This is a genomic window from Chryseobacterium sp. SC28, from assembly GCF_003932955.1.
In the GTDB taxonomy this organism is placed as follows: Bacteria; Bacteroidota; Bacteroidia; order Flavobacteriales; family Weeksellaceae; genus Epilithonimonas.
The window spans coordinates 57,672-115,342 of sequence record NZ_QOVY01000007.1; the positions used below are offsets into that span (position 1 = coordinate 57,672).

Below are 57,671 nucleotides of genomic sequence, written 5' to 3' on the forward strand. Positions count from 1 at the left end.
CAGCATAATTTGATTATTTCTCACGCCGTTGGCGTTGGAAAACCTGTCGATAAAAATATTTCCAAAATAATGATCATCGCCAAGATCCACGCTTTGTCGAAAGGATTTTCGGGCGTTTCATTGGAAGTGATAGAGCGTTTGATTTTGATGTTGGAAAAAGACATCATTCCTGTAGTTCCGGAGCAAGGTTCTGTTGGTGCATCTGGAGATTTGGCGCCTTTGGCACATTTGGTTTTACCGCTTTTGGGATTAGGTCTGGTTTGGGAAAATGACAAAGTGATTGAGGCTGCAAAAGTTCTGAAAAAACATCAGATGAAACCTTTAAAGCTCGGTCCCAAAGAAGGATTAGGCTTGATCAACGGAACGCAGTTTATCCTTGCTCACGCCATTACGGGTTTGAGCAAGTTTGAATATCTTTTGGATCTGGCAGATATTGCGGCAGCAATGAGTTTGGAAGCTTACCGCGGATCTGCAAGTCCGTTCAAGAAAGAGTTACACGATATTCGTCCTTTTGATGGAAGCAGAAAAGTGGCAGAAAGAATGCGTCATTTGTTGAAGGATTCGGATAATTTGAAATCGCACGAATTTTGCGACCGCGTGCAAGATCCCTATTCTATACGATGCGTGCCGCAGGTCCACGGCGCCAGCAGAAATGCTTTTGAACATCTGAAACAACTGACAAACACAGAACTGAACTCGGTGACCGACAATCCCATTATTCTCAGCGCGGAAGAATCTATTTCCGGAGGCAATTTCCACGGACAACTGTTGGCTTTGCCGTTGGATTATTGCGCACTGGCTGCGGCAGAATTGGGAAATATCTCGGACAGAAGAAGTTATCTCCTGCTGGAGGGGAAATTTGGCTTACCTAAGTTGTTAACAGAAAGCTCCGGGCTCAATTCCGGAATGATGATCCCGCAATATACCGGTGCAGCGCTGGTGAGCGAGAACAAAACACTCTGTTTCCCGGCATCTGCAGATTCTATTCCAACAAGTTTAGGTCAGGAAGATCACGTTTCTATGGGAAGTATTTCCGGGCGGAAATTTAATCAGATCTTGGGAAATCTTGAAAATATTTTGGCAATCGAATTGATGTTTGCAGCACAAGGTTTGGAGTTCAGGCGACCTGCCGTTTGTTCTGACATTGTTGAGAAAAATTACGCCATTATTCGTTCCGTGGTTCCGAAATTGGAGAATGACAGATTGATTGGGGAAGATATTTTGAAAATTGCTGAGTTGGTGAGAGGAAGGAAACTTTTAGTCAATTAAGATATTGATAAATTAAACTAAAAAACTCGAAACTTCTACCCAATTTTTATCGAGGTCATACTCAAGGAACCGCCAATGAGTGCATCGTTGAATAGCGACAGTTCTTCCGTCTTATCTTTCAATCCAAGGCTGTAGATCATCGGCAGATAATGATCGGGCGTTGGAACCGCATATTGCATAAAGCTTCCTTGCTTTTGATAATTTAAAAGTTTCTGGAAATCGCCATTCAACAGCCAGTTATTGATTTTTTCGCTCGCTTCTACCGCCCAGTCCCAGCCGGCACCGATGGTATCGATATTCCGCCAATCGACCAATCTCAGATTGTGAACCATATTTCCACTGCCAATGATCAGAATTCCTTTTTCACGGAGTTTCGCGAGTCTTTTCGCCAATTCAAAATGATATTCGGGCGGCTTGGTATAATCGATACTTAGCTGAATGACAGGGATATCCGCCTGAGGATAGAGATGGCGCAGAACCGACCACGCGCCGTGATCCAATCCCCAACTGTGATCCTCTTCTGCGAAAGGCGCCAGCAAATCCACCGTTTCCCTGGCCAATTCCGGACTGCCTTTTGCCGGATACTGCACATCAAAAAGCGCTTTGGGAAATCCCGAAAAATCGTGAATGGTTTTTGGCAGTTCCATTGCCGTCACGAAAGTGCCATTCGTAAACCAATGCGCAGAAATACAGATGATTGCATTGGGTTTTGGGATTTCTTTGCCGATATTTCGGAATCCCTGCACGAAAATATTTTCTTCGATGGCATTCATCGGGGAGCCGTGTCCCAGAAAGAGAACGGGCATTTTTTCGGTGGTTTCGAAATGATCTGATATTTTGGAAAGATCGTTGAGGTTCATTGTAAAAATGTATTAAGTCTAATGTCAAAATAGTTTTATCATTTTGCCCAAATCAAAAAAGCGTGAACAGAGTGGCCTGTGTTCACACTTTCAAAAAACTCAAACTATAAAAAATACTATTTTTTTACTGTTTTACGAACTGCAGTTCTCCTGCGATTTTCACTTCTTCGCTTACCATCACGCCGCCGGTTTCCAAAGTGGCGTTCCAAGTGAGACCGAAGTCTGATCGTTTGATTTTCCCTTCGAAAGAGAAGCCTGCTTTGGTGTTGCCCCAAGGATCGGTATTGATTCCACCGAAATCGACCTCTAAAGTTATCGGTTTGGTGATGCCGTTCAAGGTGAGATTCCCTGTAACATCGCCGTTGAAACTTGTGGATTCCCAAGTGATTTTGGGATTGGCTTCTGCGTTGAAGAAGTCCGAACCTTTCAGATGGGTATCTCGGTCGGCATTATTGGTAAAGACCGAATCTGTTTCGACGTAGCCCGACACTTTTGCGTTGGTAAAGGTGTCATCTTCTGACTCGACTTCTGCGTTGAACTTCGTGAATTCTCCTTTTATATTGGAGATCATCAGGTGTTTTACTTTGAAAGTGATCTCGCTGTGCGTTGGATCCAATTGCCATTTAGTTGCCATAATTTCTGATTATTTTTGTTGGTTAACAATGTAAATTTATGGCAAAACAAATTTTTAAACATTGATGTAAGATAAGAAGTAGAATATCTAGTTCCGAGTTTTCAATCTTTCAAAATGGATCGTTTAATTTTTCGGGGTTTTGACGGTATCAAAGACATTGGCAATTACAATTCTCTTCGCTTCAAGATTTATATAATATAAGATTTTGCTCAAAAAACTCAGCCTTATTTTTATAAAGAAAATTTTCAATTGCACTGATCAATTTTTCGTTATCTATCTGAAGAAATTCTTGAACGATGGATATTTTGCGTGCATCTAAATTCATTGTTTTTAATTTTAATTCAAATTTACATAAAATTTCGAAGTGTTTTGCTTGATAATAATTGTTAAAAAAAAGAAAACTCAGTCCGTTATCAGGAAATTGTCGAATTTAAAGAATCAATTTAAAATGATCAAAATTCCTATCTTTACCAATATAAAAATTTCCCTATGAACCATCGTCCTATTGAAGGGTTTTCAAAACTTTCCAAACAAAAAAAAATCGATTGGCTAATCAGCGAATATCTAAGCAACGACAGAAGTTACGAGCAGATTCTGCAGCAATATTGGAACAATGATGCCGCCTTGCAAAAAATGCACGACGAGTTTTCCGAAAACACAATTTCCAATTTTTATATGCCTTACGGAATTGCTCCAAACTTCCTGATAGACGGGAAACTTCTGGCACTTCCAATGGCGATTGAAGAAAGTTCGGTGGTAGCAGCAGCGTCCAAAGCGGCAAAATTTTGGATTGACAAAGGCGGTTTCAAAACGACCATTATCAATACAGAAAAACTGGGTCACACGCATTTTATCTTCAAAACCGAGGCTCACAAACTGCTGCATTTTTTCAATTTTAAGCTTAAGAAAAAGCTCTTGCGGACCACGGAAGATATTACCAAAAATATGCGCAACCGCGGTGGCGGCATTCTGGACATCAAACTCATCGATAAAACCGCTGAGCTGGAAGATTATTATCAACTGAAAGCGAGTTTTGATACGGTAGATTCGATGGGCGCGAATTTTATTAATTCTTGCCTGGAACAATTCGGAAAAACTTTGAAAGAAGAAGTTGCCAAGGAAGAAAGTTTCTCTCAGGAGGAAAAAGATTCATTCCAGATTGTGATGAATATCCTTTCCAATTATACGCCGGAGTGCATCGTAAGAGCCGAGGTTTCCTGCAAAATTGAAGATTTGAAAGACGAAAGCGGTATCTCCAACGAGGAATTTGCTTGGAAATTCAAACAAGCGGTGACGATTGCAGAGATTGAACCTTACAGAGCGACGACGCACAACAAAGGAATAATGAATGGCGTGGACGCTGTCGTAATCGCAACGGGAAATGATTTCCGCGCCACCGAGGCTTGCGCACACGCTTACGCTGCGAGAAACGGGAAATACTCTTCGCTCACGCATTGCACCACCGACAACGGAATTTTCAGATTTTGGATAGACCTGCCGATTTCTGTCGGAGTCGTTGGCGGATTGACAAATCTTCATCCTTTGGTAAAATTCTCTTTGGCATTACTTGGAAAACCATCTGCGCAGGAATTGATGAGTATCTTGGCTGTTTCCGGATTGGCGCAGAATTTCGGGGCGCTTCGTTCTTTGGTGACGACGGGAATCCAGAAAGGTCATATGAAGATGCATCTTTTCAATATCTTGAATCAATTTGGTGCGACGGAAGAGGAGAAACAGCATTTTGTCACCTACTTCAAAGACAAAACGGTGAGTCATCACGAGGTGATTTCGGAATTGGAGAAATTGAGAAATAAATAGACTGATGTTTGGGATTTTACTTTCAGTTTTCATCCTGATTTTTGGAATATTTCTGAGAACGACAAACAATCCGGGATTCGCCAGTTCGAAACGATTCTCCTGGTTGTTCATAATTATAGGAATACTTACAATTGCAGGGAAACTTATTATTTTATATCAAAAAGGAGAATTATAAATTATGAAAAACTTTACTTTAATCATCGGCGGAATCTACGGTTTATTATCTGTAGTTCTTGGAGCGTTTGGTGCGCACGCCTTCAAAAAAATATTATCTATCGAAAGACTGGAAAGCTTCGAAACGGGTGTTCGTTATCAAATGTATGCAGCGTTTTTTCTTTTGATTGTCGGTTATATTTTAAAATTCGACACGACTTCTGAGAAATGGATTTCTATCTTGATGATTGCGGGAACTTTTCTATTTTCTGTGAGTATTTATTGTCTGGCTTTTCAGGACGTTTGGGGCGTTAATTTGAAATTTCTTGGACCGGTCACCCCACTTGGCGGCTTGTTTATGATCATCAGTTGGGCGATGCTGATTTGGTATTTTGCACAGGTTAAATTTTAATCAACGAAATGTTTTTCATCTTCGGAATCAAAACCAAACTCGTTGGGAAAGAAGAACGTAAAGTCGTGAAAAATGGCTTTATGGCCAATGCTATTATTTCGGTTTACAAAGATTATTTCGAATTGTTTTTCATTCCGATATTTCCATTCGGTAAAAAATACAGCATTTACATTCCGCATTCGGATGAATATTATGAGACCGGGGTTGGCGCATCAGATATGCCGAAAGAATATCTGGAACTTTGTAAAGATGTTGGGAAAAGGTATTGATTTGCAATTATTTTGAAAACTGATTTCAATCAGTCATTCATAGAAGCTAATTCGTCACTTTTTCATAAATTTGTGAATCTTATAAAAATCTAAAAAATAATCAATACCTATTATGAATCTTCACGAGTATCAATCAAAAGAGATTTTAGCAAAATACGGGGTCAATATCCAACGTGGTTTTGTCGCAAACAATGTGGACGAGGCCGTTGCGGCTGCCGAAAAACTAACTGCTGAAACCGGAGCACAAGGCTGGGTTGTAAAAGCGCAGATCCACGCTGGCGGACGCGGAAAAGGTGGCGGTGTCAAGTTCTCTCCCACGATGGAAAAACTTAAAGAAAACGCCGGAAACATCATCGGAATGCAGCTTATCACGCCGCAGACCTCTGCTGAAGGCAAAAAAGTAAACTCTGTTTTGATTGCAGAAGATGTGTATTATCCCGGAGAATCTGAAACCAAAGAATTCTACGTTTCTATCCTTCTCGACAGAGCTTTAGGGAAAAACACGATCGTCTATTCTACTGAAGGCGGGATGGATATCGAGCACGTTGCAGAAGCCACGCCACACCTGATCCACAAAGAAGTGATCGATCCTGCTTACGGATTGCAAGCTTTCCAAGCGAGGAAAATTGCTTTCGGATTGGGCCTTGAAGGGAATGCTTTCAAAGAATTTACAAAATTCATCACGTCTCTTTACAACGCTTATATCGGGATCGATGCTTCTCTTTTCGAGATCAACCCGGTTCTGAAAACTTCTGACAACAAAATCATCGCCGTAGATGCAAAAGTGACTTTGGACGACAACTCGCTTTTCCGTCACAAAGATCTTGCTGAACTAAGAGATACAAGAGAAGAAGATCCATTGGATGTAGAAGCCGGCGCAGCAGGTCTCAACTTTGTAAAATTGGATGGCAACGTGGCTTGTATGGTAAACGGTGCCGGTCTTGCAATGGCGACGATGGATATCATCAAATTATCCGGCGGAAATCCTGCCAACTTCTTGGACGTTGGTGGAACAGCCGATGCACAAAGAGTACAAACCGCTTTCGGAATCATCTTGAGAGATCCGAACGTAAAAGCGATCCTGATCAACATCTTCGGAGGAATCGTAAGATGCGACCGAGTGGCGCAAGGCGTTGTAGACGCTTACCACGCGATGGGAAGCCTTCCGGTTCCATTGATAGTAAGATTGCAAGGAACCAACGCTGTAGAAGCTAAAAAACTAATCGACGAGTCCGGACTTCCCGTCCATTCTGCCATTACTTTGGACGAAGCGGCGAACAAAGTAAAAGAAGTTCTTGCCCACCAAGAATCTTAAAAAAATGAAAAATGCCTCCGAAGTCTGAGGCTAAAAATATTCAAGCTTACGAGCCTTTCAGAGTTGTGATTTCTGAAAGGCTTTTTTTATTGATTTGGCGATTATCAGTCATTACTAAATTTGCCAAGAGGCCTTTTGTGGTGTTACCCTATTTTCTGCCTCATTTTCCAAATTCCTCTTCCAAAGCTAAGCAACTTTCACCATCACTTTTCAAAATTTTGAATTTTGATAGAGTTTTTAAATGGCGAAGCTTATCACGTCTTCTTTTTTCTTAGTAAATTGCTGTCACAAAATTTGTCAAAAAAAATGGAATATTCTCAACTGGAACCCAAAGCGATCTGGAAAAACTTCGCCGCACTTAATTCGGTTCCAAGACCTTCAAAAAAAGAAGAAAAAGTCATAAAATTCATAAAGGAATTCGGGGAAAATCTGGGATTGCCAACCACCGTTGATGCCGTTGGAAATGTCATCATCACAAAACCTGCCACCACAGGAATGGAAAACCGACAGCCCATAGTGCTGCAATCGCATCTCGATATGGTTTGCCAAAAAAACAACGATGTCGATTTTGATTTCGAGACCCAAGGCATACAAATGTTCGTAGATGGCGATTGGGTGAGAGCCAGAGGAACGACTCTTGGCGCGGACAATGGTTTGGGTGTCGCTACGATCATGTCGATTTTGGAAAGTAATGATATCGCCCATCCCGATTTGGAAGCCCTTTTCACCATCGATGAAGAAACCGGAATGACCGGCGCCTTGGCTTTGAAACCCGGACAACTCAACGGCAAAATCCTTCTGAATCTGGACACCGAAGAAGATGACGAAATCGATATCGGATGCGCAGGTGGCGTGGATGTGACAGCCTCGGCAAAATTTACTTTAGTAGAAGGCAAAGGCCAAACTTTCCAAATCGAAATCAAAGGTTTGCAAGGCGGACATTCGGGAATGGATATTCACAAGGGTTTCGGAAACGCCAACAAGATTCTCGGCAGATTTTTATTTTTGGGGTTGGAAAATCAGATTCAACTCATTTCCATTGACGGCGGAGGCTTGCGAAATGCCATTCCCAGAGAAGCCGTCGCCCTTTTTTCCGCCGAAAATCCCGAAGCGTTTTTGAAAAATGCAGACCGGCTGAAAACCGATATTTTGGAAGAATTTGCGACATTGGAAAAAGACCTAATCATTAATATCGAAAAAACAGATTCATCCGAAAAAGCAATTAATTTTGACGATTCCAAGAAAATAATTTTTGCCATCAATGCGGCTCACAATGGCGTTTTCCGGATGAGTCCGGAGGTGGAAGGTTTGGTAGAAGCCTCCAACAACGTGGCCAGAGTGGAACTGAAAAACGGCGAAATCCGAATTCTAAATCTATCGCGATCTTCCGTAGAATCGACCAAATGGGAAGTAGCCAACCAGCTGAAATCTTCTTTTGAAAGCAATGGCTTGAAGACAGAATTCGGAGGTTCCTATCCCGGCTGGAAACCAAAACCCGATGCAGAAATCATCCACTTGATGACGGCGCTTTACGAAACTAATTTTGGAGAAAAACCAATGGTTGTCGCGTGCCACGCCGGTCTGGAGTGCGGCATCATCGGCGCCAATTATCCCGAAATGGAGATGGTGAGTTTTGGCCCCACCATCAAAGGAGCACATTCTCCGGATGAGCGCGCCAATATTGCTTCGGTTCAGAAATTCTGGAAATTCACGCAGGATATTTTGAAAAATATTCCACTGAAAAACTGACATTCTAACAATAAAATTCGGTATAAATGCTGGATTTTTCTGTTTCAAAAATCGGTTTCGATTCATTAATTTTACAAAATGGCAAAACTCAAAACGCAATATTTCTGTCAGAACTGCGGCGCACAATATTCGCAATGGCATGGCCAATGCAAAACCTGTGGCGAGTGGAACACTTTGGTGGAAGAAATCGTGGAAAAAAGCACGCAATCCATTGCCACGAAATCTAAATCGTCCATCATCAACATCATCGAGGTGGAAACCAATGAGGAACCGCGAATCATCTCGCCATCTGAAGAGCTCAACCGCGTTTTGGGAGGCGGCATCGTCCTGGGTTCGGTGACGCTGATCGGCGGCGAACCAGGCATCGGAAAATCGACGCTTCTTCTGCAGCTGGCTCTGAAAATGAAGAAAAAGATTCTGTACGTTTCGGGCGAAGAAAGTGCCTCGCAAATCAAAATGAGAGCCGATCGGCTGGCAGAAGTGAAAAACCCAAACTGCTTCCTCTTCACAGAAACTGCGGTAGAAAAAATCCTGCACGAAGCGCAAAAACTGCAGCCCGATTTTATGATTATCGATTCTATCCAGACCTTGCAATCGCAATTGATCGAAAGCTCGCCCGGCACGGTTTCCCAAATCCGGGAATGCTCCAACGAAATCATCAAATTTGCCAAAGAAAATAACGTCCCCGTTTTCATCGTGGGACACATTACCAAAGACGGCCAAATTGCCGGCCCCAAAGTTTTGGAACACATGGTGGATGTGGTCCTCAACTTCGATGGCGACCGGAATCACCTCTTCCGACTCTTGCGAGCCAACAAAAATCGCTTTGGCTCGACATCGGAAATCGGAATTTACGAAATGATCTCCAGCGGACTGAAAGAGATAAAAAATCCATCCGAAATCCTCATCACCAAAAAATTTGAAGAACTATCGGGCAACGCCATTGCTGTAACTTTGGAAGGCAACCGCCCGATGCTGCTGGAGATTCAGGCCTTGGTAAGCACTGCTGTTTACGGTACGCCGCAAAGAAGCTCGACTGGTTTTGACGGCAAAAGACTCAATATGCTGCTGGCCGTTCTGGAAAAGCGCGCAGGTTTCCAGCTCGGGTCTAAGGATGTTTTCCTCAACATTACGGGAGGCATCAAAACCGACGATCCGGCTTTGGATCTCGCCGTAGTAGCCTCCATTTTATCGAGTAACGAGGATCTTGCAATCCCTGAACATTATTGTTTTGCTGGAGAGATCGGGCTTAGCGGTGAGATTCGGCCGGTTGCTCAAGTAGAACAACGCATCACCGAAGCGGAAAAATTGGGCTACGAAAAAATCTACGTTTCTAATCTCAACAAGATCCCGAAAAGAAAATTCGGCATCACCATCGTGCAGATCAGCAAGATTGAGGATTTTGTGGCGTCTTTGTTTTAACAACCTAAGACTTGAAATGCTTTTTAAATTTTAATTAAATTATAGTCCCGCTAAAGAATTTTGTAATGAAAAAATATCTCAACATCTTGATGGCACTCATTGCCGGCGGCGCTTTTTTTTAGAATTTATATTTTGGAATTAAAACCAATTTTCTGGGATGGTTATTTTACCATCATAGCCTTTTTTTTACTTAGTGTTTTATTTTTAAGTAAATTCACAAAATATCCTTTATGATTTGAACTATCTTGCCCATTCCGTTCTTTCTTTTACCGACGGCCAACTCGTTGGTAATATGATTGCCGATTTTATCAAAAATGATGAAAGGCCGTATTTTCCTTTGGAAATCCAAGAAGGGATCAAACTGCACCGGGCGATAGACACTTTCACCGATATACATCCCGCCGTTTCGGAGGCCAAAAAAATCTTCAGCCCGCTGGTACGGCTATATTCCGGCGCTTTTGTAGATGTTGCTTTTGATCAATTTGTGGCGCAGCTTTTCTCACCTGATGAACTGAAAAAGCATGCAGAAAAAACGTATTTGACGCTTTGGAAATATGAAAAATGGCTTCCTGCAAACTACCGGCAAATGCTTGTGCGAATGCAAAAGGAGGATTGGTTGTCGAATTACAGAGAAGATCGCGGGATCCGGTTCAGTATGCAAAATGTGCTTCACAAGGCGAAATATTTGGATGCAGGCTTGCCGGTTTTTGATTTGTTCTTAGCCAATAAATCGGAATTACGCTTCTATTTTGATCAATTTTTCCCGGATCTACTTTTGGAATGCCAAACGAATTATGAACGATTGATTTAATCTAAAAATATTGAAGTCCAACCCGGTTCTTCGACATCAAATTTTTTATAATCCCAATATTTTGCTGCTGAGGTTTATCTTAATTTTAAAATAGAAAATTTATCGATGCTGATCGATGAGGATTTTGTTTCCGTCGGGATCTGTAAATTCTATATAAGCCGGGCCTTTGGTGTTCTCGTCGGCTTCTGTGCTTAGTTTGATTTGATCGGCTTTGAGTTTTTTCTGGATTTTGCGAACGTCTGTGAAGGGATTCACTTCTTTGGCATTCTCGTCCCAGCCGGGATTGAAGGTCAAAATATTGCCCTCAAAATAGCCCTTGAAAATCCCGATAAGGGTGCTTCCGTTCTTCATAATGAGATAGTTCTGCTTCAAATCGCCTCCCATTTGTGAAAACCCGAGTTTTTCATAAAACTCCTTGGATTTTTGCAAATCTTTGACATTGAGGCTCACCGAGAAAGCACCCAGGGGGAGTTGCGGGCTCTTGCCGGCGCTTTGCGAAAACATTGGCAATGAAATGAACAGAAATAATAGTGAAATGTACGTTTTCATATTTCGATTTTTTAATTTGTCCTGAAAATTAGTATATTTTTTAAATAAAAGCCTGACTTTAAGTCTTTTATATTTTCGATATTCTTTTATGTATTTTGATCAAAATTGCTGATACAAGTAGCGATCCGGATAATTCAGTTTTTTACTTTTCCGTTCGCCATTGACGATGATGTGGATGATGTTCATTTGATCATCAAACAAATTATACAACAAACTGACGGCAGTTTCCACTTTCTTTGGCGTTGCTAAAGGTGCAGATTCCAAATAGATTTGGACGCTTTCGTGATCTTCTTCATAACCAATATATTTTAGATTAAGCAATTGGTTGTCAGCTTTTAATCTGATATATTCCGTAACGTACAGTTGCAGCTCTTTGTTGATTTCGGTCTGATATTTTTTATCCAAAAAATGCACCGACTGTCCATACTTTTTGTTGAGCGCACTTTCCAAATCATCCATAAAAAAACGTCCCGTGACTTCGAAAGTCTTTGATTTTGAATTATAATTGAACTCTACCGAACCAACGTGGTACGGATGTGGAACAAAGGATAAATTATAAATGATTAACGATAAAATATAACCAAGAAAAAGCGGTTTTTTCATCTTTAGAAAGTTTGAAATCAAAATTAATGATTATTTTCGTGCGATTTTGAGAAATGAGACGATGGCGGATTTTCTATTTTATTTGAAGCTGGGCTGGGCGCATATTATTTCTTTGGATGCATTGGATCATCAGCTGTTTATATTGGTTTTGATTGCGGCATACAACTTCAAAGATTTCAAAAAATTATTGATTCTGGTGACGGCGTTTACCGTTGGGCATTGCATCACGCTGGCATTGTCTAGTTTTGACATGATCCGTATGAAAAGCAGTTGGATAGAATTCCTGATTCCCTGCACGATTGTGATCACAAGTTTGGACAATATTTTTTTCAGAGGGAAAAATTCGTACGTATATTACTTCGCTCTGTTTTTCGGCTTGATCCACGGGTTGGGATTTGCTAATACGGCGCGGATGATGGTGGCGAATGGGCAAAGCATTGCGATGCCATTGTTGGGTTTTAATGTGGGTTTGGAACTGGGACAGATTGTTTTGGTGATTATCATTCTCATCATCTTTTCGATCCTGACAAGACTGACCAAACTGAATCAAAGAGATTGTTTGCTCATCATTTCATCCGCTGCCGGTGCGCTTGCTTTGCAGATGGCCGCGGAAAGAATGCCTTTCTGAATGATAAAAAAGTTGAGGATAATTTATACCATTGACCATTCTATTTCAGAACCTTCCAACGCGGAATGACGGCCAGAAGTCCGAGGCCGATGTACAGAAATAGGACGGTAACATCGGAGTACAGAAACGTGCTGAGAAAATAGTTGTGAAGGGCAAAATGGATGGCGACAAAAAGTGGAAAAAGTAGGACGCCCACTTTTCTGAATAGCAAAATTAGGACCGCACTAAGCATTACCAAAAGATCGACTCCAAAGGTGTAATAGAAGAAATTTTTAGGAATATTGATCTTTTGATGAAGCGAATATTCGACATAATCAGTATAAATACTGAGCGCATAAACCAGGAAAATGAGGCCAAAAAAGAGGTAATAATCTTTGTTGCTTTGGAAGCTTCTATCAGTTGCTTTCATTTGATAAAATTATAAAAAAAGAGCTTAACGAATAAGCTCTTCCTATAGAAATTTTTATTAACTAACTATATACTAACCGCATCTATAAGACGGTTCTTATCACTGATATATTCCTCCATAGAGATCATACTTTCGGTTCTCATCACATCTTGAATATCATCGATCTGATAAATTATTCTTTTTGCATCTTCGGTATCTTTAGCTCTCATTTTGCAAAAGATGTTATATTTTCCCGATGTTACACTGGCTTCCACCACATTTGGAATCTGAGCCAGCTGCTTCAGCACATCGTGCGTATGGTTCGATTTTGTAAGCAAGATTCCGATGAATGCGGTGAAGTTGTAATCCAACTTGCCATAATCGATATTAAGGGAAGACCCTAAGATAATGCCTGCATCTTCCATTTTCTTCACACGTACGTGGATGGTTCCCGCGGAAACGTCCATTTGTTTAGCAATTTCCGTAAAAGGCATTCTGGTATTTTCTACCAAGAAATCCAAAATTTTCTTATCGACTTCGTCTAATTGATAGTTCATTGTTAAGATTGTTATTTATTTAATATATCGCTAATTATTTTGCAAACTTAGAAAAAATTAATTTAACTAAAAACAATTCTTAAAACATTAACACCTTTTAACAAAATCAATAATACGCATGATAATTATCATTTTATCGACTTCTTTCTTAGAGAATCTGCTTTATCCTCATCCGTTCTCACGGTGTCAGATTTTATCTTTTTGCCCTTTTTGAATAATTTGCCGAAAGAATTGAAACTTCTGCTGTACACTACGCCGGCGCCATAACTTTGATTGGCTCCAGGCGTGGTTGTCGTAAGTCCGATATTTGAAGGTTTGGAATAGGCGCGAAACAACCTGCTTCCGTTATTGTTGCGGCTCCAGTCATATTCTATGATTCCTTCTGCAGATAAATAATTATTGGTGGCGTTATCCATTCGTGTTATCGGTACTCCCAAGCCTGTTTTCAATGTTATTCTCGGCGACAGTTCCAGACTCACACTCGTATTGGCGCGGTCGCTTGTGTTGGAATTCGGGTCACCGCTGATATAATCCAAATTGACTTGGAAAGCGCTGCTGATGGTATTGATTACCGAACCCAACTGTTTGAACAGCATATTGTATCCGGTGTTTTGTGCTGTTTTGGAAATGTTGAACTGCAGACCATTTCCATTTGTTACGTTAAAACTGTTGAGTACCAAGATGGATCCGAACTGTATGGTTCTCTCGTCCTCATTGGTCATTTTGGTCGCCAAAGCTTCTCGTACTTCGGCGGAACCATCCGGCGCGGAAACGTCGAATTCGATCTCAGGTTTTGTAAGGGTATTGGTTATTTTGGTTGATAAGACGACATTGATGGGCTGTGTAAGCGTCATTCCCAGATATTCTCCGGCATTGGTTACGGGTCTGGTGTAGTTGGCTGTTATGTCCAGATCCGGCGTCATCGGACTGTCGCTCCAGCGGATGATACTATTTTTGGCAATTTGAAATGTCCTATCCAATATGGCTCTGGAGACAAAGGTGCCGTTATCAACAGTGTAGGTTCCATTCATCGTGATATTTCCGCTTCTTTCCATTTTAAATTTCAGATGTCGGGCCTGGCCTTTTACAGCAATATTTCCCACATCATCACCTACCAAAACATTCACCAGCGTCCCGTTATCGACGGTGATATCAAAATCCATCAGCATATTGGCGCCGGATTTTTTCTTTTTTTCCACACTGATGCCGCCCTCCTCGTCGCGTTTTAGAAATCTAAGAATCTTGAACTCGTCCACTTTAGATTGCGAAGCACTATTAAAGGTAAAAGTACTGTTGTTCAGCACCGTGAGCCCATCGTTTGGAGTAGAAATCTCCAATGCGGAAACCGGTCCGCTGACATAGACATCGCCCTGGCCGTAAACCCTTCCCCAGAACAGATCGTTGTCTTCCTGCGTGTTGTTAATCACCAGAAGATTATCTGCCCGCACAATTAAGTTGATTCCCAGGGAAGAAAGCGTTTCGAACTGGATAGAACCCGAGATACTCCCTTTAGAATTGGCTCGGCCGTCTTTCATCCCGATGTTGTTGAGAAGTGCCAAACCTCGGGAAAGATTGATGACTGTATCATCAAATGAATAATCAACGCCCGTGAAGAGCAATTTGAGTCCAAATCCTTTCAAAGCAAGATCGCCGCTATAATCGATATCATTTACCGGACCCGATATTTTGAGATCGCCTGTCGCCTTTCCGCGGAAATTTCCGAAAATTTCTTTTACAAACTGCTGGGTAAAAGCGAGATCGAAGTCGTTCATATTCGCGTTCACATCCAGAACCGGCGACGCAGCATTGTTATCTATCGTTCCGGTGACGTCCAAAGTATTTTTCCCCAAGAATTCCGACGACAGTGCTTGAATACTGAGGTCGAAGACGTTTGGCTTTTCGCTTTTGGTAATCTTGGTTTCCAGCTTGCCCATTGCTTTTCCATTCATGAAAATATCCGCAACATCCAGATTGATAAGGGGTTCCAGATTGCTTCCCGATTTTCTTACCAAGATAGTTCCATTGGCATGTCCTTGGATATCAATGGGATTCTTGCTGTTTCCTACAGCCAACAGTTTTGAAATATCAAGATTCTTGACTTCTGCATCTGCCGAAAAATCTTTTCCCGATTTGAACTCGGCATTGTTGATCAGCAATTCACTTTCATCAGAAAATATCCGCAAATTTTGTATTAGGAAATCTTTCTCTTTCTTTCTGTAGGTAATCGAATGATTGAGTTCCGGACTCGTATCGACACTCCACGCCACATTGTTTAGTTTAATGGTGGTCGGTTCAAATCTTAAAACATAATCACCGGCAGGATTGGTCGTTTGGTTGATGTTAACGGCATATTCCTTCATTTGATTATTGGTTTCATCCTCCGGCGTTCCCAGTTTGAAAGACGTTCCGATATGAAGAATTTGAGCATTTTCATTATTCGCGGTCAATTTTAGACTTTGGAATACATTATTCCCATATTGTCCTCTTTTTACAGTGGCAAGTAATTGCTGATTGGCGTCCGCCGTATTGACTCTCAAACGGAGACTGTCCACCATCACACTATCGCTCACTTTATTGAGATCGGGCTGATAAATAGCATCGGTCTCTGCAAGGAATTTTTCAGCTTCCGTCAATTCTTTTGTGCTCGTCATCAAATATTTTAGCGACGCTGCATTGGCATTCAGAATGAGATCATTTGTATTGCCGATATAGCTTCCCGAAATTTTGGCGCCATTTTTCAGTTCCAGATCGGGCAGGAAAAATGAAACCAAACCTTGCTGAATATCGAAATCGAAGTCGAAACTTTGATTGTTATAAGTTTTCTTCGGCGGATTGCCTACCAATATCTTGTTGATACTGTTGCCCACCATATTCCCAATATCCGACAAATTGAATGGGCCGGAAAGCCTTCCGGTAACAGCTCCGGGCGCATCTACTGACACCATTCTGTTTCCATTTTCAAAAAAGGCTTTGAGTTTGGAATCTGGAATCTGAAGTTTCTGTGCCGTGGAATTAAGTGTCAAAGCTTTGATTTCGGCATCCAAATTAAGATCATTGAGATTGGTCATCGATAGTTTTCCGGTTATCACGCCGCTCGCGGAGTTGGTATCGCCTGCAGAAATTCCAAAATACTTGAGATTCACATACTTGACATCGGCGGCAACATCGGCGGCCAATCGCCGGGTCGAAAAATCAACCATTCCTTTGAAAGTCCCCTTGGCATTCGGATCGTTGACAACAATGCTTCCTGTGAATCTTTTCTTGTTAAGAACCCCTTCGATGGCAATATTGTTGAGATTTTTGCCCATAAGGTCGATGTGAGCAACGTCGGAATTAGTCTTGACGTACATTGTATTGACATCGAAGCCTTCACCTTGAACATCAAATTTACCTGAAATCAATCCAACCTGTTTATTCTTGGTAAGCGTCGTGACATTCAAATCCTTCACCTCAACATATCCTTTGTATTTCGGGCGTTTTGTGCTGTAATCCACGAGGTTGAAATCCTTCATGGTCGCCTGCCCAATTCCGGTAATCACCTGGCCGCTCGCAAGAATTTGTTTTGGAGTCACCTTTGCCGAGCCATTGTATTTCATCCGTCCAAAATCATCCGCAAAATTTCCCATTTTGGAAGCAATAAATTTCGGAAGCGATGCCTTCAAAGCTTTGTAATTGAAGTCAGCTGAAATATTTTTACTTTCGATGAATACTTTTTTATCGATAATACCCCATAATTTCAGATTTTTGGTATTTAGGTTGACATCTTGCGAGCGGATCAGGAAATTATTAAGGGCAAAATCGTTCAAGGGTCCTGCCATAGTTCCCGAGATATTGATTGGTGTATAATTGTCCCAGTCTGTCACAAAATAACTGAGGTCATAGCCGCTAATCTGGCTTCCCGGAATGATTTTCAGATCCCATTTCACTTTTCTGCCAAAATCGGCAAATTTGGTTTTTGGATCCAGATTCATTATGGCCTCGCCTTGCAGTAGCGAATGATCTGTATTGATGGTAAGTTCTGCAAATTTCAGGTGCTCTTTGGTCAGTTCAAAACTGGTAGAAAAGGTTTCCACAAAATGTTCTTTCCCATATCGTTTTGTAATGAAGCTAAAGTTTCTGATATCGGCAAAAACATCGGGACCCTCCACTTTCAGAGAAGTAACGTGGAGATTCACTTTCCTCGCATCGAGCCATCTACCTGCTTCTCCGGGACTATTTTCATTGACGATGGTAGAGATGCCGTTGATGAGATCGATTTTCATTTTCATCTGGAACTTCGGCTTGTTGGGATCGCGCGGTTTTCCGTCATCAAAATTGTCTACATATCGGATAAAATTACTGATGCTGTCGCCTTTGTACGTGATGACCCTCACAATCGGGTCGATCATCGTGGCTTGATTGAATTTGATATCTCTTGTGTTGAAGGCCAACGCAAACCAATCCGAACCCACGCGCACTTCCCGTGCTTTTACGAATTCGTAGCCTTTATAATCTTTCAAAACCAAGCCTTTAATCGTGACATCACCAAAAAAATTGACCTCAATATCTTGCAGAGACATTCCCATTTTGAGATCCTTATTCAGGAAATCGATGGCTTGATCGGCAATATAGCGCTTGGTAACCGGCAGATTGATAGCAATGAGAACAACAGCCAACAGACCCAAAATGCCAAAGAAAAGATAATTGAGAATCCTCCAGAAGAGTGGTGTTTGCTTCTTCTTGCCGGTCTCATTGACATTGGGAACTTCGCTCGTTGTGTTTTTATTTTCTAAATTTGCCATCTATTATGAGTGCATCAATTATTTTGGGTATCGAGTCTTCTTGCGACGACACCTCGGCGGCCATCATCTGCGGAAGCAAAATCCTGTCCAACATTGCCGCTAATCAGGAAATCCACAACGAGTATGGCGGTGTGGTTCCCGAGTTGGCTTCCAGAGCGCATCAGCAAAACATCATCCCCGTGGTGGAAAAAGCATTTTCCAAAGCAAATATACAACAAAATGAGATTTGCGCGATTGGTTTCACCCGCGGCCCGGGACTTCTCGGATCTTTGCTCGTTGGGACTTCTTTTGCAAAATCTCTAGCGATGAGTCTGGACGTTCCCTTGATAGAAGTGAATCACCTGCAGGCGCACATTTTGGCGCATTTTATTGATGATGCCAATCCCATTCCCCCGACGTTCCCATTTCTATGCCTGACAGTTTCCGGCGGACATACGATGGTGGTTTTGGTAAAAGATTATTTTGAGATGGAAATTATCGGAAAAACCATCGACGACGCGGCAGGCGAAGCCTTTGACAAAATTGGAAAAATCTTTGACCTCGATTATCCTGCCGGCCCCATCATCGATAAGTTGGCAAAAGAAGGCAATCCAGATGCTTTCCAATTCAACAAACCGAAAATGGAAGGCTATGATTATTCTTTCAGTGGCATCAAGACTTCGGTGTTGTATTTTATTCAGAAGGAAGTGCGGAAAAATCCGGATTTCATCAAGGAAAATCTGAACGACCTTTGTGCCTCAGTTCAGAAATCAATTATTGAAATCTTAATGGATAAATTGGAAAAAGCGGCCAACGATCTTCATATAAAAAATGTTGCCATTGCCGGAGGCGTTTCGGCCAATTCTGCGCTAAGAAAAGCCATGGAAATGAATCAGGATCAACTCGGCTGGAACATCTTCATCCCAAAATTCGAATACACGACGGATAATGCGGCGATGATTGCCATTGTTGCCAAACTGAAGTATGAGCGCGGCGAGTTCGCAGATCTCCGGACGACGGCGACAGCGAAATATGATTTGTAAAACCGGTTTAAAATGGCGGCATATTTGCAGAACCGTAAAAAAGTGCAACACTTAGTGACTATTCAGATTTTTAAAACTTACATCTACACAACTTCAAAATTATGGCTTCAGGATTCTTCGCCATCTTAGACGATATTGCCTCATTGATGGACGATATCGCAGTGACCAGCAAAATTGCAACACAAAAAACCGCCGGAATCTTGGGCGACGATCTGGCAGTCAATGCCAAGAAAGCCACCGGCTTCGTCTCTTCCCGAGAATTGCCCGTTCTTTGGGCTATTACCAAAGGATCCTTCGTCAATAAGCTGATTATCCTGCCCATCATTTTTCTCCTCAATTATTTTTTTCCCGAGGCCATCAAAGTGATTCTGGTTTTAGGCGGCATTTATCTGGCTTACGAAGGCATGGAAAAGATTGTGGAATTTATTTTTCACCGAAACAAAAAAGAAGAAGTGGCCACCGTGGAAAATACGGTCGGAACGGACGAAGCCAATTCTGAAAAAACTAAAATCAGCTCTGCCATCAGAACCGATTTTATACTTTCTCTGGAAATCGTCATCATCGCACTTGGCACCGTGATAGAGGAACAGCACCCTCTGCTGGTGCAGATTTTGACGGTGACACTGGTCTCGTTCGCAGCAACGGTCGGCGTGTACGGTATCGTGGCTTTGATCGTCAGGATGGACGACACCGGTCTTTTCCTCATAAAAAAATCCGAAAACAAAGGTTTCTTTACTGGATTGGGACGGTTATTAGTCAGTGCTTTACCCGTTGTGATCAAACTTTTAAGCATCATCGGCACCGTGGCTTTGCTTTTGGTATCCGGAAATATTTTTGTTCACAATATCGATTACATCCATCATTTGATACCGGAAAACATTCCTACATTACTCGCAGACTTAGCTCTGGGAATAGTGTTTGGCTCGGTAGCTGTGCTATTGATGACGGTTGGGAAGAAATTACTTTCTTTGTTTAAGAAATAAAAACTGCAAAAAAAATATTGGATGATGAAACTTTTCTTTGGACAGATTTTCCCCGAAATTTCAATTGATACAGACGAGCAGCAGCACATCGCAAAAGTTCTGAGAATGCGGGAAGGCGAAGAAATTTTCCTTACCGATGGCAACGGAAACCTTGCCAAAGGAACTCTCATTTTCGAAGGAAAAAAAGTCACACTCAATGTTTCTGAAGTCCAAGAAAACCTGCCTGACTTTTCGCCCAAGCTTCACATCGCCATTGCACCTACAAAAAACATAGACCGCATCGAATTCTTCGTAGAAAAAGCCGTAGAACTGGGAATTTCGGAAATCAGTTTGATCCTCACCGAGCAAACCGAGCGCAAAAATATCAACATAGACAAGCTGAGAAAACAAGCAATTGCAGCTTCAAAGCAAAGTCTGCGTTCTCATTTTCCTAAGATTAATGATCTTCAAAAATTTTCTGAATTGATGAAGAATTTGAATTCCGAAAATACCTTCGTGGCACATTGCAACAAAAGCCTTGCAAGAATCTCGCTAAACGATATTCCAACATTGGATCGCTACACATTTCTGATTGGTCCGGAAGGCGATTTTTCGGACAAGGAAATTCAATTATTGGCGGAGAAAGGTATCAAAGCAGTTTCGCTTGGAAATCAAAGGCTGCGAACAGAAACAGCAGGGATTTTCGTGGCGGCGTGGAATTACGATAAGATGCTTTAAAGCTGATTTTCTCGCTCATATTTTTCTAAAATCTCTTTCCCACTTTTGATAGAATTAACGGCCCAACGGATCTTCAATTTCAACATTTTTTCTTCTGTCAATTTGTAATCGATTTTGGATTTAATGAGTTTTTGTTTAAGTTCATACATACAGATTGCGGCGGCAACGGAGACATTGAAGCTTTTTGTAAATCCAAACATTGGGATGGCTAAAGTTTCGTCGGCAAAGTCCAAAAGTTCGTCCGTGGTTCCTTCCCATTCTGTTCCGAAAACCAAAGCTATTGGTTCTTCAACTTTGTAATCCGGAAGCATTTTGGCATTATTTTCGGCAGAAACTGCGACAATTTTGTAACCTCTATTTTTGATTTGCTGAAGAGAATCAATTGTTCGTGGCATTTTCTCTACCTCAACCCAAGTATCTGCGCCTTTGGTAACTTTCAGATTTGGTTCGAAGAAGTTTTCTTTTTCCATCGCTACGACTTTATGAAAACCGCAAGCTTCCACAGAGCGCACGATCGCCGCAGCATTCCGGAATTGGTAGATATCTTCCATCACGGGCAAGACGAAGTCCGAACTTTCCTGCGCGTAATGTTCGATTTTTTGAAGACGTTCTTCTGTCAGAAATTGCTGGAGATATTCGTAATTAGATTGTAAATTCATAATCCATAAAAAAGGCTTCGACTCCGCTCAGCGTGACATACAATTTGGCAAAAATAAAAAAAGCGGCAAAAATGACCGCTTTCTAAAATTTATTTCTTTTTGTTTTTGGCTGCTTCTTGCGCTTTCTGCTGTTCCTGCGCCTTCTCCATCATCTCTCTCATTCTCTTCTGGAAATTGCCTTCCTTCTTCGGTTCTTTCTGCTTATTGGCCTGGATTTGGGCGTGGATTTTCTTCTCATCGAGGATGAAATATTTGATGACCAAAATAATCACAATATTAATCGCATTGGAAACAAAATAATACCAAGAAAGGCCTGAAGCAGAACTGTTCAGGAAGAACAAGAACGTAATCGGGAAGATGTACATCAGCACTTTCATATTCGGCATCCCTTCCTGCTGTGGTTGTTGGATGTTGCCCGACGTCATCACCGTGTAGATCAAGATCACCACGGTACAAGCCAAAGCGAATATACTCAAATGCTCTCCCAAAAGTGGAACGTGGAATCCGAATTTGATCACGTCATCATAAGCCGTCAAATCCGGAGCGAACCAGAAGCCTTTACCTCTAAGATCTATCATATTGGGAAAGAAGCGGAAAAGTGCGTAGAATAAAGGAATCTGAACCAATGCGGGGATGCAGCCCGCCATCTGATTGACGCCGGCCTTCCTGTAAACCGCCATTGTTTCCTGCTGTCTTTTCATAGGATCGGCGTCTTTGTATTTGGCATTGACCTCATCGATTTCCGGGCGGATGACCTTCATCATGGCACTCAGTTTGTGTTGCCTAAACATGACCGGAGACAGGATCAATTTTACAATAATCGTCATCCAGAAAATCGCCCAGCCTGCCGCAATACCCCACGAGGAGATCAAATTGTACATCGGCATAAAGACATATCGGTTTAAGGATCCGATGAATGACCAACCCAAGGGAGGTATCTCGTCAAAATTTTTATCAAATGTCTTGAGAAGATCGATATCCAATGGCAAAAAATACCAAGTGAAATCCTGATTTAGCTCGTTTCCTGCGAGATTAACTTGCCCTTCGAAATTAAATTTCTTCAAAAAATCGCCTTCCTCGATAGATTCCTGATTCCCTTTAGAATTCGTGAATCCGTTTTTAGCCTCGATGATAGCCGCGAAAAATTGTTGCTTCACGCCGATCCAGTTCAAGGTTTCATCAGGTTCATTCATTTCAGAACGTGCATCGTAGTCGTAGCTTTTGTAATTATTGAAAGCATACGAAAACTCCGTATGGGTTTCCTCTTGCGACCTACCTTTTTCGGCGCCTTTCACCGTATAGTCCCAAACGAAATCGGCCTTACCATCGTTGACCAATGGGGACAATCCTTGGGTTTTCACTTGGAAATCAAGCGTGTATTTTGGTTTTAATGTATAAATGAACTGAATGACTGCGGTTCCCATTTTGGAAGTCAACGTCACGGTATTTCCGGCAACGGCCGGCGTGAAAACCAGATCTTTGGTATTGAAAACTTTCCCGGTCTTGTCTGTGAACCGGAAGCCGTAGCTCGCATTGTTGTGGCTGAAAAGATAAAGCGGTTTGCCACCGAAGGCTGTATAGCGATTCAGTTTTACAGAAGTTAGTTGGCCGCCGATACTAGAAAACTCCAAAGACAGTTCATCATTCTGAAGATTTACCTTTTGAACAGAAGCGGGCGTCACCGGGCTTTCGTTCAGATGGGTCGCAACGGGTTTTGCTTTGGTGGTTTGTTCAGTCTTTTTGGCCTCCATCGCCAGTTTTTCCTGCTCGGCTTGTGCATTTCGGTTTTGGAAATAAAACATAAAACCGATAAGAATCATAGAAAAAATACCGAAGCTGATCAGCTGGTTTTTATCTAATCCGGTGTTTTGCTGCATTATAGAATTTAATTAAAGTTTTAGATTCTTGATTTGAAGGTCTTTCCTTCGACAATTCGGAGACCAAATTCCGGCTCAAACAGATTGCTCAAAAATCTACATCATTTCGGTCTGCAAAAATAGGATTTATTTTTCAGATTCTGTTATAAAGACGACCAAGGTGCGGATTTACTTTTTTTCGAATTTTAATGAATCTTGCTTGTCAATGGGGGATTCTCTATTGTGATGTACCACTTGGATTTTGACCTAAAAAATCTGTACTTTCGCAACCAAAGTAAATCTAATAAAATGACTAAATCTATTGAAGCGTTGAAAAGCCTGGCAACGCAGATCCGAAGAGACATTCTAAGGATGGTACACGCCGTGAACAGCGGTCACCCAGGCGGCTCGCTCGGCTGCACCGAATATTTTGTAGCACTTTATGGCGAAGTTTTGAACTACAAATTACCCTTCACGATGGAAGGTAAAGATGAAGATTTGTTCTTCCTTTCCAACGGCCATATCTCGCCCGTTTTTTACAGTACTTTAGCAAGATTCGGATTTTTTCCGGTGGCAGAATTGGCAACATTCCGAAAACTGAATTCAAGATTGCAAGGTCATCCTACCCCGCACGACGGTTTACCGGGAATCCGCGTCGCGTCAGGATCTTTGGGTCAAGGTTTATCGGTGGCTCTGGGCGCAGCACAAGGCAAAAAATTGAATAACGATAACGCACTGGTGTACTCGCTCCACGGCGATGGCGAGCTGCAGGAAGGCCAGATATGGGAAGCATTAATGTACGGCTCGGCAAAAAAAGTGGACAACATCATCGCGACCGTAGATTACAACGGCAGACAAATCGACGGAAATACCGATGATGTCTTGTCATTGGGCGACCTCAGAGGAAAATTGGAGGCCTTCGGGTGGTTGGTTTTGGAGGAAAAAAACGGTAACGATCTGGAAGCGGTCATCGCGATTCTTAAAAAAGCAAAATCGGAAACCGGCAAAGGAAAACCGATCGTCATCTTACTTCACACAGAAATGGGAAGCGGTGTCGATTATATGATGGGAACGCATGCTTGGCACGGAAAAGCGCCAAATGACGAGCAACTGGAAACGGCTTTCAAGCAATTATATTTAGAAGCACCCGCAGATTATTAACGATAAATCTCCAATGATAAATGAATAGCTTATTTATAAAAAGTAACTTATCCTAAAAATCATTTATCGGTTATCAACATTCAATTATATAAAAATGAAATATACCTACACCGAAAAAAAAGATACACGCTCGGGTTTCGGAGCCGGTTTGGCAGAGTTAGCAGACACCAACCCCAATGTTGTAGCCCTCTGCGCCGATTTGATTGGCTCTTTGAAGATGGAAAAATTCATCGAGAAAGCTCCGGAGAGATTTTTCCAAACCGGAATTGCAGAAGCCAATATGATGGGCTTGGCGGCGGGTCTTACCATCAACGGGAAGATTCCTTTTGCCGGGACGTTCGCCAATTTTGCAACCTCCAGAGTTTACGACCAGATCCGCCAGTCGATTGCCTATTCCAACAAAAATGTTAAAATTGCAGCTTCCCACGCAGGCGTTACTTTGGGCGAAGATGGCGCAACACATCAGGTTTTGGAAGACATCGGAATGATGAAAATGCTGCCGGGCATGACGGTCATCAATCCTTGCGATTACAACCAGACCAAAGCCGCCACTTTAGCTGTAGCAGCACACCAAGGTCCTGTTTATTTGAGATTCGGCCGCCCCGTGGTTCCAGTTTTCATCCCGGAAGACATGCCTTTCGAAATCGGAAAAGGAATTCTTTTGCAAGAGGGAACAGACGTGACGATCGTCGCAACCGGACATTTGGTTTGGGAATCATTGCTGGCAGCAGACGAGTTGGAGAAAGAAGGAATCTCTTGTGAAGTGATCAACATCCACACAATAAAACCTTTGGACGAAGAGATTATCCTAAAATCCGTAGAAAAAACCGGAAAAATAGTTTCAGCAGAAGAACATAATTTCTTAGGCGGGCTGGGCGAATCCATCGCAGGTGTTTTGGCCAGAAGAAGACCAACGCCTCAGGAATTTGTGGCTGTCAACGATACTTTCGGAGAATCGGGGACGCCGGCTGAACTGATGAAAAAATACCAAATCGATGCAGAAGCTGTCGTAAAAGCAGTGAAAAAAATCCTCGACAGAACAAAATAATTCTCAGAAATAAATCATACAAAATCCACCATTTTTTCGGTGGATTTTTGTTTGCAAAAGTTTTAGGAGCTAATCCCGCTTTCCGTTGCAATCTTTTTCTTTTCAAAAAAAGAAAAAGGATTTTCACTACAATCGGGGCTATGGGTTTGGTCATCCCAATAAAGTTATCAGATAAGTTGAACATTCAAAAAACGCAAATTCCCCTCCTTTGGAGGGGTGGATTCCGAATTTACAAATTCGGAAGACGGGGTGGTCAGTAATGGCAAATAAAATGAAATTTTCAACCAAAATCAGTAATTTTGAAGATGCTTCAAATCCCGAAACATCAAATCCCGATCATCGAAATCAAAACCCGGTTCGATGTCCAAATTTTCATCAAAAGAGAAGACCTCATCCACCCAACAATTTCCGGAAACAAATTCTGGAAACTCTTTTTAAACGCCAACCAATATCTGGAATCTAAACCAAAAAATCCGATGCTGATAACGTTTGGCGGCGCATTTTCCAATCATATTGCTTCGGTTGCTGCTTTTGGGAAAGAATTTGGAATCAAGACCATCGGAATCATCCGAGGAAATGAATTGGAAAATATTTGGCAAGCAAATCCGACACTTTGGCAAGCTTCGCAAAACGGAATGGAATTTCAGTTTGTATCGCGAGAAGACTATCAAAATAAAGAAAATCTCAGCCAAAAATTCTCGGAAAAATATCCAAATGCCTTAATAATTCCGGAAGGTGGCAGCAATGTTTTTGCGGTAGAAGGCATCCAATATATGCTGGGCAAAGACACCAAAGATTTTGATTATCTTTGCGCGGCAGTTGGGACCGGCGGCACATTGGCGGGGATTTCCAAGTTTGCGAAAGCGCATCAGAAGGTGCTGGGCATCAAAGTGGTAAGAGATGATTCTTTGGGAAAAACCATTTTGGACTGGAGCAGCAGACGAAATTTTGAACTGAAAGACGCCGAAGAAAGTCGGTACGGTAAAATATCGGACGAGAATATCCGTTTTATCAACTGGTTTTATAAAAAATATCAAATTCCGTTGGATCCCATTTATACCGGGAAGATGATGCAGGCTGTTTTTGAATTGGCCCAAAAAGGTTTTTTTCCGACAGCTTCCAAGATTCTGGCATTCCACACCGGCGGACTGCAAGGCATCGAAGGGGCAAATCGGTTTTTGAAAAGTAAAGGAAGAATTCAAATCGACCAATATTTGTAACTTTGTAATAGACGCCGCCGAATGTTGGATTTTCGAATGAATCTCAATAAAATGTAATAAATTTATATCGATTATCAAAACTGAAAATGGATGGCGAAACCCATAGCCCCGATAGCAGCGGCATCCTTTTTTGTCTTTGGGTAAAGGCTTTATTGATGATCACAACGCCGAAGACAAAAAAGATATAGCGGATAGCGGGATTAAGCTCCTAAAAAAAATTAAGTGTTTAGTAAATAGTCAATATGAGAAAGTTTTTAGTGATTGGTTTTGTAAGTATTTTGGGCATTGTAAAATCTCAAACGTGGAATACGGAAGACCAATACATCCAGAAATTTGCGCCGTATGCCGTGGCAGAAATGGAGAAATATAAAATCCCGGCAAGCATCACGCTGGCACAAGGCCTTTTGGAGACCGCCGGCGGACAGAGCATCCTGGCGCAGCAGGGCAAAAACCACTTCGGGATCAAATGCAAGGAAGACTGGACGGGGAAAACGATGAAACATACAGACGACGCGCCGAATGAGTGCTTCCGCGTGTACGACGATCCAAAACAGTCTTATGAAGATCATTCGGTGTTCTTGGCCAACAGAAAATATTACGTCGGCCTCTTCAAACTGGATCCTAAAGATTATAAAGCCTGGGCGTACGGTCTGAAAAAAGCCGGATATGCCACCAATCCGAGGTATGCAAATATCTTGATTGATAAAATCGAGAAATATAGGCTGTATGAATTCGATAACACGACCACAGACGAGGTCTTTTATGCGATCCTAAAATTGTATCCTGCGCTGAGTAATGATGCGGTTTTCATGGCGCAACTGAGCCAAGAAAAACAGAATGACAAAGTGCCGCCTCCGACAATCAAGGTGGACTACACGCAAGAATCGTATGCAAAGCAACAAAAGCAAATTTCGGAAATCGTAGATTCCAAAACCAAAGCGGCGCTTCTGAAAAATATTCTGGTGAAAAACCATCCGAACGGCGGACTTAAATTCTTGGTGGTGCCTGTGGATGCAGACCTTTCTGACATTTCTAAGAAATTCGGCATCAGCGAAAAACGCTTGATGAAGTACAACGAACTGGAAGATTCTAAGCTCGCGAAAAATGACATCATTTTCTTGGAAAGCAAAAACTCATCCGGAAACAAGGAAACTTATAAAGCCGGAATCGGGGAAACGATGCACGATATTGCTCAGAAATTTGGGGTCAAACTTGCGAAGTTGTATTCCAAAAACAGAATGACGGCAGGGCAAGAACCAAAGGCAGGACAACTGATTTATCTGCAAAGTAGGAAACCGAGAAGCTAAATAGATATTAGCCTTTAGATGTTAGAAATTAGAACTAAATTCTATCATCTATTAACCAACAACTATCAACCAAAATGTTATACCAAAGGAGTTCAGCACTTTTTGAAGAAGCGTACAAATATATTCCGGGCGGCGTGAATTCGCCGGTGCGGGCCTTCAAATCGGTGGGCGGCGTTCCGCTTTTTATGAAATCTGCGAAAGGTGCTTATTTGACCGATGAAGATGACAGAACTTACATCGATTACATCAACTCTTGGGGACCGGCGATTTTAGGACACACACATCCCGAAGTTTTGGAAGCGATTCAGAAGCAGGCCGAGAAAGGATTTTCCTTCGGGACACCAACAGAATTGGAAACCGAGATCGCAAAATACATCGTTGAAAACGTCCCGAATATTAATCAAATCCGAATGGTTTCTTCCGGAACTGAAGCTTGTATGAGCGCAATCCGTTTGGCGAGAGGATATACGGGCAGAGAAAAAATCATCAAGTTTGAAGGCTGCTATCACGGTCATTCAGACTCATTTTTGATTCAGGCGGGAAGCGGAATGGCAACGTTCGGAAGCCCAAATTCACCCGGCGTAACCCAAGGAACCGCGAAGGATACGTTGCTTGCCGAATATAATAATTTTGAGCAGGTGGAAGATCTTTTCAAAAAGAATCCGGAACAAATTGCGGCAATCATTGTAGAACCGATTGCCGGAAATATGGGTTGCATTTTACCCGAAAATAACTTCCTTCAAAACCTTAGAAAAATCTGTGACGAGAATGGCGCTATTTTGATCTTCGATGAGGTGATGACCGGTTTTAGATTGGCTTTTGGCGGCGCGCAGGAAAGATTGAATGTAAAAGCCGACTTGGTTACATTCGGAAAAGTGATCGGTGGCGGACTGCCGGTTGGTGCTTTTGCAGGAAGAAATGAAATTATGAATCAGCTTTCGCCGAGAGGAAATGTCTACCAGGCCGGCACTTTGAGCGGAAATCCATTAGCAATGAGAGCCGGACTCAAAACTTTGCAATTAATCAAAGAAGATCCTGATTTTTACAATAAACTCGATAAGACAACGGAAACCTTAGACTTCGAAATTGGTAAAATCCTCAATGAGAAAGGCATTCGTCACAGAATCAACCGAAAAGGAAGTATGATGTCGATTTTCTTTGATGTGACTTCGGTAAGTAATTTTAAGGACGTGAATAATTCCAATATCGGTTTGTTTAATAACTTATTTCATCAGGTTTTGGAACAGGGGATTTATCTTCCGCCAAGTGGCTATGAAACCTGGTTTATTTCTTCTGCAATTGGCGATGCGGAAATTGATAAGACGCTGGAGGCTTTTAGGAATTTTGAGTATTAGAATAAAGTAGATTTAGAAAAAACCTTTCAAGGTTTGAACAATTTGAAAGGTTTTTTTAATTTATTTCGAAGGTTTTGCCCGCAAATACTGATGCGGATAGAAATTCTCTTCATCATTTTCCCACGCGGCAAGAACTGCAAAATAAGGATTTCTTAAGATTTCTCTTGCAAAGAAAATCAAATCTGCCTTGCCGCTTTCCAGAATTTCTTCAGCCTGCTCTGCCGTAGTGATTAGGCCCACAGCCGCGGTTCTGATTTCGGCATTTTTCTTCACATATTCTGCCAACGGAACTTGGTAGCCCGGAAGCAGCGGAATGGTAACACCATTGATATTTCCACCGCTGGAAACATCCACCAAATCCACATTTTTAGTTTTCAAAACTTTGGCGAGTTCCGCACTGTCATTGATATTCCAGCCGTTTTCTGCATATTCGGTTCCCGAAATTCTTACAAATAAAGCCTGATTTTGCGTCAGCTCGGAATTGACTGCATCTACAATTTCCATCAAAAATCTGGCTCTGTTTTCAGGATTTCCACCGTATTCATCTGTTCTTGTGTTGGAAAGTGGAGACAGAAACTGATGAATCAAATAGCCGTGCGCCGCATGAATTTCTATCACATCAAAACCAACATCGACGGCTCGTTTTGCGGCCTTCCGAAAATCTTGAACCAAATTTTTAATTTCTTCAGCGGTCAAAACGTGCGGAATTCTTTCGGAAGGCAGAAATGGAATCGCACTGGGAGCAATAGTTTCCCAGCCTTCCTCGATGCTGATTTGGCGACCGGTTTCTGCGGAGACCGAGCCTTTTCTGCCGGCGTGCGCCAATTGGATTCCGATTTTGCTTTCAGAATTTTGGTGGACGAAATTCACGATTTTTTTCAGCGCTTCGGCTTGCTCATCCTTCCAAATCCCAAGACATCTGTTGGTAATTCTTCCGCGAGGTTCTACTGCAGTTGCTTCTGTAATCAAAAGTCCCACGCCGCCTTGAGCACGACTGCCGTAATGGACGAAATGGAAATCATTGGCAACGCCGTCTTCCGCAGAATACATGCACATTGGCGACATTACGATTCGGTTGTTCAGCTCTATGTTTCTGAACGTTATGGGTGTGAAAAGTTTCATTTTATTTTAATTTATTTTTATTATCAAAATTAACAGGGAACATCAAGCTGTTATCGTTGTTTACCCAATTACCTTCGAAGCTAAGAGTTGGTATTTTACTAAGTTTGTATATCATCATTTATCCGGAGAAAACTCCATTATGTTTTACTGAACCTTTTTCTGAGAATTTGTAATCATAAAATCTAACAGATGATTCATTAAATTTTTTTGTTCTTTTTGGATTAAAAGTAACTGCACCTTCAAAATCTGCTTTTGCCCCTTCTACATTAGAATAACCATTAACTTTATAAGTTTCCGGCGAATCTTTATCTACGAAAACGGAATAAAAACCCACATTTATTTTTGTGTTGTTATCAATCTTTCCAAAATAAGGTTTGGCATTATTCATAATAAGCTCCGGCATTTGTGCTTTGGAATAAATACTTCCAAAAATCATCCATAAAAAAGGGGAAAAAATTTTTTCAGAACCATCATTTTAAAACATTGAATCACTCGCAGCCCGACTTGAGTGGAAATCCTTTTTTTGCGTTGGGAAAAGCTTTGGCAAAAAAGATTGGGAACGGAAGGCGGATTAAGCTGCCCGAATAATTCTAAACCCCAAACTGTTTCAAATGATGATCCAAATGCTTGGCCAACATATTATTCCATTCTTTGGAAGTCAGTTTCCCAAAGATGAAACTTTCTTTCCCTTCGAAGGCGTCGGCACCCAATTGTTGTGTTTTTTGCACGAAACCTATCAGGCGTTTTTTCTCTTCTTCAAAATTTTTGTCACCTGTAATGACAAACATGGCTTGTGTCGGAAGATTTTGCTTGTATGGAATTTCGTTCGTTACCTTTGGTTTTACAAAATTCTTGGACAGCCATTTTGCAATGAAGGTAGGCTTAGGGTGCTTTTCGGTTTCATAGATGAGTTCGAAGGTCACGTTGCAATGCGCGAGCATCTTGTCCACAGACATCAACCCCCATTTGGGGAAAGAATCCTCCGTGAGTGTATTGATTCTCCGGATGAAATGATTTGCATCGTTTTGATCGAAAATGTTTTTCATAAAGTAATACTCTGTTTAGTCGAAGAAATTGATTACAAATATAAGCCAAATCAAGAAATGAACCTTAAGTTTTTGTAAACCGCGGTTATAGCATTGCGTGTTCAATATAGATGCTTTAACTTTGCACAAACCTAATCTAATGAGTAAAAAAGAAACGAAATACATCTTTGTGACAGGAGGTGTAACGTCGTCACTGGGCAAAGGAATTGTATCCGCTTCTTTGGGACTTCTGTTGAAATCGCGAGGTTTTAAAGTCACCATCCAAAAACTTGACCCTTACATCAATATCGATCCGGGTACGCTTAACCCTTATGAACACGGCGAATGCTATGTGACCGACGACGGTGCAGAAACAGACTTGGATCTCGGACATTACGAAAGATTCTTGGACGCTCCCACCTCTCAGAACAACAACGTCACCACCGGTAAAATCTACCAAACGGTGATAGAAAAAGAAAGAAAAGGCGATTTTCTTGGCAAAACCGTTCAGGTGATTCCCCACATCACCAACGAAATCAAACGTCGCATCAAGATGCTGTCCAAAAAAGATTACGACATCATCATCACAGAAATCGGCGGTACAGTCGGAGATATAGAATCTCTGCCGTACATCGAAAGCGTGCGGCAGTTGCAGTGGGAACTGGGCAAAACCAATTCGATGGTCATCCACCTGACCTTGTTGCCCTACTTAGCCTCCAGTGGCGAACTGAAAACCAAACCCTCGCAACATTCCGTGCGCCAGTTGATGGAAAGCGGCGTCCAAGCCGATGTCTTGGTTTGCCGAACAGAATACACCATCCCGAAAGAGCAGAAAGCAAAGCTCGCGCAGTTTTGTAATGTCAGTTTAGGAAACGTGATCGAGTGCATCGATATGGAAACCATCTACGAAGTGCCATTGTACCTTCAAAAACAGAATTTTGACGAGGTGGTTCTCAAAGAATTAAACCTGCAACCGGGCAAAGAATCCAATCTCAAAGAATGGAAAACTTTCCTTAAAAAATACAAAAACCCCAAACGAAGCGTCGAAATTGCTTTGGTGGGGAAATATGTTTCGCTTCAAGATTCTTATAAATCCATAGCCGAAGCCTTCATCCACGCCGGTGCCGATATGGAAACCGAAGTGAGAATCAAATGGGTGTACAGCGGCGACATCGAAGTAGAAGGTGCAGAAAAATTATTACAAAACGTGGATGGAATCCTCATCGCGCCCGGTTTTGGCGATCGTGGTATCGAGGGCAAAATTCAGGCAGCCAAATATGCGCGAGAAAACAAAATCCCCTTGTTCGGAATCTGTCTCGGTATGCAGATTATGACGATAGAATTTGCAAGAAATGTCTTGAATCTCGCCAAAGCCAACAGTATGGAGTTTGACACCTCTACGCCCGATCCCGTGATTGCGCTGATGGAGGAACAAAAAAATGTGGTGGACAAAGGCGGCACAATGCGTCTCGGCGCATGGAAATGTGTCCTGAAACAAGGCTCGAAATTGGCCGAAATCTATGGCGCAAAAACCATCTCGGAGCGCCACCGCCACCGCTATGAGTTCAACAGCGATTATAAAAAGGATTTTGAAGACCACGGATTGATGCCCACCGGACATAATCCCGAAACCGGACTGGTAGAAACTTTGGAGCTGAAAGATCATCCTTTCTACATCGGTGTGCAATACCATCCGGAATATAAAAGTACCGTTGCAACGCCACACCCGCTTTTCAAAGCGTTTATTGCCGCCGCAACAAAAGGAAAGTAAGCATAACTGCGGATTTCGGTTCGCAGTTTTTTTGAGGATTATTTATAATGTATTTTCTCACTTAGTTCAATTGGATTATTAAATTTCTTGGGCGTAAAATTTTTCTCCCGCGCACTTCAGTAAGTAATAATGTAAAATAAAAAAACTCCAGCACTCACTGGAGTTGACTAAAGTTTTAGACCATATTTATTTTTGGAATGTGTAGGTTAGCCCCAACTGCAAAACGCCATTGGTATAGGCATCATCTTCGTTGTCTTTCAAAATGTCTGTGACACCCGCCACATATCTGATATTCGCTCCAAAGCTTGCCGTAAAATTGTATCCGGCGCCCAGGCCAATTCCTAAATCAAAACCGTTTATAGAATCCTTCACATCGACGGATGCGCCGTCATATTTTGTTTTCGCACTGATTAAGAAGCTGAATTCCGGACCGGCTTCCAAATAAAATTGAGGCGTTGCTTCGTACTGAAAAAACACAGGTACCGAAATATAATCCAGATTCAACCTTGGATCTCCCGCCCCATCAAAGGAAACGCCTTTACCGCTGTATATCAGTTCCGGCTGGATATTGAAACTTGCTGAAAGCGGCATATTTGCAAATGCACCGCCATAGAAACCAAATTTCGACTCGTTATCCTCTGTATTCGAAACGCTTGAAAGATTGCCTCCGGCTTTCAAACCAAATTTTGTCTGAGCATTCATCGCCCCAAAAAGTGCAATTGCACCAACTAACATAATTTTTTTCATGATATTTTGACTTTTAAAAATGTTATTAAATGTTAAATAAACTTAAATCATTGCAAAATTAACAATATTTCAGAAATAAACAAATAAATAAAATTATTTCTAATAAACCACGGCCTCAAGGCACCAGCCTATAAGAATTGCAAAAAGAAAAAAATTATCTGAAATCAATCTTACATAATTTGACCATCAATGTTCTAAAAAGACATTATTTTTTATATGTTCTCGATGCTGTTGTAGGCCATAATGATTTTTTTGACGACAGGATGCCTTACCACATCTTCCTCCGTCAAATGGACAAATCCGATTTCCTCAACATCTCGCAAAATAGTCATCGATTCTTTGAGACCCGACTGCTGATTTTTCGGCAGATCTATTTGGCTGGGGTCTCCCGTGATGATGAATTTGGCATTCATACCCATCCGCGTCAGGAACATTTTCATTTGAGAATGAGTCGTGTTCTGAGCTTCGTCTAGGATCACAAAAGCATCATCCAGCGTTCTACCGCGCATAAAGGCCAAAGGTGCCACCTCAATAATTCTTTTCTCCATATAGCCTTCCAATTTTTCGTGCGGTATCATATCTCGCAAGGCGTCGTAAAGCGGTTGCATGTAGGGATCCAGCTTCTCCTTCAGATCGCCGGGGAGGAATCCAAGGCTCTCGCCGGCTTCTACGGCCGGCCTGGTAAGGATGATTCTTTTGACCTCTTTGTCCCGAAGTGCTCTTACCGCCAAGGCAACACTGGTGTAGGTTTTCCCGGTTCCTGCAGGACCGATAGCAAAGACCATATCTTTCTTTTCCGAAACTTTTACCAGTTTTTTAAGATTGGTCGTTTTCGCTTTGATTACTTTTCCGTTCACACCTTTTACGATGATATCCTGATCGAAGACCAGATGTTTTTCGGAGTCGTCTTTTAGTTTGAGGAGAGATTCCAGTTGCTTTATTTCAAGAGAATTATGCTTGGAGATGTATGCGGAGACATCATCCAACTTTTGGGTCAGCAAATCCAAGGTTTCTCTATTTCCCATCGCGAAAACAAAATTGTCTCTGCCTGTGATTTTCAGCGTTGGAAAACTGGATTTTATAAGGTTAAAATTCTGATTATGAACACCATAAAATGTTTTGGTGTTGATACCCTCAAGTTCATAATTGATTTCGAACATAAATAAGATGAAAGATTAGACTAACAAATATATGAATAGATTTGATATGATATTGGTCTTTTAAAAATTGATTTATGTTAAATTTGCAATATTAATTTCTAAAATATGTCAGTCATCACCCTCACTTCAGATTACGGACTTGTGGATCACCGCGTGGCAAGTATCAAAGGTAAAATCCTAAGTTGGAGCGAGGAGGTGAAAGTGGTGGATATCACGCATAACATTATGGCTTACAACCTACTGCAGACCGCTTACGTGGTACGCAATGCTTATAAATTCTTCCCGCCGGGGAGTATTCATATTGTGGCAGTGGATAGTTTTTATCACCCATCGAGGAAAAATATCATTGCCAAAATTGACGGTCATTTTTTTATTTCGGCAGACAACGGCATTACCCACCTAATGTTTTTCGACATAAAGCCGGAGGCCATTTATGAAATTACGCTCAACAACCGTTTCGACGACCCTGTTCGTTTTCCGGCGACCGATATCTTCGTTCCCGCAGCGATGCATCTTTACAAAGGTGGGTTGCCCGAGGTGATTGGCAGAAAAATCAAAGCGGTGAAAGATCTGTCGTTCCCGAGAGCGGTGTATAATGAGAGCGAAAGAATGATCGTGGGTGAGGTGCTCTACATTGATAATTTCGGAAACGTAGTTTCTAATATCAGCCGCAAATTTTTTGAAAAATATGCTTCGATTTCCGAAAATTTTACCGTAAAATTTCGCAACATTGTTTCTTCCAAAATATTGGATAAATATACGGATATCGTAGTAGATTGGAAACGCGAACAAGAATTCCACGGGAAATCTGCGATGATTTTTAACGATGCGGATCTGTTGGAAGTCACCATCTACAAGGGCAGCGTATTGAACGGAGCTTCCACCCTTTTCGGGATGAGCACCGGCGAAAAAATCTACGTTGAATTTGAATAAAAAAAAACCGACATTTCTGTCGGTTTCACTTGTATTGGTTGATTTAATTCTATTCTTTGATCATGGTTTTGCTAAAGCTGTTGTTAGCCGTTTTGATCTTTACAAGGTAATTTCCGGTTTTTAGATGGGACACATCGAAAGTTTTTTTGGATAGGCTCTCTGCATCAAACTGTTTTATCAGTTTCCCGGAAATATCATAAATCTCCAAAGACTTGATTTTTGAGATCCCCTGCAGGGTAAACTGGTTCTTCACAGGATTTGGAGACAGCAATAAATCTTTGGAATTAGACACATCTTCAACTGCTAAAACGGTGCAGCCAAGATTGGCTTTGAAGCCTTTGGCTGTGACACCTGCATCGGAACGGAAAGTAAGGGTAATAGCACCTGTAGGATGGGTAGATTCGAAAGTGGCAGGAATCGTGGTTCCCGTCAAATTAACACCGCCTGTAAAGACCGGAGAACCAGATAATCCATTTCTTATGGTCAGAAAATCGTATCCTTCTTCCAGATCAAATTCCTGAAACGTTATTTTGAGTTTTTCGTTGGAATTATCGGGATAAAAAGTCTTGGTCCAATTTTCGCCATCTGTGTAATTGGCATTTTCGCCACCAGAATCGGTAACTGTTTTTCCGCACCACTCATCTTCAGTAAGGATAATTTGACTTTTTTGGTAGGCAAATGAGCAATCTGTTCCTACCTCCACTTTATAGAATGTATTGGGAGAAAGGCCTGTAATATTTATCACGTTTGATTCTGTATTGCCGGACGTGACCAGCGTTCCGTCCATCTTTATAACTCTGTACTTCCAAGCAGTAGAAACGGCATCTGTGATCTTGGCGGTGGCACCCGTTTGGGTCACATTACTGATGGCTACCGAAGATATTGTAATGGCGCACGGGGCAATACAGTCTGTTCCCAGACAAGCTTTGGAATCCACGGTCTGCCTAATCAATTCGCCCGGTTGCGCTCCGAAGCCTAAGGATAAATTAATCCCAACTGAAGTTAAATGGCAGTAACTCATAATCGTGCCGCCCGCGCTCGGTATCGGTCCCACGAGATCACAACCTTCCTCCGGATAACCCGCCACAGCGCCGCAGCCGTCTATCGGTGTCGAGTTACCGTTCCAAGCACAAGCATGCGTGTGGGGAGAACCCAGCGCATGACCCATCTCGTGCGTCATTGCCATAATCGTCCAAGAATAAGTAGGGACATTGCTATATGTCATATTAATTCCGGAATAGGCATATCTATAACTTCCACATAAAGAATTGACATAAGCCACACTGGTGGTTGACGGATAATTGACCAAATGGGCGAGATCGCCGTCAAAAGTGGGTCTATTGACGCGGAAAGCTGCCAGATTTTGGCTGTACGTTCCGGTGTAAGGATCCGCAGTTTCCCAGACGTAAACGGTTTTCAAAGACATTTTTACGCCGTCATTTACATAAAGCGTGTTGATGTTGTTGTGAACTGCAGAAATCCAATCAACCGTGGCCTGAACGGAAGATCCATTCTGCTTGTAGGGTTTGTTACATATTTCGTAATAAACCCGCACGCAGGAATTGGTTACTTGCGGTGTTTTGGACGATGGTTGGAAGTTAAATTTTTGTTTTTGATTTTCCATCATTTCATCGACCGCGCAGATAAAGGGATTGCTACCCGTCAATTTTTGATCATTATAGACCACAAAATCTTCGGAATCAACTGCTTTTCCCAAAGTCACATTTCCGATATTGGGGGCAGACGCAACCCCGACCACATCGCCATCAAAGAAACTGAATGCCACAACAGAACTGTTGTCTCCTCTGATAATCCCGCGGTAAAAAACGCCTTTCTTATAGTCTTTTATTTCCGATTTGCTGGTCTCGACTTTGAAATCGTTGGAATAAATATCGACTTTCACCATTTCCACCGTTAATTCTCTGTCCTCAAAAGGGAAAGTCAGTTCCAGAGCCTCAGGTTTTTCTGCCAAAACAGTAGAAAGCTTCGCGCGATCCAACTTCAGTACCCTTGCATCCCTGGCCGCTTGTTGGTAAGCCGCTTGTTTGCCACTGCGATCCAAATCGAACAGCGTTATCGGCGTGAAGCCAACGTTCTGAGCCCGATAATCATTAATTTCCTGAGCGATTGGTCTTAAGGCTTGAGCAGATCCCAAAACCCCAAAAATTAAAAACAATAATAAGTGTAACCTTTTCTTCATATTATTAACTTTAACATATTTCGTACAAAATAAGCATTTTATATTTTAAAATTAGGAAAAAAAATCAATTTTAACACATTTACATTCAAAACTTTTCCCATATCTGTTTGTTTTCTCTTCTGCGAAGAAAAAGTATCTTTGCAAAAAATACGCAATGCTGTATTCCGTTATCAAAGCCATTCACGTTATTTTTATGGTCAGCTACTTCGCCGGAATTTTCTATTTGGTGAGGATTTTCGTTTATTATAAAGATACTGATGATTTTGACGAAATCAAGCAGCAAATTCTCCGAAATCAATACACATTTATGGCCATCCGACTATGGAATATCATTACGGTTCCTGCCGGAGTTCTGATGTTGCTCAGTGGACTTACGATGATTTTTTTAAATCTGGGCTTGATGAAAACGCCTTGGTTTCATCTCAAACTCGCTTTTTTAGTTGGATTGGGAATTTATCATTTCTGGTGCTGGAAAAAAGTGAAAGAACTCAAAAAACTTAATGGCCAGATGCTGCCAACCAGCAATATCAAACTCCGACAGTTCAACGAGATTGCCACTTTCATTTTATTTGCGGTCGTTTTTACGGTAATTTTGAAATATTTCGTTATAGAATATTGGTGGCAACTGCTTTTGGGATTTTTCGGAGTTATATTTTCAATTACCGCCATTGTTAAAATGGTCAACAAAAATAAGAGAACGAAATAAAGCTATCAACCCAAAAACCACCATCTGACAACAAAATTATGATTGCAATATTCAAAAAAGAACTTTGGAATTTTTTCGGAAACTGGAGTGCGTGGATCATCATCGCGGCTTTCAGTGTTATCTCCGCCCTATTCCTTTTCTTCTTCGAGAATGATTTTAATATTTTCGATATCGGAAGTGCTTCGCTTCAAAGTTTTTTCGTCCTGGCGCCGTGGCTTTTTATGTTCATTATTCCTGCAATCAGTATGAGAACTTTGGCCGAGGAACAGCAATCCGGAACTTTGTTTTGGCTGTTTTCGCAACCTGTGAAGATCTCGGAAATCGTCGTCGGAAAATTCCTTTCCGTCTGGCTGGTTGGGATTTTGTGTCTTCTGCCTTCGCTGGTTTATTATTACACGGTGTATGTTTTGGGCGTTCCGGAAGGCAACATCGATGGAAGTATGACTTTCGGAAGTTACATCGGATTGATCATTTTGATTGGCGCTTTTTCGGCAGTTGGGATTTTAGCATCTTCACTTTCATCCAATCAAATCAGCGCTTATCTTTTGGGCGTTTTCATTTGTTTTATCGCCTATTTTGGGATCGAGCAATTGGCCAGTTACAAATTGCTTGGTGGCGCAGATTATATTTTGCAAAATATCGGATTTTACAAGCATTTTTTAGCTTTCACAAGAGGACAGATCGATACCAGAGACGTTTCCTATTTTCTATTCGTGATATTTTTGGGATTAGGCTTGGCGAGTTGGTTTGTTTGGAAAAAGAAGTAGGAAAAGAGACAAGAAAAAAGTAAAAAGATTAAATCCATCAACAGACAACTAACAACTGTCAACTCATTAAAATGAACAAAAAAAATAAAATCACCGTTATCATCATATGCATTCTGCTAATTATTGGGATGAGCGGATTGGTTTACAAACGTTTCGATTTGACGGCGGAAAAACGATATACGCTTTCGGATGCCACCATCAAGGTCTTGAAAAATGTATCCAAACCAATGACCATCGAGGTTTATCTGGACGGCGATTTCCCGGCTTCCTTCAAACAACTTCAGAACGAAACCAAATTTATGCTGGACGAGTTTCGGAAAATCAATCCCAAAATCGATTACAAATTCCGCAATCCGATTGCCGAGAAAATACCGCAAGATACTTTGGCCGCAATGGGAATGCAACCATCGATTCTGCCCGATATGAAAGACGGAAAAGTCTCAGAAATCGTGATGTTTCCGTACGCTGCAATCAAATATAATGGCTACGGCACCTCCGTTCCGCTCATCGTTCAGCAATCCGGAATAGATGCAGCCACGCAGCTTAGCAAATCCATTGAAAGTCTTGAATATAATTTTGCCTCCACGATCAAAGGTTTGTCCGAAGAAACAGCGAAAAATGTTGGATTCTTGGTCAATCAGCAGGAATTAAGTCCCGACGAATTTCGAGGATTTTTGGATTTGGCGATGGAAAATTACAACATCGGACCCATCATTCCGGAAAACAAAACCGAACTTTCTCTCGCCGATGTTCCGAAATTGAAACAAATGGATGCGCTCGTCATAGCAAAACCTAGAAAAGCTTTTACGGATAATGAGAAAGTAATTCTGGACCAATACATTATGAACGGTGGAAAAACGCTTTGGATGATAGATGCTGTAAATGCTGAAATGGACACGCTTTTCCAAGCTAAAAAAATAATGGCTTTTCCAATTGATCTTAATCTGACGGATTTTATGTTTAATTACGGTTTGAGGATCAATCCCGCTTTGGTGAAGGATTTGAAAAAATCCGCATTGATCAGAATTGTCTCGGGTGAAGTGGCCGGCAATCCGCAATACAGCAGCTTTCTTTGGCCGTATTTTCCATTGGGAATCGCCGAATCGAAGAATCCAATTACGAAAAACATCAATCCTGTAAAATTCGAATTTCCAACTTCGATTGATACGTTGGGAAGACCAAATATCAAAACAAAAGTTCTTTTCGAATCCAGTGAAAGAACGCTCAGCAAAACTGTCCCAAATTATGTTGCCTTGTCCGAAATCGTGCGTGCAGACAGCATCGGGGAAATGGAACGGCCCACGCCGCCGAAGATTTTCGCGGTAGCTTTGGAAGGGAAGTTTACCTCGGCTTATGCGACGAGAATCGAGAAAAATGCTTATCCCGGCTTCAAAGCTCAAAGTCCGGAGAATAAAATGCTCGTAATTGCCGACGGTGATATTGCAAGAAATCAAATCTGGAAAGGACAACCCTTGCCTTTGGGCGAAGATTTGCTTACTAAAGAACATTACGGAAACGCCCAATTCCTGAGAAACGCTCTGGACTATCTTTTGGACGACAGCAATCTGATGGAACTTCGCAACCGCACGATCGAAATAAGATTGCTCGACAGAGAACGAGTAGCCGAAGAACGCTCGAAATGGCAATGGATCAATCTGCTTCTACCATTAGGAATTTTGGGAATTTTGGGTGCTGGATTTTATTTTATCAGGAAGAAAAGATTTTCTTAAATAAATACACAATAAATTGAACACAAAGCTCACAAAAGTTTTTTATATTTTCATAAGTTTCACGAAGCCGCTTCGCTTACAAAAGTAAATCTTTGTAAAGTTTTAACGCCTGAAACTCGTGAACTTTGTGTTTAAAAAAATAATATTATGAAAAACCTCTTATTAGCTTTAATATCCGGAGTGCTTCTTGCCATTTCCTGGCCGACTTACGGGATTCCGTTTTTTATATTTTTTGCATTTGTTCCTTTGCTAATGATGGAACACAATATTCAGAAATTCAGTAATATTAAGAAGAAAAGCTTGGCGATATTTGGCTTGTCATATCTTACATTTGTTGTTTGGAACGCTGTTACGACAGGTTGGCTTTACAATTCCAAACTTCCGGACGGGAGCAATTCTCTCTTGGCGATTCTCTTTCCGGTTTTGACGAATGCCTTTTTTATGTCGATCATTTTCCACTTTTATCATATTTACAAAAGAAGTCAGGGGACGTATTTCGGATTGGTGTTTTTTGTCGTGATTTGGATGGCTTTTGAGAAATTGCATTTGGTTTGGGAATTGACTTGGCCTTGGCTGAATCTTGGAAATGTTTTCGCCGATTATCATCAATTGATTCAATGGTATGATACTTTGGGTGCCACGGGCGGCAGTTTCTGGATCTTGATTTGCAACGTTTTGGCATTTTATACTTTGAGGATTTGGGAGGCGGGACGAAAGAGAAAACCGCTCATCCAAAATGTATCGATGGTGGCAGGTTTCATCCTTTTGCCGATGTTGATTTCTTTAATTAAATATTACAATTATTCGCCAAAAACCATCGGAACTTTGAATGTGACAATGCTTCAGCCGGCTTTGGATCCATACGCAGAGAAATATCAGAAAGACAGTTTGACGATTGAAAGCGATTTGCTCAAATTGGCTGCTGAAAATTCTATTTTAAAAGACAAAACAGGAAATCAAAACATCGATCTTTATCTCGCACCGGAAACGTCTTTGCCCGGACCGGGCTCTATCAGTGAGCGGGGATTGAACCATAGTTTGCTCCTCAACAATATAAAAACTTTCCTTTCCCAACATCCGAAATCGGTTTACGTAGGCGGCATTTCCAGTCATTACGTTTATCGGGATGATGAAGAAAAATCGGCCACTGCCAGTTTTCTCGAGAACCAGAATATCTGGGTTGATGAATACAATTCTGCCGTCCAAATTATCCCAAATCGGCAGCCGGAAATTTATCACAAGGCGATGCTCGTTCCGGGCGTTGAGATTTTTCCTTATATTAAATTCTTGAAACCCATATTGGGCGATGTGATGCTGGATCTGGGCGGAACTACGCGTTCACTCGGCGTTTCCAAAGAACGAAAAGTGTTTGCCAATCCTTACAACAAATCTGTGGTTGCACCCATCATCTGCTACGAAAGCGTTTACGGCGAATACGTTACCGATTATGTTAAAAAAGGCGCCAATCTTCTGACGATCGTCACCAACGATTCTTGGTGGGGTTATTCGCAGGGACACAAGCAATTATTGGTTTACGCAAAACTCCGAGCGATAGAAACCCGACGGGAAATTGCCAGAGCGGCGAATAGCGGAACCAGTGCGCACATCAATTCCCGAGGCGATATTGTGGACGAATTGCCTTACGGCGCAAAAGGTGCTTTGGTGGCGAAAGTCAACCTCATCGACCACGAAACATTCTATACCAGAAGTGGTGATTTCCTTTCCAGATTATCGATGTTTGTGATTGGGGCTTTGCTGTTGTTTATTCCGGGGAGAAAGTATTTGACCAGAAAGAAATAAACCCAGTGTACCAATTTAACAAACTATCAATTTAACAATTAGAGAATTGGTAAATTGGTAAATTTTTAAATTGTTAGATTAGAAACTCGGCAAATATCTTTCCTTAATAATATTCAAATGATGAAGATTGTGACCAACAGTCAGCTTCCCAATCGTCTCCACTTTTATTTCATTTCCATTCACGATTCCGATTAATTGTAAAGCTTCTGCCGGAAGTGTTTTAAAGAATTTGATTGATAACTTTCTCGTTAGTTTAAATTCCTTAATCAAACTTTTTAAAGTTCGGGTTTCTGCGTAAGAATTGTCTGCCCAACTTTCTTCATCAAAACCTGAAACCAAAGATTGGTCTTTTCTGGAAAATCTCAAAGCGCGATAAGCAAAGACTTTTTCTGTATCAATCAAATGCTGCAAAAGCGTTTTCAGAGTCCATTTTCCTTCGGCGTAAGCAAAGTTGCCGTGTTCTTCGGAAAGTTTTCCATAAATCTCCAAAGTCTGTTTACCGGAAATTTTCAATTCCCCGACCCAATTTTCTGATGGAACAAGGTCAAGATAACGCTGGATATATTTTTCGAAATCGGTCATTGTTAATGGTTCATGGTTAATTGCGAATACATTCCGCAAGAGTGTGATGTTCTGCAAAGTTCTTTCTGATTATTCTTCATCTTCATATTGTTCCAGAAAATAACTGAAGGTAAAATCTTCTACTTCATCTTCCACATTTTCCAAAGTCGTCAAAAGATCTTCAAAAGTTTCCAATTGGTCCACGCTCATATCCACAAATTCAAGATGAAGCGGCAACTCCAAACCACTCGAAATCACATCCGAAAGGGCATCCAGATTGTCGCCGAAATATTCCGGCAGTTCTAATTTGGACTTTAATTCTGTATAAAAATCTTCATAATCGCCGAGATTCTCAAAATTGATTAATATTTCTTTCATTGTTCCAAACTTTTATAAATGATTGTCTGCAGCCATTTTATTTCAAAAAACACCGATGAGAAGAATAAATGGGTTTTAATTGTTGAATTCTTGGCAGGAAAATTTTAGGCTAAATTAATGAAAACATAGATCGATAAAGAATTAAAATCAATCTTTAAAAATAATTTATCCTTAACCGAATTTTTTCTATATTTGATGACAAAGATAAAAATATGGAAACGGCAACGATGGACAATCTGAAAATGATAGCCGAAACGGCAAAAGACTTTGCTGAAAAAAATATCCGCCCCAACATTATGGATTGGGACGAGAGCCAGACTTTCCCAAAAGAACTTTTCCACCAAATGGGAGAATTGGGTTTTATGGGAATCGTAATTCCTGAGGAATATGGCGGCTCTGGACTTGGATATCAGGAATATGTGACCATTTTGGACGAGATTTCTCAAGTAGATCCGTCTATCGGACTGTCCTTGGCCGCTCACAATTCATTGTGTACCAATCACATTTACGAATTCGGAAATGAAGAACAAAGGCGAAAATGGATCCCGCAACTCGCTTCCGGAAAAGTAATTGGCGCGTGGGGATTGACGGAGCACAACACAGGTTCCGACTCCGGCGGAATGTCCACAACAGCGGTGAAAGATGGCGACGAATGGATTATCAACGGAGCCAAAAACTTCATCACGCACGCTATTTCCGGCGACATCGCAGTCGTAATGACGAGAACCGGAGAAAAAGGTACCAAAAATAATTCAACAGCCTTCGTTTTGGAAAAAGGAATGCCGGGATTCGATTCCGGTAAAAAGCTAAATAAATTGGGAATGCGCGCTTCGGAAACGGCAGAATTGATTTTCGATAACGTTCGCGTTCCGGATTCTCACAGATTGGGCGAAGTGGGGAGCGGCTTCAAACAAGCGATGAAAATCCTTGACGGCGGTCGTATTTCGATTGCTGCCCTTAGTTTGGGAATTGCGCGGGGCGCCTACAAAGCTGCTCTTAAATATGCTCAGGAAAGACATCAATTCGGAAAAGCGATCTCAAACTTTCAGGCAATTAATTTTATGCTGGCCGATATGGCGACAGAGATTGACGCCTCCGAATTACTCATCCGGCGCGCTGCAGACCTCAAAAATGCGAAGCAAAAAATGACACGAGAGGGAGCGATGGCCAAATTATTTGCTTCAGAGGCATGTGTCAGAATTTCCAATAATGCAGTTCAGATTTTCGGTGGTTATGGTTATACCAAAGATTTTCCGGCAGAAAAATTCTACAGAGATTCTAAATTGTGTACGATTGGCGAAGGAACTTCTGAAATCCAGAGATTGGTGATTGGTCGGGATATTACTTCTTAGGCTATTAATCCAATTTTTCTTAAATTAAATTGCAAAAAGAACCGCAGAGATGTAAAATCTGATATCCAAACTCTTGCAACTTGGCGGTTAACAGATAGTTGAGGTCTTAATTTATTCCAATCTTTTTATCATACTTTCCATCTGCCGGATTTCGTCTTCTTGCGATTTTATAATGCTGTCCGCCAGTTTTCTCACTTCGGGATCTTTGATGCTCGCATTTTTACTCGTCATTATCGCAGAGGAATGATGAGGTATCATTGCTTTCATATACTGGATGTCGCCAACGGGCGTTTGAGTCCGCAAGCCGAGAAATGCAAGGACAAAAAGGACAATTCCAGAGAGAATAATGGCGGTATTCAGCTTATTATTGGGATACATTTTTCGCATCATCAGTATCATCAAAATTGCCATTGGCGCAACCATCAGCACACTCATATACACTCTTGTGATGCTTGTGTGATAATGCCCGACTTCATCCATATTCAAAAACATAACGAAGTACATTATCACAAATGAAATAAGTAAGGTGCTGAAAAGCTTCCCGTAGCTCATATTGTCATTCATATTTTCCATATTGAAGTTGTTTTTCGTAAAACATTTACAAAATTTACGCCAGTCGGCCCATTCTCAATAATATTTCGCAGAAACATTTGGATTCATAAGTACAAAATCATTTGTCAATTATTATATTTGTTAAAATTTAAAAAATTATGGAGAAGATAGACAGCCTGAACCAAGTTGCCGAATTTCACAGAACTTTCAACGCCCCAATTCTCGACACGCCTCAGATTCCTTCAAAAGAACGTGCTGAGTTGAGAGTTAGCCTTTTACAAGAAGAATTGGACGAACTGAAAAAAGCGATTGAAGACAACGATTTGGCGGAAGTTGCCGATGCACTTTGCGACCTTCAGTATGTTTTGAGCGGTGCTGTTTTGGAGTTCGGTTTGGGAGAGAAATTCGTAGAATTGTTTAATGAAGTCCAGCGGTCTAATATGTCCAAAGCTTGTGACAGCGAAGCTCAAGCTCAAGAAACCGTTGAATTTTACAAAGCCAAAGGAACCGATGCCTATTACGAAAAGTCGGGCGATAAATACAATGTTCACCGCGCGGCTGATCACAAAGTTTTGAAAAACAAATACTACTCTGTTGCCGACTTGGCTTCACTTTTAAAATAAAAATCTCAGGATGAAAAAAATCTCAATGCTATTGGGTTTGCTCGCTTGTATGCTGGTCGGCTCTTGCGCAGAACGCGTCATCGTAAACCGAGAAGTAGAATCTAAGAACGACGGCAAAATGCTTTTGGGAACTCAAACTTTGGATCAGTTCAGAAAAGAGCCTTTCAAAACTTGGTTTGACGAAGAGTACAACCGCTATCAAATAGATCCAGCAACGTTGGCTGAGCTTAAAAAAGAAAAACTCAACAGCTACGGCCTGGTAGTTTTTGTAGGAACTTGGTGCGAAGACAGTCATCGGGAATTTCCCCGGTTGATCAAAATTCTGGAGAATGTAAAGTATAATCCCGAGAGAATGCAAATCATAGCAGTCAATCGTAAAAAAGAATCGCCGTCGGGCGAAGAAGGATTGTACAATATTTCCAAGGTGCCGACCATCATCGTAAAAAAATATGGAAAAGAAATTGGGAGAATCACCGAAATGCCGGAAACCGGGTTTTTGGAGAAAGATTTGCTTAACATTTTGAAAAAAGACAATTCGAGTTTGTTTAAATAACTATCTCCTCATCCCAAATCCCTCTGCAAAAGAGCCGAACTTTTAAAATCATTTACATGACCAAATATACAGCCTTACTTTCTTTTGTTTTCGGAATCATTCTTACCGTTTTTGCCATTCTCTCGTGGAGAAGTTGTCACCAAAAAGACGAGGCGGCGCTGATAAATCAGGATTACTATCTCATCACCAATCAAATCCGAAAAATGAACAAAATGGTGGTATTGGAACAGGATTTTTCGAGCTTCCAAACGCATAAAAGTTCGGCTGCAAATATCGCCGGATTCGACATTCTTCCCCGCGAAATGGTACTTTACACTACTGCAAAAGCACAAGTCTCCTACGATCTGAAACAAATGAAAATAGAGGTGGACACCGTCCATAAAAAACTGATCATCGAGCAACTGCCCGAGCCGGAAATTAAAATTTATCCCGAGGTGAGAATTCATTTTATGGACGACTATGCCATCAATAGATTTTCCAAAAACGATATCAACAAAATCATGGAATCTGCGAAAAAAAATATGATCAAAAGCGTCAATCAAAACAGCTTAAAGGATCAGAGCAAAAAACAACTGAAAGATAATCTGAACGATATTTTCGTTTTGGCAAAGGCATTGCATTATTCTATTGAGGATAAAACCAATACTTTTCCGCCCAACGAACTTTAAAAACCCATTATTATTATGACTCCGAATAAAAAACCCGAAAGAAATAACGCTTCTGAACAAAAAAAACAGACCGAAGATTTCAAAAATATTCCCGCCGCATCCGACAAACAGAATCCGCCGGACATCGACAAGAAGGACATCGACCAAAGTTCTAAAGCTAATAAAGACGGAAAAACAGACAATACCAAAAAATAATTTGACGACAAAAAGCCCAAAGCCTTTCAAATAAAAACAGAAAAGCTTGTTTGTTTGATAAAATTAATATACATTCAATATTAAGAATCAAAATATCAAATTTTGTTTCCAAAAGTGTTCATTTCATTTTCGTTTCATCAAACATTACCGCTATGTCTTATATTGTTGTAGGGCTTTTTCCCCAGCAGATGGATGCAGAGAAGGTCCTTTTAAAATTAGAAAATGCCGGTTACAATGACTACAATATTTCTCATTCTCACCAAGAGATTGCGCAAAAAGTGGACATTGAGAAGAAAAAAAGGTTTTGGGGTTGGCTTTTTAATGATAATCATCTCGACAAAGCCCGTTTCGAATATGCCAGTATCGATCACGACACAATCACCGTGTATGTGGAAAAAGAGCAGGACGCACACATCGTAAAAGATCTGTTGGACAGCAATGGCGCAGTGAACGTAGAAGAAAAAACCCAAGACTTTATGACTGAAAATTTTGCAGACTCTCCTCTAAATTCTGCAATATCCCAAAGTAAGAATGCAAAAATCATTGCCAAAGCGCGAAGCAATCTCTTTTTTATAAACAACAGAAAACCACATCATTTACACGGCAAAAGAGCTATCGATGAGATAGATGGACTGGTTTTTACAAAATTCAGGTAACCATTTTAAATAAATTCCAAAATTGCATCCTTGTAAAATCGACTTTAAAAATGAGAGCCTTTCAATCCAATTGATGGGCTTTTTTGATGAAATTAATCAGATTTACAAGGTCTGACCGCGGGAAATATTAAAATATTGTTAAAATTTGAAGCGGCCTGCATTTGTGTCATCATTTTTGTTTGGTTATAGAAAAGATGTTTAACCTAAATAAAATAATTATGCCTTACACCATAGTTGGGATTTTCCCAAAAGAAACAGAAAATAAAGACGTGATCACAAAGCTGGAAGAAGCCGGACTCTACGACTACACTATCTCTGACCCGGAAGAAGAAAGTCCCGAAAAAATCGATACCGACAAAAAAGCAGGATTCTTCGACTGGCTTTTCGATAAAGACCCCGTAGAAAAAGACCGATATGAATATGCGAGCAAGGGCAACCGTACGATTACCGTCTACACAGAAACAGAAGACGATGCCAAAGCCGCAAAAACGATCTTAGATGATTGTGGCGCCATCGATGTGGAAGAAAAATCCAAGAGCTATCTGGCCGATAGATATCCTGACACCAAACACGAATATCCTATCTCTGAATCCAAGAAAGCAAGAATCATTGCCAAGGCGAAAAATGATTTGTATTTCACGGGTGGCAGAAAAAAAGTTTCTACATCTGCCAGAACGGAAGGCATGGTGGACGAGATGGATTCTTTAGGAAATAAAGACTGACCCGAGGTTTGTTAAATTATTTTCTCACACCAATTTTATAGGAGCTGATAATTCGGCTCTTATTTTTTTTGGATAACCATAAACCTAAGATCCCCGTTGGAATGTTGCTGAAAATTCGTAAATTTGCAAACCTAATTTTTTACCCATTATGCCAAAAATTACACTTCCAGACGGCAGCATCAGAGAATACGAAGGCACAGTTACGCCACTGCAGGTTGCCCTAAGCATCAGTGACGGCTTGGCCAGGAATACCATTTCTGCCATTGTCAACGGAAAACAAACAGAAGTAAATACCCCGATAACGGAGGATTCTACCCTGCAACTCTTGACGTGGAATGACGATATGGGTAAAAAAGCATTTTGGCATTCTTCTGCACACTTGCTGGCTCAGGCCATTATGGAGTACTATCCCGACGCCAAATTGACCATTGGCCCGCCCATCGAAAACGGCTTCTATTACGACGTAGATTTTGGCGAAAAACCATTGTCCGAAAATGACTTTGAAAAACTGGAAAAGAAAATCTTGGAAAATGCCAAAAAAAATTCTACTTTCCAGTTGCGCGAAGTTTCTAAAGCCGAAGCCTTAAAAGAATATGCCGACAATCCCTTTAAAAAAGAATTGATTGAAAATCTGAAAGATGGCGAGATCACTTTCGTAACGCACGACAACTTTACCGATCTTTGCAGGGGCGGCCACATCCCATCTACCGGAATAGTAAAAGCCGTAAAAATCCTGAATGCTGCAGGTGCGTACTGGCGTGGTGACGAGAAAAATCCTCAGCTAACGAGAGTTTACGGCATCTCTTTCCCCAAACAAAAAGAACTCGCCGAATATCTCGAACGGCTGGAAGAAGCCAAAAGACGAGATCATAGAAAACTGGGAAAAGAACTGGGAATTTTTGCCTTTTCGGAAAAAGTAGGCGCCGGCCTTCCACTTTGGTTGCCGAAAGGGGCTGCACTTCGAAAAAAATTGGAAAATTTTCTTACCGTAGCTCAGAAAAAACAAGGTTACGAATTCGTGATTACTCCGCATATCGGAGCAAAAGAATTATATGTCACATCTGGGCATTGGGACAAGTATGGCGCCGACAGCTTTCAGCCTATTAAAACGCCTAATGAAGGTGAAGAATTTTTGCTAAAACCCATGAATTGCCCGCACCACTGCGAGATCTACAAAGCCCAACAATGGTCTTACAAAGATCTGCCGAAGCGCTATGCAGAGTTTGGCACAGTTTACAGATACGAGCAGTCCGGCGAATTGCACGGCTTGACCAGAGTCCGAGGCTTTACCCAAGACGACGCACACCTTTTTTGCACGCCCGATCAATTATTGGAGGAATTCGAAAAGGTGATCGACTTGGTATTGTACGTTTTTGGCTCGCTTGGATTTGCCGATTTTACAGCCCAAATCTCCCTGCGCGATCCAAACAACAGAGAAAAATACATCGGCTCGGATGACAATTGGGAAAAAGCAGAAAACGCCATCGTAACCGCTGCCAAGGCGAAGGGTCTGAAAACCGTAACCGAATATGGCGAGGCGGCTTTCTATGGTCCCAAACTTGACTTTATGGTGAAAGATGCCATCGGAAGAAGCTGGCAATTGGGAACCATCCAAGTGGATTATAATTTGCCAGAACGGTTCGATCTTTGGTACAACGGTAATGATAACGAAAAGCACAGGCCGGTGATGATCCACAGAGCACCGTTTGGTTCTATGGAACGTTTCATTGCGATCCTGATAGAAAATACGGCGGGAGATTTCCCACTTTGGCTCAGCCCCGAGCCTTTTATCATCCTGCCAATCAGCGAAAAATATTCAGATTATGCAAAAAAAATTTCAGAATCATTGGAAATTAACGATATTTGCGGACTGATAGACGACAGAAACGAAAAAACGGGGAAAAAAATCCGGGATGCCGAATTGAAGAAGTTGCCCTTTATGCTAATTGTGGGTGAGAATGAGGAAAAGAACGGCACCATTTCTGTAAGAAAAAGAGGCGAAGGCGATTTGGGAGAGATGACGGTCGAGGCCTTCATTACTTATTTTAAAGAGCAAGCCAAGCCGGCGTTGGAACTGGCAACCAATCGATAAGAAACATATTAATTTTTAAAAATTTAAAACCATAGCACTTAAAAGAAACAACAGCAGAGGTCCGATGCGACGTCAAGTCCAAGAAGACCTTCATCAGATCAACGGAAAAATTCGTGCAAACGAGGTACGTCTGGTTGGCGACAACGTAGAGCCGGGAGTGTATCCTCTGTCCAAAGCTTTAGAAATGGCACGGGAGCAGGAGTTGGATCTCGTCGTTATTTCTGACAAAGCGGAACCTTACATTACCCGTATCTTGGATTATAAAAAATTCTTGTACGAACAAAAGAAAAAAACCAAAGAACTAAAAGCGAAGCAGGTAAAAGTTGTGGTAAAAGAGATCCGCTTCGGTCCGCAAACCGACGATCACGATTACGAATTCAAGAAAAAACATGCCGAGAAATTCTTGGAAGAAGGTTATAAACTAAAAACTTACGTTTTCTTCAAAGGCCGATCGATTATTTTCAAAGATCAGGGGGAAATTCTCCTGTTGAAATTGGCTCAGGATCTGGAGCACGTGGGCAAAGTAGATCAGCTGCCTAAGCTCGAGGGCAAGAGGATGATTATGATGATGAGTCCAAAAAAGACTACAAAATAATAAGGTCTAAATTTAATACTAACGTCTAAATTTTTGCGAGCGTCTTCAGTAGAAAATTCTCAAATGGGGGATTTCATTTCTCTCGCAAAATAAAAAGAATTCCGGAAAGCTCCTAAGTTGTTGCCAAGAAATCAAGCTATTGATTTAGCATATAGGTTTTGTAATTCAGCATTTTCACTTTGCCGATATCCAGAAGGAAAATCAACATTTCGGAAATATTTTCCCGCGAATGAAAACTCAGGTTGGCAGCAATTTCTGCCAAACCCATCGGTCCCTTGGCAAGTTGCTCGATAATTTCTGTCGATAAAGTTCTTCTGGTATAGGATTTCGCTCTGCAAACAGAACATTTTCCACAGTTTTCCGTTTCTTTTTCCCCAAAATAACTTAGAATCAATTTCATTTTGCAGAAATCGGAATCTTTGATAAAAAATTTAATCTCTTCCCATTTTCGCAACTTATTCTTTTGGATGGTATTGAAAAGTGGCCAATATTCACCGGAAAGTCGTCTGTCGTCCCGTGGTTTCAGAAACCGTATGGTATGCGCTTGACCATCGAGATATTCCAGATGTCCCGCTTTCTGCAGCCGTTTCAGCCGTTCTTTGAAATGAAGCATATCGAATCCGTTTTTTTTACAGAAGGTGGCATCGCTAAAATGCACTTTCTGAATGGCCAGTCCGGGAAGATTTCGGAATAGCAATTCCATAAAGTATGCGTCGGACGGATGCAACTGATCTAAATCTTCAGCATTGATGAAACTTTGAAGTGTGGATGCAGACACAGTATTTTTATAAAAAACAAGTTCCTGATTATGAAGGAAAGTCAAAATATTTTTGATTTTCGCAGTGGATGATTTCGTCAGATTTTTGATTTTGCCAATATCCAATGGGAAAGTCTGCTCCGGCCAATCTGAATCTCCAATCTGAAAAATGGAGTACAAATACATCAGAATTTTATCATATTCGGTTTTGGTAGGGATTTGGTTTTTGAGAATATCGTCGATAGTCGTTAGTTCCTGCTCATTCCAAAACAGAACCACGACTGCCTCTTCCCCATTTCGGCCTGCTCGGCCGATCTCCTGATAGTAATTCTCTAAGGTAGACGGTGGCGAAAAGTGGATGACGAAGCGCACATTATCTTTGTCTATGCCCATCCCGAAAGCATTGGTAGAAACCAAAACGTGAAATCGACTGCGGATCCATTTGCTCTGGAGGTTTTCTTTATCTTTTGCAGACATTCCTGCGTGAAAAAAATCTACATTAAGGAAGTTGTTGCTTTTGAGATAATGTGTCAATTCTTCTGCCTCTTTTCGGGTTCTGGTATAGACGATGCCGGAGGATTGATTTTGCCTGAGGAACTCCAAGATGCGTGCGTACTTGTCCGATGTATTGGCAACAATGATATTGAGATTTTCGCGCCGGAAACTTTGTTTGAAAACCCTGGGTTGGTGCAGTCCCAATTTGGTCGATATTTCCTTTACCACTTGCTCCGTGGCAGTTGCCGTCAAAGCCAGACAAGGAACATTTTTGAATTCCTGCCGAAACTTTTTGATGTTCTGATAGCTGGGGCGGAAATCCTGACCCCATTCCGAAATACAGTGTGCCTCGTCGACCGCAATAAATGATATATTAATTTCCTGAATATATCTCAAAAATAATTGATTTTGCAAGCGTTCCGGCGAGACGAAAAGCACTTTTGCCAAGCCTTCTTTGCAACGATTGTAAACAGCTTCTTCTTCGTATTCATCCAACTCTGAGCTTAATAGCTCGGCTTCTATCCCAAGAGCTTGCAAGGAGAGCAATTGATCTCTCATTAATGCCAGCAAGGGCGAAATCACGAGGCAAGTCCCTTCCAAGATGATGGCCGGCAGTTGGTAACAAAGCGATTTGCCTCCGCCGGTAGGGAGAAGTGCCAAGGTGTCTTTCCCGCTAATGACGGAAAGAATAATCTGCTGCTGAGAAGCGCGAAACTCGTCGAACCCCCAAAATTGCTTGAGTGTGTTATGAATTAGAATATTCTGTGATTCTTGAGCAGGAAGCATTTGTAAATTTAGTTAATTTCTTAAAAACAAAAAACCGTCTCGTGATAAAACGAAACGGTTATTAAAATTATTTTGATTCAATTTTTATTTAGCCTCAAAATATACCCTTCTGTTGGCTCTGTTTTTCCATTCCGGGCATTTGCTCGCAGGATTGCATTCCGGATAGAGAAGGTCTTTTTCTCCACGTCCTAAAGCCTCCAACTTAGACTGGTCTGCACCGTTTTGGATCAAATAATTTTTAACATTATTGGCACGTCTCTCAGAAAGCTTTTGGTTATAGGCTTCTTTGCCTCTTGTATCTGTGCCGCCAATTACTTTGAAGTTATTGTTGGAAGCATTAATATAATTGATGGCATTGTTCAAAATCGGGCGGTTCGAAGGCAGGATTCTGTCCGAATTGAGGTCAAACTCAATTCCTTTCATAATTGTAGATTCGTTGGTTACAAAACCGGTTGCAGAGTTATCCATTGTAGTAGGACAACCATTGTTTTCTACCGGACCAGGAACTGACACACATTTGTCGTTGAGATCAATCACGCCGTCAAGATCGATATCCAGAGCCACTCCGGCACCGTCGACTCTTGCTCCTGCAGGCGTATCGAGCTGTCTGTCCCAATCGTCGCAAACGCCGTCATTATCGACATCTCCTTTTTTGCAGACCTCAAGATCCTGTGATTTATCATTGAGGACATCTAATTTGTAATACATCTCCTGCAAAGGATCGTGCCACATTAGATGCGACTCGTGCTTGCCCAATTTGAAGGTAAGTCCTAAAGTTGTATTGAAAAAGTTGTCCGATATTTGGTCTTCTACGAGATTATATCCCGACTGGCCTACTCCTGCGCCGTCAAACTCGTCATCGCCGGTCACCACATACATTACTCTTCCTTCTATATCAAATCTGTTATTAATTTTGAATTTAAGTCCCGCACCCGCTTGACCAAAAAGAGAATTAAGTTTGAAAGGTTTTATTTCTTTATTCAAAGTCTGGTTATAGACGGGGCCAGGATCTTGTCTATACGATCTGTAAGCTAAGGAACCAATACCGGCATATCCGTGCAGAGCCCATCTGAATGTAGATTTGTTATCCGGTCTTCTTAGAAGGTTGGAAAAATTGAGATCTCCTAAAATCGAAATCGCGTCATATTGCGTTCTGCCGGCAGGATAATTTCCGGAAATCGGAGTATGGTCTTTAGTATTGACTTCGCCTTGCCGAGTTTCTCCCCGGTCGTATTGCAAATTAAGTCCAAAAGCGTGAGTAATTGCTTTGTCTACACTGACGTATGCGGAATATCCAAAAAGGTTTTTCCCGTTGCCATTTTTTATAGATGTCATATCGGATGACTGAATCAACGGGACGCCTGCGCCAATTGACACCGACCATTCATTAAATCCATTGGTTGATTTTGCGGATGAGGAGTCGCTTTGAGGTGCGGAGTTGGGATCCGCAGAATTCTGCTGGCCTGCTAAACTCATAGGTAACAATAAGGCTATTGCTAAAAATGATAATAAATTTTGTTTCATATTTGAATGTTTTTTTTCTAATTCAGTTACTTTGATATAAAATATACTCTCCGGTTGGCCTCATTTTTCCATTCCGGACAATTCGAGGCCGGATCGCATTCTGTATATTTCAAATCATCTTTACCTCTACCTTCTGCAGATAAAATGGATGGTGAAACACCTTTACTGACCAAATATTCTAGGACTGCGTTGGCTCTGGCCAGCGAAAGTTTTTTATTTAGTTCTGCCGAGCCTCTGCTATCTGCTGCCCCCACTACGATAAAACTTTCGCCTGCTCCAAAGCGTTTTATTATATCCGCAGTTTTGTCGAGATCGCGATACGATTGAGGTCTGATAATGGCTTTGCCAAGTTCAAATTCTATTCCATTGAAATATTTATTAATATCATCTATAGCCTCCTGTTTTTCTGGAGTTATGGTATTTGGATTTATATTTGGACAGCCATTATTTTCGATAGGTCCCGGGATCGTCACACATTTATCATTAAGATCAATCACGCCATCCAAATCTATGTCCAGCGCTACACCAGAACCATCGACTCTGGCACCGGCTGGTGTATCGAGCTGTCTGTCCCAGTCGTCGCATATAGCGTCATTATCAAGGTCTCCTTTTTCGCAAACTTGGAAATTGCCAATTTTTTCTTCCAAAGTTGCCGCATCAGCATAGGCCTTTTGTAAAGGATCGGCCCAGCGCAAATGAACAGGATGTTTTCCTAATTTGAAAGATATACCCAAATTGACCAGCCAAGCATTGTCGGAATAAGTATCATTTATTAAATTGTATCCCGGTATCGCTTCTCTTGTCCATCCGCCGCCGTCGAATTCTTCATCGCCGCTGAGAAGATATAGGGTTCTCAACTCCAAATCTAGTAATCTTGAAAGATTGTATTTTAAGCCAACGCCTCCAATATAACTAAAACTACCGACATCGATGTCCTGTTTTATTTTCATAGGCCATTGGCTGAGTACATTATCATCTTGCAAAAATGTTTTGTAGCCCATAACGCCAATCCCGGCATAACCGTGGAGTGCCCATTTGAAAGAAGATTTGGAATTGGCTTTTCGCAGTAGAGCGGAGAAATTGATATCGCCCAGCAAAGCAATCTGATCAAACTTTGTAGAACCATGCCCTACTCCCGCTGCCTCGTTGAGATAAGCCTTCTGCTTGGTTTCCCCTCGGGTGTACATCAATGAGATCCCGAAAACCTGACTAATCTGTTTGTCCAGACTTACGTAGCCATTCCAGCCCCAGTTAATATCTCCATCGTAAAAGGATGTCAGATCGGCATGGGTCATAAAAGCGCCGCCACCGCCCAGAGAGACAGACCAGTCTTTGAAGAGCCGGCTTTTGTTGTCAAACGGCTGTGTTGCTGCCGTTTCGCTGCCTGATGTCTGCTCCACGGCTTGACTAAATCCGAGAACGGGCAGCAATAGCAATAAAAATAGTTTTTTCTTCATAATCATTTGTGTTTCTAAAAAATCATCTAACTTCGCTTATAATTCCTTTCGCAAAATCTCTTTGAAGCAGATTTCTACTGTGCGGAATAATTAACCTTTTTGAGATAAATTTTAAACTATTATATAATATTATATCAATATCTATAATTCGATCCCTATATTCTTCAAAATAAGAGGAATCCTGAACCCTGCCCATTT

At 41.4% G+C, this 57,671-nt stretch carries 56 protein-coding genes (2 of these 56 cut by a window edge); 33 read left to right on the forward strand and 23 right to left on the reverse strand.

Annotation, left to right across the window (positions count from 1 at the left end; translation table 11 throughout):
* A protein-coding gene (gene hutH / locus DTW91_RS05915) for a histidine ammonia-lyase (protein ID WP_125202467.1) crosses the window boundary here: on the forward strand, nt 1-1,269 show its 3' portion. 219 nt of this gene lie to the left of the window's left edge; the window shows 1,269 of its 1,488 coding nt (coding positions 220-1,488); its start codon lies beyond the left edge, outside the window; its stop codon occupies nt 1,267-1,269.
* A 35-nt stretch (nt 1,270-1,304) separates the two neighbouring features.
* Here hutH and ygiD read toward each other — a convergent pair whose 3' ends face one another.
* The 3 genes from ygiD to DTW91_RS12700 all read right to left on the reverse strand — a co-directional run bounded on the left by ygiD (nt 1,305) and on the right by DTW91_RS12700 (nt 3,088).
* Nucleotides 1,305-2,129: a 4,5-DOPA dioxygenase extradiol gene (gene ygiD, locus DTW91_RS05920; RefSeq protein ID WP_125202468.1), complete on the reverse strand. Its 825-nt coding sequence runs from the start codon at nt 2,127-2,129 to the stop codon at nt 1,305-1,307.
* 124 nt (nt 2,130-2,253) lie between these two features.
* The gene (locus DTW91_RS05925; protein WP_125202469.1) at nt 2,254-2,763 is read right to left on the reverse strand and encodes a YceI family protein; all 510 of its coding nucleotides are present in this window, start codon (nt 2,761-2,763) and stop codon (nt 2,254-2,256) included.
* 181 nt (nt 2,764-2,944) lie between these two features.
* Nucleotides 2,945-3,088 carry a hypothetical protein gene (locus tag DTW91_RS12700; RefSeq protein ID WP_185144750.1) on the reverse strand — a complete coding sequence of 48 codons (144 nt, stop codon included), beginning with the start codon at nt 3,086-3,088 and terminating at the stop codon, nt 2,945-2,947.
* Nucleotides 3,089-3,252: 164 nt separating this feature from the next.
* Here DTW91_RS12700 and DTW91_RS05930 point away from each other — a divergent pair, with 164 nt between their 5' ends.
* The 8 genes from DTW91_RS05930 (at nt 3,253) to DTW91_RS05965 (ending at nt 10,712) form a co-directional block, all read left to right on the forward strand.
* Nucleotides 3,253-4,581 carry a hydroxymethylglutaryl-CoA reductase, degradative gene (locus DTW91_RS05930; RefSeq protein WP_125202470.1) on the forward strand — a complete coding sequence of 443 codons (1,329 nt, stop codon included), beginning with the start codon at nt 3,253-3,255 and terminating at the stop codon, nt 4,579-4,581.
* Between the two features lie 178 nt (nt 4,582-4,759).
* Complete coding sequence (locus DTW91_RS05935) at nt 4,760-5,146, forward strand: DUF423 domain-containing protein (protein WP_125202471.1); 387 nt, start codon at nt 4,760-4,762, stop codon at nt 5,144-5,146.
* An 8-nt stretch (nt 5,147-5,154) separates the two neighbouring features.
* Entirely contained in the window at nt 5,155-5,415 is a 261-nt protein-coding gene (locus tag DTW91_RS05940) for a hypothetical protein (RefSeq protein WP_125202472.1), read from the forward strand.
* Between the two features lie 112 nt (nt 5,416-5,527).
* A complete protein-coding gene (gene sucC, locus DTW91_RS05945; RefSeq protein ID WP_125202473.1) occupies nt 5,528-6,730 on the forward strand; it encodes an ADP-forming succinate--CoA ligase subunit beta in 1,203 nt (400 codons plus the stop codon).
* 11 nt (nt 6,731-6,741) lie between these two features.
* The gene (locus tag DTW91_RS12705) at nt 6,742-7,005 is read left to right on the forward strand and encodes a hypothetical protein (RefSeq protein WP_125202474.1); all 264 of its coding nucleotides are present in this window, start codon (nt 6,742-6,744) and stop codon (nt 7,003-7,005) included.
* Nucleotides 7,006-7,036: 31 nt separating this feature from the next.
* A complete protein-coding gene (locus tag DTW91_RS05955) occupies nt 7,037-8,479 on the forward strand; it encodes an aminoacyl-histidine dipeptidase (protein ID WP_125202475.1) in 1,443 nt (480 codons plus the stop codon).
* 78 nt (nt 8,480-8,557) lie between these two features.
* Nucleotides 8,558-9,901 carry a DNA repair protein RadA gene (radA, locus tag DTW91_RS05960; protein ID WP_125202476.1) on the forward strand — a complete coding sequence of 448 codons (1,344 nt, stop codon included), beginning with the start codon at nt 8,558-8,560 and terminating at the stop codon, nt 9,899-9,901.
* A gap of 235 nt (nt 9,902-10,136) precedes the next feature.
* On the forward strand, nt 10,137-10,712 hold the full coding sequence (locus DTW91_RS05965) for an ACP phosphodiesterase (protein ID WP_125202477.1): 576 nt from the start codon (nt 10,137-10,139) through the stop codon (nt 10,710-10,712).
* Nucleotides 10,713-10,811: 99 nt separating this feature from the next.
* On the opposite strand, the gene DTW91_RS05970 is transcribed toward DTW91_RS05965, so the two are convergent.
* Both DTW91_RS05970 and DTW91_RS05975 read right to left on the reverse strand, forming a co-directional pair.
* On the reverse strand, nt 10,812-11,216 hold the full coding sequence (locus tag DTW91_RS05970; protein ID WP_125202526.1) for a VOC family protein: 405 nt from the start codon (nt 11,214-11,216) through the stop codon (nt 10,812-10,814).
* 144 nt (nt 11,217-11,360) lie between these two features.
* Entirely contained in the window at nt 11,361-11,864 is a 504-nt protein-coding gene (locus DTW91_RS05975; protein WP_125202478.1) for a DUF6702 family protein, read from the reverse strand.
* 61 nt (nt 11,865-11,925) lie between these two features.
* On the opposite strand from DTW91_RS05975, the gene DTW91_RS05980 reads away from it, so the two are divergent.
* On the forward strand, nt 11,926-12,492 hold the full coding sequence (locus DTW91_RS05980; protein ID WP_125202479.1) for a HupE/UreJ family protein: 567 nt from the start codon (nt 11,926-11,928) through the stop codon (nt 12,490-12,492).
* A gap of 40 nt (nt 12,493-12,532) precedes the next feature.
* On the opposite strand, the gene DTW91_RS05985 is transcribed toward DTW91_RS05980, so the two are convergent.
* The 3 genes from DTW91_RS05985 to DTW91_RS05995 all read right to left on the reverse strand — a co-directional run bounded on the left by DTW91_RS05985 (nt 12,533) and on the right by DTW91_RS05995 (nt 18,218).
* The gene (locus tag DTW91_RS05985) at nt 12,533-12,901 is read right to left on the reverse strand and encodes a hypothetical protein (protein WP_125202480.1); all 369 of its coding nucleotides are present in this window, start codon (nt 12,899-12,901) and stop codon (nt 12,533-12,535) included.
* 65 nt (nt 12,902-12,966) lie between these two features.
* Entirely contained in the window at nt 12,967-13,437 is a 471-nt protein-coding gene (locus DTW91_RS05990) for an Lrp/AsnC family transcriptional regulator (protein WP_125202481.1), read from the reverse strand.
* Nucleotides 13,438-13,565: 128 nt separating this feature from the next.
* Entirely contained in the window at nt 13,566-18,218 is a 4,653-nt protein-coding gene (locus DTW91_RS05995; RefSeq protein WP_228412668.1) for a translocation/assembly module TamB domain-containing protein, read from the reverse strand.
* A 5-nt stretch (nt 18,219-18,223) separates the two neighbouring features.
* Between DTW91_RS05995 and tsaD the strand changes: the two genes are divergently transcribed.
* The 3 genes from tsaD to DTW91_RS06010 all read left to right on the forward strand — a co-directional run bounded on the left by tsaD (nt 18,224) and on the right by DTW91_RS06010 (nt 20,940).
* Nucleotides 18,224-19,240, forward strand: a complete 1,017-nt coding sequence (tsaD, locus tag DTW91_RS06000) for a tRNA (adenosine(37)-N6)-threonylcarbamoyltransferase complex transferase subunit TsaD (protein WP_125202482.1) — start codon at nt 18,224-18,226, stop codon at nt 19,238-19,240.
* 101 nt (nt 19,241-19,341) lie between these two features.
* A complete protein-coding gene (locus tag DTW91_RS06005) occupies nt 19,342-20,223 on the forward strand; it encodes a DUF808 domain-containing protein (protein WP_125202483.1) in 882 nt (293 codons plus the stop codon).
* Nucleotides 20,224-20,247: 24 nt separating this feature from the next.
* Nucleotides 20,248-20,940: an RsmE family RNA methyltransferase gene (locus tag DTW91_RS06010; RefSeq protein WP_125202527.1), complete on the forward strand. Its 693-nt coding sequence runs from the start codon at nt 20,248-20,250 to the stop codon at nt 20,938-20,940.
* Here the strand turns inward: DTW91_RS06010 and DTW91_RS06015 are convergent.
* Together DTW91_RS06015 and yidC are read right to left on the reverse strand one after the other, a co-directional pair.
* Nucleotides 20,937-21,599 carry a TrmH family RNA methyltransferase gene (locus tag DTW91_RS06015; RefSeq protein WP_125202484.1) on the reverse strand — a complete coding sequence of 221 codons (663 nt, stop codon included), beginning with the start codon at nt 21,597-21,599 and terminating at the stop codon, nt 20,937-20,939. The two genes, DTW91_RS06010 and DTW91_RS06015, sit on opposite strands and share 4 nt — an antisense overlap.
* Before the next feature lie 89 nt (nt 21,600-21,688).
* On the reverse strand, nt 21,689-23,476 hold the full coding sequence (yidC, locus tag DTW91_RS06020; protein ID WP_125202485.1) for a membrane protein insertase YidC: 1,788 nt from the start codon (nt 23,474-23,476) through the stop codon (nt 21,689-21,691).
* 288 nt (nt 23,477-23,764) lie between these two features.
* On the opposite strand from yidC, the gene DTW91_RS06025 reads away from it, so the two are divergent.
* The 5 genes from DTW91_RS06025 to hemL all read left to right on the forward strand — a co-directional run bounded on the left by DTW91_RS06025 (nt 23,765) and on the right by hemL (nt 29,546).
* Nucleotides 23,765-24,616: a transketolase gene (locus DTW91_RS06025; protein ID WP_125202486.1), complete on the forward strand. Its 852-nt coding sequence runs from the start codon at nt 23,765-23,767 to the stop codon at nt 24,614-24,616.
* Between the two features lie 94 nt (nt 24,617-24,710).
* A complete protein-coding gene (locus DTW91_RS06030; RefSeq protein ID WP_125202487.1) occupies nt 24,711-25,664 on the forward strand; it encodes a transketolase family protein in 954 nt (317 codons plus the stop codon).
* Between the two features lie 305 nt (nt 25,665-25,969).
* Complete coding sequence (locus DTW91_RS06035; protein ID WP_125202488.1) at nt 25,970-26,884, forward strand: 1-aminocyclopropane-1-carboxylate deaminase/D-cysteine desulfhydrase; 915 nt, start codon at nt 25,970-25,972, stop codon at nt 26,882-26,884.
* Nucleotides 26,885-27,126: 242 nt separating this feature from the next.
* Nucleotides 27,127-28,191, forward strand: coding sequence for a glucosaminidase domain-containing protein (locus DTW91_RS06040; RefSeq protein WP_125202489.1), 1,065 nt, complete (start codon nt 27,127-27,129; stop codon nt 28,189-28,191).
* Nucleotides 28,192-28,265: 74 nt separating this feature from the next.
* Nucleotides 28,266-29,546 (forward strand): glutamate-1-semialdehyde 2,1-aminomutase, encoded by a 1,281-nt coding sequence (gene hemL / locus DTW91_RS06045; protein ID WP_125202490.1) that lies wholly within the window; start codon nt 28,266-28,268, stop codon nt 29,544-29,546.
* Between the two features lie 60 nt (nt 29,547-29,606).
* Here the strand turns inward: hemL and namA are convergent, their stop codons facing one another.
* From namA to DTW91_RS06060, 3 genes are all read right to left on the reverse strand, one after another.
* The gene (namA, locus tag DTW91_RS06050; RefSeq protein WP_125202491.1) at nt 29,607-30,668 is read right to left on the reverse strand and encodes an NADPH dehydrogenase NamA; all 1,062 of its coding nucleotides are present in this window, start codon (nt 30,666-30,668) and stop codon (nt 29,607-29,609) included.
* Nucleotides 30,669-30,786: 118 nt separating this feature from the next.
* Nucleotides 30,787-31,071 (reverse strand): hypothetical protein, encoded by a 285-nt coding sequence (locus tag DTW91_RS06055; protein WP_125202492.1) that lies wholly within the window; start codon nt 31,069-31,071, stop codon nt 30,787-30,789.
* A 187-nt stretch (nt 31,072-31,258) separates the two neighbouring features.
* Complete coding sequence (locus tag DTW91_RS06060; protein WP_125202493.1) at nt 31,259-31,714, reverse strand: DUF1569 domain-containing protein; 456 nt, start codon at nt 31,712-31,714, stop codon at nt 31,259-31,261.
* A gap of 139 nt (nt 31,715-31,853) precedes the next feature.
* On the opposite strand from DTW91_RS06060, the gene DTW91_RS06065 reads away from it, so the two are divergent.
* Nucleotides 31,854-33,464: a CTP synthase gene (locus tag DTW91_RS06065; protein ID WP_125202494.1), complete on the forward strand. Its 1,611-nt coding sequence runs from the start codon at nt 31,854-31,856 to the stop codon at nt 33,462-33,464.
* Nucleotides 33,465-33,650: 186 nt separating this feature from the next.
* Here the strand turns inward: DTW91_RS06065 and DTW91_RS06070 are convergent, their stop codons facing one another.
* Together DTW91_RS06070 and DTW91_RS06075 are read right to left on the reverse strand one after the other, a co-directional pair.
* A complete protein-coding gene (locus tag DTW91_RS06070) occupies nt 33,651-34,199 on the reverse strand; it encodes a porin family protein (protein ID WP_228412669.1) in 549 nt (182 codons plus the stop codon).
* Nucleotides 34,200-34,423: 224 nt separating this feature from the next.
* Nucleotides 34,424-35,371: a PhoH family protein gene (locus DTW91_RS06075; protein ID WP_125202496.1), complete on the reverse strand. Its 948-nt coding sequence runs from the start codon at nt 35,369-35,371 to the stop codon at nt 34,424-34,426.
* Between the two features lie 105 nt (nt 35,372-35,476).
* On the opposite strand from DTW91_RS06075, the gene DTW91_RS06080 reads away from it, so the two are divergent.
* Nucleotides 35,477-36,304, forward strand: a complete 828-nt coding sequence (locus DTW91_RS06080; protein ID WP_125202497.1) for an S-adenosyl-l-methionine hydroxide adenosyltransferase family protein — start codon at nt 35,477-35,479, stop codon at nt 36,302-36,304.
* A gap of 49 nt (nt 36,305-36,353) precedes the next feature.
* Here DTW91_RS06080 and DTW91_RS06085 read toward each other — a convergent pair whose 3' ends face one another.
* Nucleotides 36,354-38,504 (reverse strand): M12 family metallo-peptidase, encoded by a 2,151-nt coding sequence (locus tag DTW91_RS06085; RefSeq protein ID WP_125202498.1) that lies wholly within the window; start codon nt 38,502-38,504, stop codon nt 36,354-36,356.
* Nucleotides 38,505-38,658: 154 nt separating this feature from the next.
* On the opposite strand from DTW91_RS06085, the gene DTW91_RS06090 reads away from it, so the two are divergent.
* The 4 genes from DTW91_RS06090 (at nt 38,659) to lnt (ending at nt 43,507) form a co-directional block, all read left to right on the forward strand.
* Complete coding sequence (locus tag DTW91_RS06090) at nt 38,659-39,210, forward strand: CopD family protein (protein WP_125202499.1); 552 nt, start codon at nt 38,659-38,661, stop codon at nt 39,208-39,210.
* 38 nt (nt 39,211-39,248) lie between these two features.
* On the forward strand, nt 39,249-39,977 hold the full coding sequence (locus tag DTW91_RS06095; RefSeq protein ID WP_125202500.1) for an ABC transporter permease: 729 nt from the start codon (nt 39,249-39,251) through the stop codon (nt 39,975-39,977).
* Between the two features lie 71 nt (nt 39,978-40,048).
* Entirely contained in the window at nt 40,049-41,707 is a 1,659-nt protein-coding gene (gldG, locus tag DTW91_RS06100; RefSeq protein WP_228412670.1) for a gliding motility-associated ABC transporter substrate-binding protein GldG, read from the forward strand.
* A gap of 147 nt (nt 41,708-41,854) precedes the next feature.
* Nucleotides 41,855-43,507, forward strand: coding sequence for an apolipoprotein N-acyltransferase (gene lnt, locus DTW91_RS06105; protein ID WP_125202502.1), 1,653 nt, complete (start codon nt 41,855-41,857; stop codon nt 43,505-43,507).
* 78 nt (nt 43,508-43,585) lie between these two features.
* Here the strand turns inward: lnt and DTW91_RS06110 are convergent, their stop codons facing one another.
* Together DTW91_RS06110 and DTW91_RS06115 are read right to left on the reverse strand one after the other, a co-directional pair.
* The gene (locus tag DTW91_RS06110) at nt 43,586-44,089 is read right to left on the reverse strand and encodes a DinB family protein (RefSeq protein ID WP_125202503.1); all 504 of its coding nucleotides are present in this window, start codon (nt 44,087-44,089) and stop codon (nt 43,586-43,588) included.
* 69 nt (nt 44,090-44,158) lie between these two features.
* On the reverse strand, nt 44,159-44,446 hold the full coding sequence (locus tag DTW91_RS06115) for a barstar family protein (protein ID WP_125202504.1): 288 nt from the start codon (nt 44,444-44,446) through the stop codon (nt 44,159-44,161).
* A gap of 212 nt (nt 44,447-44,658) precedes the next feature.
* Between DTW91_RS06115 and DTW91_RS06120 the strand changes: the two genes are divergently transcribed.
* Nucleotides 44,659-45,798 carry an acyl-CoA dehydrogenase family protein gene (locus DTW91_RS06120; protein ID WP_228412671.1) on the forward strand — a complete coding sequence of 380 codons (1,140 nt, stop codon included), beginning with the start codon at nt 44,659-44,661 and terminating at the stop codon, nt 45,796-45,798.
* A gap of 111 nt (nt 45,799-45,909) precedes the next feature.
* Here the strand turns inward: DTW91_RS06120 and DTW91_RS06125 are convergent, their stop codons facing one another.
* A complete protein-coding gene (locus tag DTW91_RS06125) occupies nt 45,910-46,371 on the reverse strand; it encodes a DUF305 domain-containing protein (RefSeq protein WP_125202505.1) in 462 nt (153 codons plus the stop codon).
* Nucleotides 46,372-46,508: 137 nt separating this feature from the next.
* On the opposite strand from DTW91_RS06125, the gene DTW91_RS06130 reads away from it, so the two are divergent.
* The 8 genes from DTW91_RS06130 (at nt 46,509) to infC (ending at nt 52,454) form a co-directional block, all read left to right on the forward strand.
* Nucleotides 46,509-46,973, forward strand: a complete 465-nt coding sequence (locus DTW91_RS06130; RefSeq protein WP_125202506.1) for a nucleoside triphosphate pyrophosphohydrolase family protein — start codon at nt 46,509-46,511, stop codon at nt 46,971-46,973.
* 10 nt (nt 46,974-46,983) lie between these two features.
* Entirely contained in the window at nt 46,984-47,526 is a 543-nt protein-coding gene (locus DTW91_RS06135) for a TlpA family protein disulfide reductase (RefSeq protein WP_125202507.1), read from the forward strand.
* A gap of 56 nt (nt 47,527-47,582) precedes the next feature.
* A complete protein-coding gene (locus tag DTW91_RS06140; protein ID WP_125202508.1) occupies nt 47,583-48,194 on the forward strand; it encodes a DUF4230 domain-containing protein in 612 nt (203 codons plus the stop codon).
* Between the two features lie 15 nt (nt 48,195-48,209).
* Nucleotides 48,210-48,389, forward strand: a complete 180-nt coding sequence (locus tag DTW91_RS06145) for a hypothetical protein (RefSeq protein ID WP_125202509.1) — start codon at nt 48,210-48,212, stop codon at nt 48,387-48,389.
* 152 nt (nt 48,390-48,541) lie between these two features.
* On the forward strand, nt 48,542-49,045 hold the full coding sequence (locus tag DTW91_RS06150; RefSeq protein ID WP_125202510.1) for a hypothetical protein: 504 nt from the start codon (nt 48,542-48,544) through the stop codon (nt 49,043-49,045).
* Between the two features lie 218 nt (nt 49,046-49,263).
* On the forward strand, nt 49,264-49,767 hold the full coding sequence (locus DTW91_RS06155) for a hypothetical protein (protein ID WP_125202511.1): 504 nt from the start codon (nt 49,264-49,266) through the stop codon (nt 49,765-49,767).
* A 148-nt stretch (nt 49,768-49,915) separates the two neighbouring features.
* On the forward strand, nt 49,916-51,859 hold the full coding sequence (thrS, locus tag DTW91_RS06160) for a threonine--tRNA ligase (protein WP_125202512.1): 1,944 nt from the start codon (nt 49,916-49,918) through the stop codon (nt 51,857-51,859).
* Between the two features lie 64 nt (nt 51,860-51,923).
* Nucleotides 51,924-52,454: a translation initiation factor IF-3 gene (gene infC, locus DTW91_RS06165; protein ID WP_125202513.1), complete on the forward strand. Its 531-nt coding sequence runs from the start codon at nt 51,924-51,926 to the stop codon at nt 52,452-52,454.
* Nucleotides 52,455-52,590: 136 nt separating this feature from the next.
* Here infC and DTW91_RS06170 read toward each other — a convergent pair whose 3' ends face one another.
* The 4 genes from DTW91_RS06170 to folK form a co-directional block, all read right to left on the reverse strand.
* Nucleotides 52,591-54,492: an ATP-dependent DNA helicase RecQ gene (locus DTW91_RS06170; RefSeq protein ID WP_125202514.1), complete on the reverse strand. Its 1,902-nt coding sequence runs from the start codon at nt 54,490-54,492 to the stop codon at nt 52,591-52,593.
* Between the two features lie 84 nt (nt 54,493-54,576).
* Nucleotides 54,577-56,016 carry an OmpA family protein gene (locus DTW91_RS06175; protein WP_125202515.1) on the reverse strand — a complete coding sequence of 480 codons (1,440 nt, stop codon included), beginning with the start codon at nt 56,014-56,016 and terminating at the stop codon, nt 54,577-54,579.
* Nucleotides 56,017-56,042: 26 nt separating this feature from the next.
* On the reverse strand, nt 56,043-57,473 hold the full coding sequence (locus tag DTW91_RS06180; protein WP_125202516.1) for an OmpA family protein: 1,431 nt from the start codon (nt 57,471-57,473) through the stop codon (nt 56,043-56,045).
* A 22-nt stretch (nt 57,474-57,495) separates the two neighbouring features.
* Nucleotides 57,496-57,671, reverse strand: partial view of a 2-amino-4-hydroxy-6-hydroxymethyldihydropteridine diphosphokinase gene (folK, locus tag DTW91_RS06185; RefSeq protein ID WP_262696664.1) — the end only. The gene runs 220 nt beyond the window's last position; 176 of the gene's 396 nt are visible here — the last part of the coding sequence; the start codon falls outside the window, past its right edge; its stop codon occupies nt 57,496-57,498.

Bases quoted from the DNA above. Each gene is read 5' to 3' on its own strand.
- ygiD (WP_125202468.1), bottom strand. From the start codon at position 2,129: ATGAACCTCAACGATCTTTCCAAAATATCAGATCATTTCGAAACCACC.
- DTW91_RS05925 (WP_125202469.1), bottom strand. From the start codon at position 2,763: ATGGCAACTAAATGGCAATTGGATCCAACGCACAGCGAGATCACTTTC.
- DTW91_RS12700 (WP_185144750.1), bottom strand. From the start codon at position 3,088: ATGAATTTAGATGCACGCAAAATATCCATCGTTCAAGAATTTCTTCAG.
- DTW91_RS05930 (WP_125202470.1), top strand. From the start codon at position 3,253: ATGAACCATCGTCCTATTGAAGGGTTTTCAAAACTTTCCAAACAAAAA.
- DTW91_RS05935 (WP_125202471.1), top strand. From the start codon at position 4,760: ATGAAAAACTTTACTTTAATCATCGGCGGAATCTACGGTTTATTATCT.
- DTW91_RS05940 (WP_125202472.1), top strand. From the start codon at position 5,155: ATGTTTTTCATCTTCGGAATCAAAACCAAACTCGTTGGGAAAGAAGAA.
- sucC (WP_125202473.1), top strand. From the start codon at position 5,528: ATGAATCTTCACGAGTATCAATCAAAAGAGATTTTAGCAAAATACGGG.
- DTW91_RS12705 (WP_125202474.1), top strand. From the start codon at position 6,742: ATGCCTCCGAAGTCTGAGGCTAAAAATATTCAAGCTTACGAGCCTTTC.
- DTW91_RS05955 (WP_125202475.1), top strand. From the start codon at position 7,037: ATGGAATATTCTCAACTGGAACCCAAAGCGATCTGGAAAAACTTCGCC.
- radA (WP_125202476.1), top strand. From the start codon at position 8,558: ATGGCAAAACTCAAAACGCAATATTTCTGTCAGAACTGCGGCGCACAA.
- DTW91_RS05970 (WP_125202526.1), bottom strand. From the start codon at position 11,216: ATGTTTTCGCAAAGCGCCGGCAAGAGCCCGCAACTCCCCCTGGGTGCT.
- DTW91_RS05975 (WP_125202478.1), bottom strand. From the start codon at position 11,864: ATGAAAAAACCGCTTTTTCTTGGTTATATTTTATCGTTAATCATTTAT.
- DTW91_RS05980 (WP_125202479.1), top strand. From the start codon at position 11,926: ATGGCGGATTTTCTATTTTATTTGAAGCTGGGCTGGGCGCATATTATT.
- DTW91_RS05985 (WP_125202480.1), bottom strand. From the start codon at position 12,901: ATGAAAGCAACTGATAGAAGCTTCCAAAGCAACAAAGATTATTACCTC.
- DTW91_RS05990 (WP_125202481.1), bottom strand. From the start codon at position 13,437: ATGAACTATCAATTAGACGAAGTCGATAAGAAAATTTTGGATTTCTTG.
- DTW91_RS05995 (WP_228412668.1), bottom strand. From the start codon at position 18,218: ATGGCAAATTTAGAAAATAAAAACACAACGAGCGAAGTTCCCAATGTC.
- tsaD (WP_125202482.1), top strand. From the start codon at position 18,224: ATGAGTGCATCAATTATTTTGGGTATCGAGTCTTCTTGCGACGACACC.
- DTW91_RS06005 (WP_125202483.1), top strand. From the start codon at position 19,342: ATGGCTTCAGGATTCTTCGCCATCTTAGACGATATTGCCTCATTGATG.
- DTW91_RS06010 (WP_125202527.1), top strand. From the start codon at position 20,248: ATGAAACTTTTCTTTGGACAGATTTTCCCCGAAATTTCAATTGATACA.
- DTW91_RS06015 (WP_125202484.1), bottom strand. From the start codon at position 21,599: ATGAATTTACAATCTAATTACGAATATCTCCAGCAATTTCTGACAGAA.
- yidC (WP_125202485.1), bottom strand. From the start codon at position 23,476: ATGCAGCAAAACACCGGATTAGATAAAAACCAGCTGATCAGCTTCGGT.
- DTW91_RS06025 (WP_125202486.1), top strand. From the start codon at position 23,765: ATGACTAAATCTATTGAAGCGTTGAAAAGCCTGGCAACGCAGATCCGA.
- DTW91_RS06030 (WP_125202487.1), top strand. From the start codon at position 24,711: ATGAAATATACCTACACCGAAAAAAAAGATACACGCTCGGGTTTCGGA.
- DTW91_RS06035 (WP_125202488.1), top strand. From the start codon at position 25,970: ATGCTTCAAATCCCGAAACATCAAATCCCGATCATCGAAATCAAAACC.
- DTW91_RS06040 (WP_125202489.1), top strand. From the start codon at position 27,127: ATGAGAAAGTTTTTAGTGATTGGTTTTGTAAGTATTTTGGGCATTGTA.
- hemL (WP_125202490.1), top strand. From the start codon at position 28,266: ATGTTATACCAAAGGAGTTCAGCACTTTTTGAAGAAGCGTACAAATAT.
- namA (WP_125202491.1), bottom strand. From the start codon at position 30,668: ATGAAACTTTTCACACCCATAACGTTCAGAAACATAGAGCTGAACAAC.
- DTW91_RS06055 (WP_125202492.1), bottom strand. From the start codon at position 31,071: ATGCCGGAGCTTATTATGAATAATGCCAAACCTTATTTTGGAAAGATT.
- DTW91_RS06060 (WP_125202493.1), bottom strand. From the start codon at position 31,714: ATGAAAAACATTTTCGATCAAAACGATGCAAATCATTTCATCCGGAGA.
- DTW91_RS06065 (WP_125202494.1), top strand. From the start codon at position 31,854: ATGAGTAAAAAAGAAACGAAATACATCTTTGTGACAGGAGGTGTAACG.
- DTW91_RS06070 (WP_228412669.1), bottom strand. From the start codon at position 34,199: ATGTTAGTTGGTGCAATTGCACTTTTTGGGGCGATGAATGCTCAGACA.
- DTW91_RS06075 (WP_125202496.1), bottom strand. From the start codon at position 35,371: ATGTTCGAAATCAATTATGAACTTGAGGGTATCAACACCAAAACATTT.
- DTW91_RS06080 (WP_125202497.1), top strand. From the start codon at position 35,477: ATGTCAGTCATCACCCTCACTTCAGATTACGGACTTGTGGATCACCGC.
- DTW91_RS06085 (WP_125202498.1), bottom strand. From the start codon at position 38,504: ATGAAGAAAAGGTTACACTTATTATTGTTTTTAATTTTTGGGGTTTTG.
- DTW91_RS06090 (WP_125202499.1), top strand. From the start codon at position 38,659: ATGCTGTATTCCGTTATCAAAGCCATTCACGTTATTTTTATGGTCAGC.
- DTW91_RS06095 (WP_125202500.1), top strand. From the start codon at position 39,249: ATGATTGCAATATTCAAAAAAGAACTTTGGAATTTTTTCGGAAACTGG.
- gldG (WP_228412670.1), top strand. From the start codon at position 40,049: ATGAACAAAAAAAATAAAATCACCGTTATCATCATATGCATTCTGCTA.
- lnt (WP_125202502.1), top strand. From the start codon at position 41,855: ATGAAAAACCTCTTATTAGCTTTAATATCCGGAGTGCTTCTTGCCATT.
- DTW91_RS06110 (WP_125202503.1), bottom strand. From the start codon at position 44,089: ATGACCGATTTCGAAAAATATATCCAGCGTTATCTTGACCTTGTTCCA.
- DTW91_RS06115 (WP_125202504.1), bottom strand. From the start codon at position 44,446: ATGAAAGAAATATTAATCAATTTTGAGAATCTCGGCGATTATGAAGAT.
- DTW91_RS06120 (WP_228412671.1), top strand. From the start codon at position 44,659: ATGGAAACGGCAACGATGGACAATCTGAAAATGATAGCCGAAACGGCA.
- DTW91_RS06125 (WP_125202505.1), bottom strand. From the start codon at position 46,371: ATGGAAAATATGAATGACAATATGAGCTACGGGAAGCTTTTCAGCACC.
- DTW91_RS06130 (WP_125202506.1), top strand. From the start codon at position 46,509: ATGGAGAAGATAGACAGCCTGAACCAAGTTGCCGAATTTCACAGAACT.
- DTW91_RS06135 (WP_125202507.1), top strand. From the start codon at position 46,984: ATGAAAAAAATCTCAATGCTATTGGGTTTGCTCGCTTGTATGCTGGTC.
- DTW91_RS06140 (WP_125202508.1), top strand. From the start codon at position 47,583: ATGACCAAATATACAGCCTTACTTTCTTTTGTTTTCGGAATCATTCTT.
- DTW91_RS06145 (WP_125202509.1), top strand. From the start codon at position 48,210: ATGACTCCGAATAAAAAACCCGAAAGAAATAACGCTTCTGAACAAAAA.
- DTW91_RS06150 (WP_125202510.1), top strand. From the start codon at position 48,542: ATGTCTTATATTGTTGTAGGGCTTTTTCCCCAGCAGATGGATGCAGAG.
- DTW91_RS06155 (WP_125202511.1), top strand. From the start codon at position 49,264: ATGCCTTACACCATAGTTGGGATTTTCCCAAAAGAAACAGAAAATAAA.
- thrS (WP_125202512.1), top strand. From the start codon at position 49,916: ATGCCAAAAATTACACTTCCAGACGGCAGCATCAGAGAATACGAAGGC.
- infC (WP_125202513.1), top strand. From the start codon at position 51,924: ATGCGACGTCAAGTCCAAGAAGACCTTCATCAGATCAACGGAAAAATT.
- DTW91_RS06170 (WP_125202514.1), bottom strand. From the start codon at position 54,492: ATGCTTCCTGCTCAAGAATCACAGAATATTCTAATTCATAACACACTC.
- DTW91_RS06175 (WP_125202515.1), bottom strand. From the start codon at position 56,016: ATGAAACAAAATTTATTATCATTTTTAGCAATAGCCTTATTGTTACCT.
- DTW91_RS06180 (WP_125202516.1), bottom strand. From the start codon at position 57,473: ATGAAGAAAAAACTATTTTTATTGCTATTGCTGCCCGTTCTCGGATTT.